The 57,671-nt window shown below is 42.9% G+C and carries 41 protein-coding genes and 1 tRNA gene (1 of these 42 running past the window's edge); 36 read left to right on the top strand and 6 right to left on the bottom strand.

The window, feature by feature from the left end:
• The 27 genes from IPP86_00580 to IPP86_00450 all read left to right on the top strand — a co-directional run.
• On the top strand, positions 1–999 hold the 3' portion of the coding sequence (locus IPP86_00580; protein ID MBL0137007.1) for a M28 family peptidase. The gene continues 585 nt to the left of window position 1, outside the view; the window shows 999 of its 1,584 coding nt (coding positions 586–1,584); its start codon lies beyond the left edge, outside the window; its stop codon occupies positions 997–999.
• Positions 1,000–1,065: 66 nt separating this feature from the next.
• Positions 1,066–1,578, top strand: coding sequence for a hypothetical protein (locus IPP86_00575; protein ID MBL0137006.1), 513 nt, complete (start codon positions 1,066–1,068; stop codon positions 1,576–1,578).
• Between the two features lie 3 nt (positions 1,579–1,581).
• Entirely contained in the window at positions 1,582–3,231 is a 1,650-nt protein-coding gene (locus IPP86_00570; GenBank protein ID MBL0137005.1) for a S8 family serine peptidase, read from the top strand.
• On the top strand, positions 3,212–3,937 hold the full coding sequence (locus IPP86_00565; protein ID MBL0137004.1) for a hypothetical protein: 726 nt from the start codon (positions 3,212–3,214) through the stop codon (positions 3,935–3,937). Before IPP86_00570 ends, IPP86_00565 begins: the two co-directional genes overlap by 20 nt.
• Before the next feature lie 49 nt (positions 3,938–3,986).
• On the top strand, positions 3,987–4,511 hold the full coding sequence (locus IPP86_00560; GenBank protein ID MBL0137003.1) for a hypothetical protein: 525 nt from the start codon (positions 3,987–3,989) through the stop codon (positions 4,509–4,511).
• 73 nt (positions 4,512–4,584) lie between these two features.
• Positions 4,585–5,091 (top strand): hypothetical protein, encoded by a 507-nt coding sequence (locus IPP86_00555; GenBank protein MBL0137002.1) that lies wholly within the window; start codon positions 4,585–4,587, stop codon positions 5,089–5,091.
• A 283-nt stretch (positions 5,092–5,374) separates the two neighbouring features.
• Positions 5,375–5,623, top strand: a complete 249-nt coding sequence (locus IPP86_00550) for a hypothetical protein (GenBank protein ID MBL0137001.1) — start codon at positions 5,375–5,377, stop codon at positions 5,621–5,623.
• Positions 5,624–5,820: 197 nt separating this feature from the next.
• Positions 5,821–7,713, top strand: coding sequence for an NADH-quinone oxidoreductase subunit L (nuoL, locus tag IPP86_00545; GenBank protein MBL0137000.1), 1,893 nt, complete (start codon positions 5,821–5,823; stop codon positions 7,711–7,713).
• A 56-nt stretch (positions 7,714–7,769) separates the two neighbouring features.
• Positions 7,770–9,239, top strand: coding sequence for an NADH-quinone oxidoreductase subunit M (locus IPP86_00540; GenBank protein MBL0136999.1), 1,470 nt, complete (start codon positions 7,770–7,772; stop codon positions 9,237–9,239).
• Positions 9,240–9,251: 12 nt separating this feature from the next.
• Positions 9,252–10,625 (top strand): NADH-quinone oxidoreductase subunit N, encoded by a 1,374-nt coding sequence (locus IPP86_00535; GenBank protein MBL0136998.1) that lies wholly within the window; start codon positions 9,252–9,254, stop codon positions 10,623–10,625.
• A 323-nt stretch (positions 10,626–10,948) separates the two neighbouring features.
• Complete coding sequence (locus IPP86_00530; GenBank protein MBL0136997.1) at positions 10,949–11,764, top strand: MotA/TolQ/ExbB proton channel family protein; 816 nt, start codon at positions 10,949–10,951, stop codon at positions 11,762–11,764.
• A 63-nt stretch (positions 11,765–11,827) separates the two neighbouring features.
• Positions 11,828–12,451: a biopolymer transporter ExbD gene (locus IPP86_00525; GenBank protein ID MBL0136996.1), complete on the top strand. Its 624-nt coding sequence runs from the start codon at positions 11,828–11,830 to the stop codon at positions 12,449–12,451.
• A 59-nt stretch (positions 12,452–12,510) separates the two neighbouring features.
• Positions 12,511–13,152, top strand: a complete 642-nt coding sequence (locus tag IPP86_00520; protein MBL0136995.1) for a biopolymer transporter ExbD — start codon at positions 12,511–12,513, stop codon at positions 13,150–13,152.
• 11 nt (positions 13,153–13,163) lie between these two features.
• A complete protein-coding gene (locus IPP86_00515) occupies positions 13,164–13,961 on the top strand; it encodes an energy transducer TonB (protein MBL0136994.1) in 798 nt (265 codons plus the stop codon).
• A gap of 235 nt (positions 13,962–14,196) precedes the next feature.
• Positions 14,197–15,153: a substrate-binding domain-containing protein gene (locus IPP86_00510; GenBank protein MBL0136993.1), complete on the top strand. Its 957-nt coding sequence runs from the start codon at positions 14,197–14,199 to the stop codon at positions 15,151–15,153.
• Between the two features lie 5 nt (positions 15,154–15,158).
• Positions 15,159–16,850, top strand: coding sequence for a tetratricopeptide repeat protein (locus IPP86_00505; GenBank protein MBL0136992.1), 1,692 nt, complete (start codon positions 15,159–15,161; stop codon positions 16,848–16,850).
• Positions 16,851–16,962: 112 nt separating this feature from the next.
• Positions 16,963–18,411, top strand: coding sequence for an amino acid permease (locus tag IPP86_00500; GenBank protein MBL0136991.1), 1,449 nt, complete (start codon positions 16,963–16,965; stop codon positions 18,409–18,411).
• A gap of 104 nt (positions 18,412–18,515) precedes the next feature.
• The gene (locus IPP86_00495) at positions 18,516–19,715 is read left to right on the top strand and encodes a PAS domain-containing protein (protein MBL0136990.1); all 1,200 of its coding nucleotides are present in this window, start codon (positions 18,516–18,518) and stop codon (positions 19,713–19,715) included.
• An 85-nt stretch (positions 19,716–19,800) separates the two neighbouring features.
• Positions 19,801–20,937: a response regulator gene (locus IPP86_00490; protein ID MBL0136989.1), complete on the top strand. Its 1,137-nt coding sequence runs from the start codon at positions 19,801–19,803 to the stop codon at positions 20,935–20,937.
• Positions 20,938–21,099: 162 nt separating this feature from the next.
• Complete coding sequence (locus IPP86_00485) at positions 21,100–21,867, top strand: ABC transporter ATP-binding protein (protein MBL0136988.1); 768 nt, start codon at positions 21,100–21,102, stop codon at positions 21,865–21,867.
• Between the two features lie 15 nt (positions 21,868–21,882).
• Positions 21,883–23,034, top strand: coding sequence for an ABC transporter permease (locus IPP86_00480; GenBank protein ID MBL0136987.1), 1,152 nt, complete (start codon positions 21,883–21,885; stop codon positions 23,032–23,034).
• Between the two features lie 186 nt (positions 23,035–23,220).
• Positions 23,221–29,382: a PKD domain-containing protein gene (locus tag IPP86_00475; GenBank protein MBL0136986.1), complete on the top strand. Its 6,162-nt coding sequence runs from the start codon at positions 23,221–23,223 to the stop codon at positions 29,380–29,382.
• A 248-nt stretch (positions 29,383–29,630) separates the two neighbouring features.
• Positions 29,631–31,625: a TonB-dependent receptor plug domain-containing protein gene (locus IPP86_00470; protein ID MBL0136985.1), complete on the top strand. Its 1,995-nt coding sequence runs from the start codon at positions 29,631–29,633 to the stop codon at positions 31,623–31,625.
• Positions 31,626–31,632: 7 nt separating this feature from the next.
• Positions 31,633–32,187 (top strand): YfiR family protein, encoded by a 555-nt coding sequence (locus tag IPP86_00465; protein ID MBL0136984.1) that lies wholly within the window; start codon positions 31,633–31,635, stop codon positions 32,185–32,187.
• 13 nt (positions 32,188–32,200) lie between these two features.
• On the top strand, positions 32,201–35,962 hold the full coding sequence (locus tag IPP86_00460; GenBank protein ID MBL0136983.1) for a response regulator: 3,762 nt from the start codon (positions 32,201–32,203) through the stop codon (positions 35,960–35,962).
• A gap of 26 nt (positions 35,963–35,988) precedes the next feature.
• The gene (locus IPP86_00455; protein ID MBL0136982.1) at positions 35,989–36,840 is read left to right on the top strand and encodes a protein-glutamate O-methyltransferase CheR; all 852 of its coding nucleotides are present in this window, start codon (positions 35,989–35,991) and stop codon (positions 36,838–36,840) included.
• A 78-nt stretch (positions 36,841–36,918) separates the two neighbouring features.
• Entirely contained in the window at positions 36,919–38,058 is a 1,140-nt protein-coding gene (locus tag IPP86_00450) for a response regulator (protein MBL0136981.1), read from the top strand.
• 7 nt (positions 38,059–38,065) lie between these two features.
• Here IPP86_00450 and IPP86_00445 read toward each other — a convergent pair whose 3' ends face one another.
• Positions 38,066–38,950: a class I SAM-dependent methyltransferase gene (locus IPP86_00445; GenBank protein MBL0136980.1), complete on the bottom strand. Its 885-nt coding sequence runs from the start codon at positions 38,948–38,950 to the stop codon at positions 38,066–38,068.
• A 30-nt stretch (positions 38,951–38,980) separates the two neighbouring features.
• Complete coding sequence (gene mnmG, locus IPP86_00440; GenBank protein ID MBL0136979.1) at positions 38,981–40,855, bottom strand: tRNA uridine-5-carboxymethylaminomethyl(34) synthesis enzyme MnmG; 1,875 nt, start codon at positions 40,853–40,855, stop codon at positions 38,981–38,983.
• Positions 40,856–40,994: 139 nt separating this feature from the next.
• Here mnmG and IPP86_00435 point away from each other — a divergent pair, with 139 nt between their 5' ends.
• The 3 genes from IPP86_00435 (at position 40,995) to IPP86_00425 (ending at position 45,543) form a co-directional block, all read left to right on the top strand.
• Positions 40,995–42,932: a KUP/HAK/KT family potassium transporter gene (locus IPP86_00435; protein MBL0136978.1), complete on the top strand. Its 1,938-nt coding sequence runs from the start codon at positions 40,995–40,997 to the stop codon at positions 42,930–42,932.
• Positions 42,933–42,956: 24 nt separating this feature from the next.
• A complete protein-coding gene (locus IPP86_00430) occupies positions 42,957–43,472 on the top strand; it encodes an acyl-CoA thioesterase (protein ID MBL0136977.1) in 516 nt (171 codons plus the stop codon).
• A gap of 133 nt (positions 43,473–43,605) precedes the next feature.
• Positions 43,606–45,543, top strand: a complete 1,938-nt coding sequence (locus tag IPP86_00425) for a KUP/HAK/KT family potassium transporter (GenBank protein ID MBL0136976.1) — start codon at positions 43,606–43,608, stop codon at positions 45,541–45,543.
• Positions 45,544–45,640: 97 nt separating this feature from the next.
• Here IPP86_00425 and IPP86_00420 read toward each other — a convergent pair whose 3' ends face one another.
• On the bottom strand, positions 45,641–46,576 hold the full coding sequence (locus IPP86_00420; protein MBL0136975.1) for a glycosyltransferase family 9 protein: 936 nt from the start codon (positions 46,574–46,576) through the stop codon (positions 45,641–45,643).
• Between the two features lie 215 nt (positions 46,577–46,791).
• Here IPP86_00420 and IPP86_00415 point away from each other — a divergent pair, with 215 nt between their 5' ends.
• Positions 46,792–47,562 carry a TatD family hydrolase gene (locus tag IPP86_00415; GenBank protein ID MBL0136974.1) on the top strand — a complete coding sequence of 257 codons (771 nt, stop codon included), beginning with the start codon at positions 46,792–46,794 and terminating at the stop codon, positions 47,560–47,562.
• Positions 47,563–47,683: 121 nt separating this feature from the next.
• Positions 47,684–48,652: an asparaginase gene (locus tag IPP86_00410; GenBank protein ID MBL0136973.1), complete on the top strand. Its 969-nt coding sequence runs from the start codon at positions 47,684–47,686 to the stop codon at positions 48,650–48,652.
• Between the two features lie 44 nt (positions 48,653–48,696).
• Here IPP86_00410 and dusB read toward each other — a convergent pair whose 3' ends face one another.
• Positions 48,697–49,635, bottom strand: coding sequence for a tRNA dihydrouridine synthase DusB (gene dusB, locus IPP86_00405; protein MBL0136972.1), 939 nt, complete (start codon positions 49,633–49,635; stop codon positions 48,697–48,699).
• A gap of 285 nt (positions 49,636–49,920) precedes the next feature.
• Here dusB and IPP86_00400 point away from each other — a divergent pair, with 285 nt between their 5' ends.
• The 4 genes from IPP86_00400 to IPP86_00385 all read left to right on the top strand — a co-directional run bounded on the left by IPP86_00400 (position 49,921) and on the right by IPP86_00385 (position 56,170).
• Positions 49,921–50,859, top strand: a complete 939-nt coding sequence (locus IPP86_00400) for a CPBP family intramembrane metalloprotease (protein MBL0136971.1) — start codon at positions 49,921–49,923, stop codon at positions 50,857–50,859.
• Positions 50,860–50,929: 70 nt separating this feature from the next.
• Positions 50,930–51,017: transfer RNA gene (locus IPP86_00395), tRNA-Ser, on the top strand.
• A gap of 200 nt (positions 51,018–51,217) precedes the next feature.
• Positions 51,218–53,587 carry a CotH kinase family protein gene (locus IPP86_00390; GenBank protein ID MBL0136970.1) on the top strand — a complete coding sequence of 790 codons (2,370 nt, stop codon included), beginning with the start codon at positions 51,218–51,220 and terminating at the stop codon, positions 53,585–53,587.
• A gap of 309 nt (positions 53,588–53,896) precedes the next feature.
• The gene (locus IPP86_00385; protein ID MBL0136969.1) at positions 53,897–56,170 is read left to right on the top strand and encodes a PAS domain-containing protein; all 2,274 of its coding nucleotides are present in this window, start codon (positions 53,897–53,899) and stop codon (positions 56,168–56,170) included.
• A gap of 101 nt (positions 56,171–56,271) precedes the next feature.
• On the opposite strand, the gene IPP86_00380 is transcribed toward IPP86_00385, so the two are convergent.
• On the bottom strand, positions 56,272–56,766 hold the full coding sequence (locus IPP86_00380; GenBank protein ID MBL0136968.1) for a hypothetical protein: 495 nt from the start codon (positions 56,764–56,766) through the stop codon (positions 56,272–56,274).
• Positions 56,767–57,198: 432 nt separating this feature from the next.
• Positions 57,199–57,645 (bottom strand): T9SS type A sorting domain-containing protein, encoded by a 447-nt coding sequence (locus IPP86_00375; GenBank protein MBL0136967.1) that lies wholly within the window; start codon positions 57,643–57,645, stop codon positions 57,199–57,201.
• Positions 57,646–57,671 lie beyond the last annotated feature (26 nt).

Raw genomic sequence — 57,671 nt, 5'->3', positions numbered from 1 at the left:
GAGAAAAAACCAAGACTGGCACTCATTATCACCGATTCTCTGGAAGCGATTGCGGATTCATTTAACTACAAAACCATTGATCCCGGATTTATGAGTCTGGTGAGAAGTTCCGGAGCAATACCCATTATGTTTATCACCAAAGCGATGGCCCTGCGGTTTTTCCCAGAAACAAATGACGACTTGCTTTCCGGGGCCATTTCGAAAATCTCCAGAAAACGCAAGCCGGTTTCTCTTGTGCAATCGGCGAATGCTGTTATCACAATTTCCTCCAACACGGATCGCTTAAAAGGGCAGAATATCATTGCTTACATAGAGGGCTATGAGAAAAAGGAAGAAGCGGTTTTTGTAACGGCCCACTACGACCATCTTGGCAATCACGATTCTCTCATTTATCATGGTGCCGACGACAACGCAAGCGGCACCTCCGCTGTCGTGGAAATGGCAAGGGTGTTTTCAAAAGCGGCAAAGGAGGGCAATAGGCCGAGACGAAGTATTTATTTCATGCTCGTTAGTGGCGAAGAAAAAGGGCTTTTGGGTTCAAAATACTATGTGAAGCGACCTGTTGTGCCCCTTCAAAACACTGTAGTTGATTTGAACACCGATATGATCGGCCGGGTAGACGACAAGCACGATTCAATAACAGAAAAAAATTACGTTTATATTATTGGTTCGGATAAGCTCAGCTCGGAGCTTCATGAAATTAATGAAAGGGTTAACAAAAACATTACCCGCCTCACATTGGATTACACATATAATAAGCCGGGTGACCCGAATCGCTTTTATTTCAGGAGCGACCATTACAATTTTGCAAAAAACAACGTCCCTGTTATCTTCTATTTTAATGGAACACACCAGGATTATCACCGGGAAACAGACACTATCGACAAAATCGACACCAGCCTGCTAATCAATCGGGCACGGCTTGTGTTTTTAACCGCCTGGGAAGTTGCCAACAGAAAAGACAGAATCCGCGTTGATACCAAACCCGAAAAAGAATAGACTTTAATGCCGAAAGAATTACACTGAACAGAATTAAAATAGATCTAAAATCGTATTTTCGTGACCATGAAAATCCTGCGCATTCTTCCCCTGATTGTCCTTCTTTCAATCACCGCGCACGCTCAAAAGCTGACCAGCGAAGAGCTATTCAAAGAATATTTTTTAAATCACACAGATAGTCTTGACGCGATTGAAGGAATCTGGACCGTCTCCACAACCCAGGAGTTTTATAATTACGACACCCTATACGACGTACAAAAGTTCCCCAAAGCCGCGAAAGTAGCTGTCATTAAAAAAGAAAATAAATACGAGTCATTCAATCTCACCGGCGAATCCTATGATGTTCAGTTTTCCATTACGGATGTGAAGGGCGTATATCTGTACAGGAACTTTTTCAGAGAGACAAACGAATATTCCAAAACATCGGCCGTTATCAGTAAAGCGGGAGAAATGGAATACACCTATGAATTTCCCGATGATTACTTAAGGGTAAAATTTGCCGACTCCTACGAAGACGGCACCCGCGTGGTAAATATCCTTAAGTGGACAAAAATATTTCCGGACACCAAGAAAAAATAAACCTTGAGAAACAGAGCCGCCCAAATTCCTTTTCTATTGTCGGGCGGACTTGTCCTTTTTGGCCTGCTGTTTTCTTATTCGGCATTTTCTTCAAGCGACTCAAAGTACTGGATAACTTTCAGGGATAAAAAAAACACAACATTCGACCCGTATCAGTATTTTGATCAAAGGGCAATCGAACAAAGATTACGCAACAGCATTCCCTTAATTGACACAAGCGATTTTCCGGTTTCAGAAGAATACCTTGATCAGGTTGGTTCTGTCGGCGCGACTCTTCACTGGCCCAGCAGATGGCTAAATGGTGTCGCGGTTTATGCTACAGAACAACAATTGGAAAAAATAAAAGCGATGCCATTTGTTCTGGATGCCGAACCCATGAACGATGTTGCCCAAATTTCTGAAAATCGGACGCGGGTTTTAAAAAACGAAATTGTTCCCCTCTTGAAATTTCAGACATCCAGGATGCAGGGAGAATTGTTTCAAAAGGAAAAACTTGACGGCAAAGGAATTCGCATCGCCGTTTTTGATGCCGGTTTCCCCGGGGTCGATAAAAATCCGGCCTTCAAAAAATTGAGGGACGAAAAAAGAATTGTCGCAACCTATGATTTTGTTGCAAAGAAAGAGTCGGTATACGGCCATCACTGGCACGGCACCGCAACACTTTCTTGTCTGACCGGAGTTGCGGATAGTTTAAATATCGGACTGGCAACAGGAGCAGAATACTTGCTCGCAAGAACAGAATATTCATTCCGCGAACCGGAATCAGAAGAAGAAAACTGGCTTGCCGCTGCCGAGTGGGCCGATAAAAACGGCGCAAATATTATCAGCAGCTCTTTGGGCTATACAAACAGAAGGTATTTTAATACAGAACTAAATGGCCGGAAAAGCTTAGTGGCCCGTGCCGCAACCATTGCATTTCAAAAAGGCATTCTCGTTCTGAACGCCGCTGGCAATGAGGGCAGCAGCGAATGGAAATTTATTGACACACCCTCTGACGCGGACAGCGTTCTTGCTATAGGAGGCGTTGATCCGGAAAGTGATTTTCATATTTCATTCAGCTCTTTCGGACCGACAAGCGAAGGCAAACTTAAGCCCAATCTTTGCGGACTGGGCAAAGCAGTTGTTATGAAACCCGGCGGATTAAGCGTGGCTTTTGGTACATCTTTTTCTACACCACTTGTCGCAGGTTTTGCCGCGTGCGCCTGGCAATCACATCGCGAATGGACCAACAAGGAGCTTTTTGAAGAACTCCAGAAATCCGGACACCTATACCCGTATTTTGATTATGCTCATGGATACGGTATTCCTCAGGCCTCCGCGTTTTTGCACATAGAAAAATCAACCGAACCGACATTCGATTTTGTGATTATTAATAATGAAATAAAAGTTATTTTAAGGGAAAAATATTCATACTCCTCTACTGAAGAGGCCCTGGGTTATCCCGTAAAAAGAAACCTGTATTACAAATTCGAAGACGAATATGGAAGAATGATCTCATATTCGGTGTTACTCGCACAGGAAAAGGAGGCGCTTAGGTTTATAGCCGAAGACTTTCATGCGGGTGATGTAGTAACCGTTCACTTTGAGGGCTACACCAGCTCTTTTGATTTTCCTAAAACAGAAATCCAGCAAGATGATCAAATTCAAAAATAGTTTCAGGAAAACACCCTTGTTCCTGTTGCTCCTCTTTGCGGCAACAAAGTTGGAGGCACAAACGGTTTTATTACACGTTGACCGCTCAAGCGACTCTATACCCTCGAAATTTGGGCCCAACCTTCACTCTTATGCGTATCCATATTTTCGTTTCGGATTTGTATGTGGAGATAATAATCCGGGCGCAAAAATTAAATACGGCACATCTGTCGCGCTTGCTTTCGGAGCAAGAGTAAAATATAAAGTTGGGAAAATATATTCCACCGGATGGGATTTGGGTTTCTATTATCACGCGTTTAAATTGGCTCAGGATTCCGGAAAAATTGTGCCAAATAATTTTCAAAATAAAACGGAACGACTTGACTTTTCTTCTCTTAGAATTGCCTGGTTCAACCGGATTAATTTCGATCCTCATCGCGGAAATATCCTTGGTCGTTATCTGGATTTCGGCCTTGCCGGAGAGTGGAATTATACGGTAAAGAACATTTTGAAGAACGATCTTCCGGACGGAAGCAGCGCCACAACGGTCGTCAAAAAACAACCTTACTATACAGACCTGAACGCCTATGCCGAAGCTAAATTTGGCATCGACCGATTTGCGTTTTATGGAACTTATCGCCTCACAGATCTATTCAGGCCCCGATTTAATTTCCCGGAGTTACCGCCATTGGTTATTGGAATAGAACTAGCGCTAGGGGTTAATTGATCAACCATTTGAGCTCAGACGCCATAAGAACACCCAACATACCAGGCAAATGATTCGAAAAAAGTACACTTATTTATTCCTATTGATGTCGTTCTGTGGCATTTCGGTCACCAATGTTGTCGCGATAGAACCGGAGGGTGAAATCAGTTTTAAGGGCGAAGATTTTCCTGCAGAGAAAAAAGCGGAATTGTTTTGCGCCGACTCAAGCATGTGTTTGCAATTTAAAGATGAGCTTAAAAAAACGGCGACCTTAATATTGAACGGAAGGATGGGCGGAAACACCATCAGGCTTGAAATCGAAACACCGGCAACATTGGGCCCGCATAAAATTAAGCTCGACAAGGATGGAGACCCTAAGCCGGGCGAAAAGTTTTATATCGAAATCCTTGGTCCAAATTCGGCTGTGGATAAATCGGTTTATACTATTGAAGACGAAAGCGATGACGCCACTGTCACAATTACCGAAATTGCGGAAGAAACAGGAACCTTGCACGCAACATTTTCGGGTCGTTTTTTTGACGGCGCGACCGGTGTTAAAAGGGCGCAGATTGGCGGATCGGTTTTAATAAAATGATTATCATTGTGTTCTTGATATTTAGTATTAAACAGATTTAGTTACCATTTTACCATTTTAATAATCTTATAAAATGAAAAACGCCCTCCTCGTTTTCGGATTATTTTTTGCCTTATTGGCCTGCAACAACAATCCTGTTCCTGATGCCAATCTTGAAACAGCAGTTGAACCATCATCTGATCTGAAGTCGGCCCTGATCGGAAGATGGGACACCAACTATGTGTTGGTCGCAATGAAAAGTGTAAACAATTCAAAGATGGATGGCACGATGGAGGTTCAGCCGCACAAACAAACAAAAGAACCGTGTCAGCGAAAGGTGCAATCCGTATTCCTGGAAAATGGCACCTACCTGTCTGAATATCGCGACGAAAATAAAAAGCTGATCATTAAAAGTGCAGGCAAATGGTCTGCTGAAGGAAACACGCTGATACTGAATCAGGAATTTCCAAAGATCAAGACCCTGAGATACGAGGCAACCATAGGAAACAACGTAGCCGAATTCCGATCAACCATTGACTTCGACCACGATGGAGACGCCGACGATCTGATGTACTGCCAGGTACGGAGAAGCGGCTGTTGATCCGGTTTCCTGAGTTTTCTTTAATCCATTATTCGGTTCTCAGGAGCCAGACTTTTCTTTTTTTCTGAAGCTTCGCCTACCCTGAAAGCCGCTGTTAATAACGTTTTCAACACATTTCATTTTCTTTCCGCACAAGGCTATTAGTAGGTGATTCTCAGCATAAAAGCGTCTTTCGTTATTAACATCTATGGTTCATAACCGGTTTGAAAGACCGGACACGTGTGAAACATTAACAATTCATTTCAAGTTAAATTTGTCATAACGTCAAACATCCAGACAGATTATGTCATTAAGTAAGGAACAACAAAAAGACCTCGAAAACTTGAAAGAATATTTTGAAAAAATCGAGCGCATGGCGGAAGAAAACAACATTGATTTAGACGTGTTTATGTCGCAGTACCGCGATGATGGGTACGCAGTTTACGCGACAGAGAAGGTTAGCATCTACGAGAAAGCCAATAAAAGAAAGAAAGTATTTGAAAAGGCCGGAAAAGAGAAGTCCGACAAATCATCCGCCATGAAAAATCGCTGATTTTTCTCCAGGCCACTAAACGGGTTCGTCCCGACCTTGCTAACCCCTGTCTGCTCAGCCGGGGGTTGGTTTTTTAAACCGGCAAAAACGAAGACCTTCTCAAGGTCATTTGATCAACCTCACCCGGAACACATGATTTCGCTCACCTTGCCTAATTCCATTTTAGTGCTACTTTTGCCCCACAATTCTGAGTACGTATGACGCAATTGGCCTGGCTGATCCCCGTTTTTCCACTCATCGGCTTCCTGGTGATCAGCCTGGGAAAAGGGGTTCTTCCAAAATCATTTTCAGGAGTCTTTGCTTCATTGATGGTGCTTGCATCATTTCTGATCTCTGCCGCCATCTTTTTTCAAGGATCCTCAACACCGGAAACAATTTTTGTTTTCGATTGGATTAAGTCAGGCAGTCTTTCGATTCCACTTTCTTTTCTGATTGACCCGATCTCTGTTACAATGTTATTGATTGTAACCGGCGTTGGATTTCTGATCCACGTCTACTCCATCGGTTACATGAAAGATGACGAAGGCTTTTCAAGATTCTTCGCCTATCTGAACCTCTTTGTGTTCTTCATGCTCTTGCTGGTCCTGGGCTCCAACTATGTTGTGATGTTCGCGGGATGGGAAGGTGTTGGTTTGTGTTCTTATTTGTTGATCGGATTTTGGTTCAAGAACACTGAATACAACAATGCGGCGAACAAAGCCTTTATCATGAATCGTATCGGTGACCTTGGCTTTCTTTTGGGAGTCATTCTTATATATGTCACATTTGGATCGGTTTCTTTCAATGAAGTATTCTCCGCTGCGAAATCAATTCCTGACAATCAGCCGGTCATTACCGCGATAACATTGTTGCTCTTCATAGGTGCAATGGGAAAAAGCGCTCAGATACCTCTGTACACCTGGCTTCCCGATGCGATGGCCGGCCCAACACCGGTGTCGGCACTCATCCATGCGGCAACGATGGTTACTGCCGGTATTTACATGGTTGTTCGGTCCAATATCCTTTACTCAATATCTCCATTTACTCTTGAAGTAGTAGCAATTGTCGGGATGGCCACAGCATTGTTTTCAGCAACCATCGCGCTTGCGCAAACCGATATTAAAAAAGTGCTGGCCTATTCAACAGTAAGCCAGTTGGGATACATGTTTGTCGCTCTTGGTGTTGGAGCCTACTCAACCGCGCTATTTCATGTAACCACTCACGCTTTCTTTAAAGCCCTGCTCTTCCTTGCCGCAGGCAGCGTTATTCATGCGATGAGCGGAGAACAAGACATCCGAAGGATGGGCGGACTGCGCAAAAAATTACCGATTACATTTATCGTATTTGCTATAGGAACCCTGGCGATCAGCGGAGTTCCACCTTTTGCCGGCTTCTTTTCAAAAGACGAAATTCTTGCCAAGGCCTGGGTACAAAGCCCTGTACTATTCTTCTTCCTTGCCGTCACCTCGGTAATGACAGCGGTATACATGTTCCGCTTATTCTTCCTTACTTTTTATGGATCTTTCAGAGGAACTCATGATCAGGAGCATCATTTACACGAGTCGCCTCCATCAATGACCATTCCTTTGGTAATCCTTGCCGTCCTTTCAACTCTTGGTGGTTTCCTGGGATTGCCCGAAGTATTTTCTGAACACCACTTCTTTGGTGCATTCCTCAATTCATCGCTTTCAACACCCGCTAGCATCATGCAATCGGAGGCCTCTCATAATTTCGAATGGACATTGATTCTTGTTTCCATCATTACTCTTGCAGTAATCATCTATTGGGCCTATAAGAACTATGTTAGCAGTAAAAATATTCCGGCAGCACAGGAATCCGAATTTAAACCTGCGTTCCGTGTCCTTTACAACAAGTATTACATCGACGAACTCTACAATACAATCATTGTAAAACCACTTTACAGCATCAGTAATTTCTTCTGGAAAATAGTCGACAATACAATTGTCGACGGTGTTGTAAACGGAGTAAACAAAAGTGTTGTTTGGGCCGGACAAACTCTTCGTTTTGCACAGGCAGGAAATGTAGGTTTCTACATTTTCATGATGGTATTTGGAATCATCGCCATCCTGTTGTACAACCTGGTGTTTTGATATTCTGCTTCACGTGAAACAATTCAGGTGAAGATTAAATTTATTATTCGCAGCGCATGCTGACTGTTTTAATTTTATTTCCATTACTTGCTGCCATTGGTGCAATGCTGTCGGGTTCTAACGCGAAAAAAATTGCGCTGGCCGCGGCCGTAATTGAGTTTGGCATCTCTGTTTACATGACACTTGGTTTCGATCCCGCTGCGGGAACACAATACCTGCAGGAGTTTTGGTGGGTAGCATCCTTGGGAATCAGCTACAAGGTCGGGCTCGACGGTATCAGTCTTTTGCTTGTATTGCTGACAACGTTTCTGGTGCCGATCATCATTCTTTCTTCTTTTAAACACAACTATAAAAACCCCGGACTGTTCTATGCGCTCATTCTGACAATGCAAATGGCGCTCGTAGGAGTTTTTTCCGCTTTGGATGGATTCCTGTTCTATATTTTCTGGGAACTCGCGCTCATTCCAATCTATCTGATTTGTCTGATGTGGGGAGGAAAAGACAGAGTAAGAATTACGCTTAAATTTTTTATCTACACATTATTCGGCAGTCTTTTGATGCTGGCTGCATTAATTTGGATGTGGATGAAAACGCCGGCCCCCCACACTTTTGATATCCACGCACTCTATTCCCTAAATCTGACTGCTACTGAACAAAGCTGGATTTTCTGGGCCTTCTTCCTTGCCTTCGCGATCAAGATGCCGGTTTTTCCTTTCCACACATGGCAGCCCGATACTTATACAGATTCCCCAACGCCGGGCACAATGTTGCTTTCCGGTATCATGCTGAAAATGGGAGTGTATGGAGTTATTCGCTGGTTGTTGCCTGTTGTACCGGAAGGTGTGCACGAGTGGGGCACAACCGCCATGGTTCTTTCAGTCATCGGTGTAGTGTATGCTTCTTGTATTGCTCTCGTTCAAAAGGATTTTAAAAGACTTATCGCGTACTCATCTATCGCACACGTTGGACTCATCTCTGCGGGTGTTTTTAGTCTGACCATGCAGGGTATTGAAGGCGGAGTGATCCAGATGCTAAGCCACGGAATTAATGTTGTCGGGCTTTTCTTTATCGCGGAAATGATCATGGAAAGAATGCACACGAGAAACCTCGATGAGCTTGGAGGAATTCGCCTTGTTGCTCCGGGCTTCTCTACATTCTTCCTCATTATTCTTCTGGCCACCGTTGCGCTTCCGCTTACCAATGGATTTGTTGGCGAATTCCTCCTCATCAATGGAATTTTCCAATACAGTACCTGGATGGCAGCTGTATCCGGTTTGACAATTATTCTCGGCGCGGTTTACATGCTGAGATCGTATCAGAAAATTGCACTTGGAGTAAGTAATAAGCACACTGAAAAATTCACGGATCTGACAATAACAGAAAAGGCTGTACTAATTCCTCTTGTTATCATGATTTTCTGGATCGGTGTTTACCCGTCTTATTTCATGAACATTGCAGAACCGTCCATAAAAACTCTCCGCGAGATCATTCACATGCCACACGGAATATCTCTATTGACCAATTAAAAGCCGAAGACATTGACAACACTGATCGTTTTATCGGCCCTTGGCTTAGTTTGCCTCTTCTCGGAAATATTCGGGTTTAGAAAAATTTTACATCCGCTTGTTTTGGCTGGACTTGTTGCAGCTTTTGTAACGAATACTCTGGATTGGAATAACGGACAACACCTGTTCAACGAAATGATGATCGTTGACAATTATAGCACCGCTTTCATGGGGCTGCTGATTGGAATCACTTTCATCTGGTGTCTCATGTCACCTGAATTTTTTGTAGAGCCCTCGAGTGAAGCCGATCACTTCGCCCTCATTATCTTTTCCCTGATTGGCGCGATGGTAATGGTGACATTTTCGAATATGATCATGCTATTTCTGGGCATCGAAATACTTTCTATTTCACTTTATATTCTTGCCGGAAGCAACAAAACCAACCTTGCATCCAATGAAGCGGCATTAAAATACTTTTTAATGGGTGCTTTCGCCACCGGCTTTTTACTCTTCGGAATCGCGCTGATCTACGGAGTTACCGGATCTTTCAACCTCGAAGCAATTTCGTCATTCCTTGTAAAAAATAATGTACAGAATTCCGCAATGATGATGGTGGGAATTCTCATGATGATGATCGCTCTTTCTTTTAAAGTTTCGGCAGCGCCATTCCACTTCTGGGCACCGGATGTTTATCAAGGCTCTCCTACTGTGATCACGGCCTTCATGTCAACGGTTGTAAAGACCGCAGCTTTCGCGGCATTCTTTCGCCTGTTCCTGCACACCTTTAACGCGGTACCGACAATTTGGGCGCCAACATTAATGATCATTTCCGGTCTGACGATCCTTGTAGGAAATATTACCGCCGTTTACCAGACCAACTTTAAAAGAATGCTGGCCTATTCCAGCATTTCACATGCCGGATACATGGTGCTTGCGCTACTCGCCATGAATGCCTCCGCGCCAGCATCGCTGCTATACTATACAACAGCCTATTCCGTTTCTTCTATTACCGCGTTTGCAATTCTATTGTTGATCAGCCACAAAACCGGTAACGATGATATTAGGTCTTTCAACGGTCTTGTAAAACGAAACCCTTTCCTTGCCGCGGTGACCGTCGTTGCCATGCTTTCCCTGGCAGGCATTCCCCCAACAGCAGGATTCTTTGCGAAATACTATATCTTCTCCTCCGCGATTCAAAATGGCTACATCGGGCTGGTATTGCTTGCCATCCTGGGCTCACTTATCGGGGTGTTTTACTATTTCAGGGTGATCATAGCGGTTTTCAAAACCGATGATGAAACACAGGAAATAGCTGTTAACCCTCTTTTCGGAATACTCCTTGCCCTGACCTCTCTGGCGGCTCTTGTTCTGGGAATTGCACCGGGAATACTGGCGGGCCTGATTTGAATTGTAGATGTTCCCGGGTGATTTCAGGTGCAGAAATTATCCGATCCTGAATAAAACCAAATTACATTTTCGGGAAAATTCCCCCTTTTCCCGGATCATATTGACTTCGATTCAAGAATAGGCGATCTTAAAAACAAGCTTATTCGGGTGTATTTGTCACGGTTCGGTTAAATAGCATCGAAATCCTGACCGGCAATTTTGGATTTAACGGGAATTTCCTATTATTGTCGTCCCAAAAATTAATAAATCTGAGAATTTAATTATTTCTCATACGTTTATTTGCCTCATTAACATATAAAAAACTCAAACAAATCAGTACACTCATGAGCAACTCGTCATCCAAAGGAGGAAGCATTCAATCGATTCTTGCAGCTGCAGTTATTCCGATTGCTATTGGTATCGGTTTCGCGATCTGGAAATTTATCATGGGCGACCCGTCCGGTTTCGAAGACGGTGATATCAACAAAAACCCGCTTCCCAACCATATCATGGCCACCATGTATAAGGGCGGTTTTCTTGTTCCGATTTTGATGGGCACCTTTATTACAACTATTGTTTTTTCAATCGAACGATTCATTACGATTGGAAAATCAAAAGGAACAGGAAATATTGAAAGCTTCATTCAACGAATCCGTACCCTGATGGCTGACGGTAATATTGATGCTGCAAAAGCGGAATGCGCTAAGCAACGCGGCTCTATTGCAAATGTTGTGAATGCCGGGCTTGACAGTTACCGTCAAATGCAAGCCGATAAAAATCTGGACAAAGAGCGTAAACTGCTTGGAATCCAAAAGGAACTGGAAGAAGCTACAACCCTGGAGCTTCCAATGCTTTCTAAAAACCTTGTCATCATTTCTACCATCGCTTCCATCGCGACCCTCCTCGGTCTTCTTGGAACGGTTATGGGTATGATTCGCGCCTTCTCGGCGATCGCTACATCCGGTGCTCCGGACGCAGTTGCTCTTTCAACAGGTATCTCTGAAGCGCTGAACAATACAGCTCTCGGTATCGGTACATCAGCACTTGCGATCATCATGTACAACTTCTTCACCAGCCGTATCGATAGTATCACTTACGGTATTGACGAGGCCGGCTACAGTATCGTTCAGTCGTTTGCCGCTCGTTACAAAGAAAACTAAGATCTTCGGGAAACTCCCGTATGGAATTTATCAGTTTCTGACTCTAGAAAGTAATTTCAGGTAATGCCGAAGATTAAAGTTCCCAAAAAGTCTCCTTCGCTGGACATGACCCCAATGGTCGACCTGGCTTTCCTGCTGGTGACATTTTTCATGCTCACCACCAAGTTTCGCCCGGACGAACCGGTCATTGTTGACCAGCCCTCTTCCATCAGCGAAATTCCGTTGCCCGACAAAGGAGTGATTTTACTTACTGTTGACGGCAAAGGCCGGGTGTTCTTCAATGTCGAAGGACAACAAACCCGAATGGACATCCTCGATAAAATAGCCTCTCGTTTCAATCTTACCTTTGATGAAAAAGAGAAAAAAAGATTTTCTGTGTTATCGTCTGTTGGTATGCCAAGTACAATGTTGAAAGAATACCTCGGCGCAGATGAAGCGAAAAGAAAAACAATGAACGACGCGACACCGGGTATCCCAAGCGATTCAACAAACAATGAGTTGACTTTCTGGATCAATGCCGCCAGAACGGTAGCACCACGTCATAGCATTGCAATCAAAGGCGACCAGGACGCGGACATTCCTACGATTAAACGTGTAATTACTACTCTCCAGGACAATAAGGCAAATCGTTTTGCGCTCATCACAAATTTGGAGAGCGCAGGAGATGTTGCTCCTGCAAAAAAATAATATAGATCAACCCTTTGTTTCACATGAAACCTGAAACAAATAAAAAGGATAGATAAACAATGTCAGAAGTTCAACAGTCGGACGGCGGCCAGGAAAAGGGTAAACATAAAAAGGTCCGGGCCAAGAAATCTTCCACCCACATCGACATGACGCCGATGGTGGATCTTGCGTTCCTGCTGCTCACCTTCTTCATCCTTACGACGACTTTCAGTAAGCCGAAAACAATGGACATCACAATGCCCGTGAAAGACAAAGTTGAGGATTCTGAAAGAACAAAAGTTCCGGCATCTCAAACCGTATCTATTCTGTTGACCGAAAATGATAGAATTATCTGGTATGTTGGTATGGATGACCCATCCCAACCACCCGTAACCAACCTTGCCGATTTTTCACAGTCAGGCCCGAACAGTATCCGTACAATGCTTCTGGAAAGAAACAAGCTGGTTGTTGACAAAGTAAAAATGGTTGAAGACTCCGTCAAAAGAGGCCTCATTCCGGATAAAGAAGACGAAATTAAAAAACACAAAGCCGCTGTAAAAGGCGACAAAGCCGGGGTTATCGTTTTGATAAAGCCCGATGAAAAATCGAAATACAAAAACCTGGTAGATATCCTGGACGAAATGCTGATCTGCAACGTGGGCCGGTATGCGATTGTTGATTTATCAGATTCAGAAAGAGAGTTAATCAAGAACACCAAATAATTCTGTATAGAATGAGAATTCTTGGATGGGACAATGCAGTGAACCCTGAGCGGGTAGAACTGGTATTTGCCGAACGTAATAAAGAATACGGTGCCTATGTTATCCGCAAGAAATATCAGCGGAGAGTACTTATGGCGCTGTTGTATTCTGTTGCCGGTATTGTCGTGATTGTTGGTGTACCCAAATTGTTAGAGGTGCTTTCAAAAGTAAAATTGAGCAGCAAGACTGCGGTTACAGAAGTTGTAACACTCGCTGAACCACCACCAATTGACAAGACCACTCCTCCACCCCCACCTGTTATTCCTCCACCCCCTGTTCAACAAACGATCAAATTTACCCCTCCAAAAGTTGTAAAAGACGAAGAAGCCCAAGAGCCTCCGCCAACACAGGAAGAGGTTAAAGACATTCAGGTTTCAACGCAAACACAAGAGGGATCTAAAGACATCGTGGATTTACCGCCCGAAAACCCTGTTGTTGCCGACCCGGACGAAGGCAAGGTCTTTACCGTAGTTGAGGAAATGCCAACATTCCCAGGAGGCGAAGAAAAACTCTTCGAATATCTGCAAAGAAACATCAAATACCCTCCCGTTGCTCGTGAAAATGGCATCCAGGGACGGGTGTATGTTACCTTTGTTGTGGATAAAGACGGCAAAATCAAAGAAGCAAAGGTGCTGCGCGGAATTCAGGGCGGTTGTGACGAAGAAGCGTTACGCGTCGTCAGATCCATGCCCGATTGGAAACCGGGTCGTCAGAATGGCCGGAACGTACAGGTTCAATACAACCTGCCGGTTAATTTTACCCTGAAATAATCCTCTGCACTTATAGAATGGACGAGCGCAAATCATTTGCGGACAGATTTCGTTTTTTTTTTAGCGTCCTCATGATTTTAGTCTATGCCCTTGCGGGAATAATCCTGATATTTGTTTGGGCTCCCTTTGATCTGGCCAGGTTGAACAGGGTTATTTTGGGATCTGTTTTTCTTGCCTATGCCATCTGGAGAGCCAATAAATTGTTTAGAGGAAGAATGTAATTATCCCGCGGATCATGAAATCCAGTTTTAAAATAAATCTGCTTTTGCTTGCCGTCATCGGCTCCGTATTTTCTTTTTCCTGTTCCTCGGATTCCAAAAAACCGGAATATACCGATACGCCGACCTCAGGAGACATCCTGATCCTTGTCGATGAATCCTACAAACCATTACTCCAGGTGCAGATCGACACCTTCATGAAAATTTACAAGTACGCGAACATTCGCGTCAAATACCTTCCTGAAGCAGATGTGTTCAATGAATTGATGAAAAATGATTCCGTCAGACTAGCGGTAGTTGCCAGACCTTTGAACAAAGACGAGTCCGCATATTTTGACGGAAGAAAAATAATTCCAAGAGTGAACAAACTTGCCATTGACGCTGTAGCCTTAGTGACAAATCCGGATAACCCGGATACACTAATTACATTCGAACAGGCCGGTAAAATGTTTTCAGGACAAACACAAACCTGGAAACAACTTAACCCGAAATCAAAACTTGATTCGATCCGTATTGTTTTTGATAACAACGGTTCGAGTAATTCCCGCTATCTGAAAGAAACATTTCATCTGAAAACTCCGCTTCCACAAAATTGGTCCGCCACAAACTCCAATGCGGATGTAATTGAATATGTAAGCAAAAATCCTCATGCGCTCGGAGTTGTGAGTGTGAATTGGATCAGCGATAAAGACGATGCGCAAGTCAACGCATTCCTCCAAAAGGTGAAAGTTGTAGAGGTTTCTTCGGCGGATACAACACTCGAAAAAGAATATTATAAGCCCTATCAGGCTTACATTGCACTCAAACAATATCCATTTATCCGTGACGTTTTAATTGTTATCCGTGAGAGCAGAAACGGTCTTGGCACAGGCTTTGCTTCCTTCGCGGTCGGCGATCAGGGACAACGCCTCGTGCGTTTGATGGGAATGCTGCCGGCAACAATGCCAATACGGATTATTAAAGTCAATTCTTGAATAAAATGAAAAAAACGATCATTCTGTTTTATTTTTTGGTTGGAACAGGACTTGCGCTCACAGCACAAACACTCGATGAGGCAAGAAAACTAACTGAAAACGAACAATACGAATCCGCGACCGAAGTGTATAAAGCACTTATTTCAAGAGAGCCGGCAAACGGATTGAACTATTATTATTTTGGTGAGAACTTGTTACTGAGCGACAACCCTGATTCAGCATCAATTATCTTTAACAAAGGCAGAGAACAGGATCCGACAAATCTCCTTCTTAAAATCGGAACAGCAAAAGTGCTCCTCAACGCCATTAGCTTACCGGAAGCAAAAGCGGCAAGCGCACGCGAACCGGGAAATGCCGAGCTGAAAGCGCGTGCGGATCAGGCACAAAATAATGTGAACACCGCGACGACGCTTTTAAACGAAGTTGAATTGGCAGCCCCTCAGAAGAGCGCCACCGTCTACATCGAAATCGCGGACGCTTTGGTCCATTTGAAAAACAAAAATCTTGACAAAGCGAAAACACTGTTGGATAAAGCGGTTAGCATTGAACCGAAGAATCCGGATATCCAGATTTTGTACGGAGATATTTATGCCGAACAAAACAACGGTACACTCGCGGCTGATTATTACAACAAAGCACTTGACCTCAATAAAAATTCTGCCCGAACTGTTGTGAGCAAAGGTCGCCTTTACAAACGCTCAACGAATTATGATGGAGCAGCGATTGAATTTGAAAACGCAATCGCTATTTCCCCTGAATATGCTCCGGCTTACCGTGAACTTGGTGAAACAAACTTTAAGCTTGGCAAACTCGAAAAAGCAAAAGAGAACTATAGAAAATACCTTGAGCTCTCTAAAAACAATTGTGGTGCACGCATTCGCTATGCTTCATTCCTTTATTTAAGTAAAGATTATACCGGAGCAATTGGCGAGCTTTCACAAGCGCAACAAAAGTGTGATCCAAAAAACCTTACGATGTTGCGTGTGTTCTCCTATTGTTATTACGAAACAAAAGAATTTGCGAAAGGTCTTGAGTCAGTAAACACCTTGTTTGATATTCTTCCCGACGATAAAAGAACAGCGGTGGATTATGAATATTATGGAAAGCTGCTCATCGCCAGTAACCAGGATTCTTTGGGAATCATTCAGCTTCGAAAAGCATATGTTATTGACCCAAACCGTACGGATCTCCTGAGCGAAATTTCAAACTCGTATTACAAGCTGAAGAAATACGCGGAAGCGGCTGCTGTCCTTGAAGAAAAAATCGCCACAGGAAAAGACATCAAAGTTGCCGACTATTTCAACCTTGGCAGGTCCTATTATTTCAATACACAGTTTGTCCCGGCTGATACTGCCTTCTCCAAAGTCAACGAACTATCTCCGAAGTACGCGAGTGGATGGTTGTGGAGAGCAAAAGCGTGTACACATATCGACAGCACTTCCGAAGAAGGAATGGCGAAACCGTATTTTGAAAAATACATTGAACTGGCCATCGCTGATTCAGCAAATCCATCAAAATACCAATCAGGTCTTGCGGACGCTTACGGATATCTGGCCTATTATTATATCCTGAAAAAGGATAATGAAAACGCCCTGATTTATCTTAAAAAGAAAATAGAGCTTCCACTGGATCCCGAAGAGAAGAAAAGTATTCAGAAAGCAATTGACCAATTGGAAGGCCGCACAGGTAATCGATAAAGGCCCCTTGTTAAAAAAAACACCCCGCTTCCGATAGGAAGCGGGGTGTTTTTGTTTTCAATCATTTTTATAATACATTGCATCACATCATTAAAAACCCGTCTCTAAATTTATGGCCACTAATTACTTTTCACGGAAGCCATTGTCAGTGCTTTTCGCGGAAGCCGACGAAACAGGAGAGCACACACTTAAGCGTACACTTGGAGCGAGATCGCTGGTAATGCTGGGCATAGGCGCGATCATCGGTGCCGGACTTTTTAGTATTACCGGAGGTGCCGCTGCTCACAATGCCGGTCCCGCTGTAACAATTTCTTTTGTCATCGCTGCGGTTGCCTGCGCTTTCGCCGGACTTTGCTACGCCGAATTCGCATCCATGATCCCCGTTGCCGGCAGTGCATATACTTACTCTTATGCTACCATGGGTCAATTCATGGCCTGGATCATCGGTTGGGACCTGGTATTGGAATACGCTGTTGGTGCCGCCACCGTTTCTATTAGCTGGTCACGATACCTTATTAAGTTTCTTGAGCATTTTAATATACATCTCCCGGCACAATTAACCATGTCTCCATGGGATACGGCAACCCTGATAGACGGAACGGTTGTTTCCGGATTGGTAAACCTGCCTGCCGTTTTTATTGTGGTGCTCATGTCATTGGTCCTCGTTCGCGGAACACAGGAATCATCAACAGTCAATTCAATCATTGTAGCCCTGAAGGTTTTGGTCGTAATTGTTTTCATCAGTCTTGGTTGGGCATACATTAAACCGGAGAACTATGTGCCATACTTACCGGCCAATACAGGTAATTTTGGAGAATTCGGATGGAGCGGGGTTGTAAGAGCTGCTGGTATTATTTTCTTCGCCTACATAGGTTTTGATGCGGTTTCTACGGCTGCTCAGGAGGCAAAAAATCCCAAACGGGATATGCCAATCGGTATCCTGGTTTCACTGGCGATCTGTACAGTCTTGTATATTCTCTTTGCACACGTAATGACAGGCCTCGCGCATTATACAGAGTTTCAGGGCCAGGATGGTATTGCACCTGTAGCGGTTGCCATTGCTCACACGCCTTATGTGTGGTTACAACAAGCGATCATTTTAGCAATCCTTGCTGGTTATTCTTCTGTGATCATGGTGATGTTGCTCGGACAATCCCGCGTTTTCTTTTCAATGTCAAAAGATGGATTTTTACCACCGGTTTTCTCTGCCGTTCACAAAAAATTCAAAACTCCCTGGAAATCCAATTTGCTCTTTTGTTTGTTCGTAAGCCTGTTCGCTGCATTTGTTCCTGCTCGTGTTGTGGGAGAGATGACCAGCATAGGAACCCTGTTCGCATTCGTCCTTGTTTGTTTGGGCGTATTGGTTTTACGCAAGACCCAACCCGACGCTCCCCGCTCATTCAAAACACCATGGGTTCCATTGGTGCCAATACTTGGAATGGTTTCCTGTTTCCTCATGATGGCTTCCCTGCCATTCGATACATGGATGCGTCTAATGGCGTGGATGGCTCTTGGCTTTATTATCTATTTTGGTTACGGAAAATCCAGAGCAAAATTTTAAATCCATATAACCCGAACGAATTCCGTTTTTCTGACGGAATTTAGAGAACATTTTAAGGAAGGAACAGTAAAAGAGGCTGCGGGACCTGCGCCCCCTACTTTCTTATGTATTCTTTCATTCTCCTCGATACGCAAAACATTCCCGTTTCCCCGGATTCTTTTTGGAGGAATCTCTCACTGATTATCATCAGTTTCCTGATGTTCGGTGGAACGATTTATATCTATTTCCGACTGAGGAGCGGAACCTTCCGTCGTATCCGAAAATTACTCGAAGAACGCGTTGAAGTAAAAACCCGGCAGCTGGTTGAAAAGAATGCCGAACTCGAAAAATTATCGCTTGTTGCCAGCAGAACCGACAACGCGGTTTTAATTGCCGCTCCATTCGGAGAAATTGAATGGGTAAACGATGGGTTTATCCGCCTAATGGGGATGAGCAAAGAGAAGGTTGTTGGAAAAAAACTCGACGAAATTCAAGTGTATACTAACATACACAGCGAAATGGACCTCGCGATAAAGGAAAAACATTCAAGAATATTTGAGTCGAATGTAACAACGCATCACCTTGAAAATATCTGGATCTCTTCTACGCTGACTCCCATTTATGATGAAAATGGCAATCTGAAAAAACTGGTTCTTGTTGACACCAACATCACCTCCAGTAAAAAGATGCAGCAGCAGATCGAACAATCCCTCAAGGAAAAAGAAGTGCTGTTAAAAGAAATTCACCACCGTGTAAAAAACAATTTACAGATCATCATCAGCCTGCTCAATTTGCAATCCGGTTACATAAAAGACGAAGTAACACTGAAGGCGGTGAAAGACGGGCAAAACAGGGTTCGTTCAATGGCTCTTGTTCATGAAAAGTTTTATCAGGCAAACGAACTGACCGAAATTGATTTCGGAGATTACGTTGAAAAGCTTTCCCGGTTCCTCTATCAGAGCTATGGCGATAAAACAGACAGAGTAAAAGTTGTCGTTGAATCCGATCGTGTTTCGCTCGATATGGATACCGCGATGCCCTGCGGATTGCTCGTGAATGAAATAGTTTCGAATGCGTATAAATATGCATTTCCGGATTCAATGGAAGGCGAAATAAAAATTCAATTGAGCCGGAATGATGGAAAGGTAACCATGAAAATATCAGATAATGGAATAGGGCTCCCCGAAGGTTTCTCCATCGAAAATGCTGAATCCCTGGGAATGCAGTTAATTCAGGCCCTTACCAGTCAAATTGATGGCGAACTGATGGTTTCCAGAGAAGGGGGAGCAGCTTTTACAATTACTTTTCAATATCCGAAAGCCTGAAAATGATCAATTTATCTTTTTGATGCATTCAAAAGGGAAACAAAAACCCATATTTTCTTGTACAAGGTCTAATTAAACCCAAACTATGGCCGCACTTAAAATCATGATCGTTGAAGACGAAATTATCGTCGCGAAAGACATTCAGCGAATTTTGAAAAAACTTGGCTACGAAGCTTTTGATCCGTATGCAAATGGAAAAAAAGCACTCGATTCCGTAGAAAAACTGAACCCTGATTTAATCTTGCTTGATATCAATCTCAAGAGTAGCGAAATTGACGGGATCCAGGTTGCCGAACAAATTCATCAACACTATCAGATTCCTTTTATCTTTTTAACTGCCTTTTCTGATAAAACCACCCTTGATCGCGCCAAGCTCACAGAGCCTTATGGTTATATCATTAAACCGTTCGAAGAGGATGATATTCGTACAGCTATAGAAATAGCATATTACAAATACACCAAGGACCTTGAAATGCAAAACAAAGGCAATCGTTTTGCTGCAGCCCTTGATAATCTTGAAGTTGCCGTCATCATTACCGACTCTAACGAGAAGGTAATCTTCATGAACAAAATGGCGGAAACACTTACCGGCTGTTTGAAGCAGGAAGCGCTTGGCAAGGACATTGCCATTGCAATGAAAAATTCCGGAAACGAAACGAAAAGTGTTTTCAAAACACTGGCTCACACTGTTGTTGGTGAAGCACAAAAACAGGATAGTGACGCGGAAGTCCCGGTCTCTAACGGAGCAGCGGAACATAAAGTCGCGGTCAATACATTCCCGATTCTTTCCGTCAACAATAAAATCAGCGGATGCGCATTTGTAATGACTACGCCCGGAAGGAAAGACGCGATTCAGGAAACAAGCACAGACAAAAATCTGTTCAACTTTCTCGAAAACATCTATGCGAACAATAGCTTCTTTGTAAAAAAAGATTCTCGTTTCGTCAAGGTGAATTTCCAGGATATTCTTTGGATAGAAGCACTCGACAATTACGTCATCATCAAAACATCTTCTAAGGAACAGTTCATTCTGCATAGTTCCATGAAAGACATCGAGGTGAAGCTTCCGCAATTAAATTTTGCCCGTGTGCATCGTTCCTATATTGTGCAACTGGAGAAAATTAATGCGCTCGAGGAAAATGCCTGCATCATCGATGGAAACCGAATTCCGATTGGCAAATCCTATAAAGATAATCTCATGAGTCGACTGAACCTCTTTTAAAAAGGTGCAGAACGAACGTTGACGGGAAAAACGATTTTCCGTATCAAAACTCATCCTTAGGACCATCCTGAAGATGAGTTTTATTTCATCCGCCCTTCATTCGATCCTGATTAGAATCGGGGGATATTCGCTTGCTGTTTATAACCCGCTTTGTTACCTGCCGTGCCGCAAACACAGACAATCATTGAAGTAAAAAACCTGGTGAAACACTATGGCGATCTTCCTGCGGTGCAGGGAATCAGTTTTAGTGTTTTCGAAGGAGAAATTTTCGGTCTGCTTGGCCCCAATGGCGCCGGTAAAACAACTACCCTGGAAATCATCGAAACGTTGCGCGATAAAACTTCCGGGGAAGTAATGGTGGATGGCCTTTCTGTTGATCATCATCCCGGAGAAATAAAGAAAAGTATTGGCGTCCAACTTCAATCTGCAGGTTATTACCCCAGCCTTACACTCGCGGAACTGCTCCGGCTTTTTTCGGGACTTTACAATGTTCCTGTTGACCCAATTGAAATGCTTAGGCTCGTCGGACTTGAAGACAGGGCAAAATCAAAATACAAGGAACTTTCAGGAGGGCAAAAACAACGTTTTTCAATTTGTACTACGCTGATCAATAAACCACGTGTGGTATTTCTTGACGAGCCGACTACCGGTCTGGATCCACAGGCAAGAAGAAACCTTTGGGATTTGATTCGTCAGGTACGTGAAAAAGGAACTACTGTTGTACTTACCACACATTACATGGACGAAGCCGAAAGTCTGTGTGATCGTGTGGCGATTGTTGAAAAAGGAAAAATCATAGCACTGGATACTCCTGAAAACCTGATCGACAAACTAGTGTCAACCGGGTTTGAAAGAAAAAAAGAAGTGAAAAAAGCCAACCTGGAAGACGTATTCCTCTCGCTCACAGGTCAGGAGTGGAGAGACGAATAATTCCGAAAAGGAAAAATGAAAACGAAACGCAGGGAATATAATCAGTGGAAAGCGATGTTGGCAATTACAGTTGCCAGCCTTCGTTCAATTACCCGGAGCCCATCCGCGGTAATTTTTAGTCTCGGTTTTCCTCTGGTCTTTATTGTAGTTTTTGGATTCATCAGCGGAAACAGAATCCGCCTCGAAGTTGGTGTCGATAATTCCAGCGACACAACCTCAGCCATTTATCAGTCGATCCGACAAATTTCAAATGTCGAATTGATCACCGACAAAAGCAATGAAGAACTTAAACAACAGCTGATCAAAGGTCGTGTAGACGCGATTTTAAAACTACACCCTGTAAATAACTCTGCTGATGGAAACACCATTGAGGTTATTACTTCCAAAGCCTCCCGTGAAAAGGGAACATTTGTTCAGTCGATGCTCACCAATATCATTGACAAACAGAATATCGCGTACTTCCGTTCACTCAGTAATCATCAGGATGCAAATAGTGCGGGCGCCGGTGATTGGGCTAACAACCTGACTCAACTGAAGCAATCCGAAATAGAAGGAAGGGAATACAAAATGATTGACTTCATTCTTCCCGGACAACTTGGATTTTCAATTCTAAGCGCAGGTGTTTTTGGTACTGCATTTGTTTTTTTCTCATTGCGACAAACGCTCGTCTTGAAAAGATTTTTTGCAACCCCGATCAGCAAAACATTTATTGTCCTCGGAGAAGCACTCAGCCGTTTGATTTTTCAATTAGCCGGTTCACTGATTATTATTCTGATTGGAAAATTTGTTTTTGGATTCACTCTCATTAACGGACTCTGGACTGTAATAGAAATGCTGGTACTTTCCGCAATGGGACTCATCGTTTTTATGGGCTTTGGATTTGTTGTGTCCGGATTGGCAAAAAGCGAAAGTGTTATACCTCCCCTTGCCAACGTAGTTACATTACCACAATTCCTTCTCAGCGGAACATTCTTCCCCATTGACGCTTTTCCTCCCTGGTTGCAAACAATTTGTAAAGGATTGCCGTTAACATATTTGAATGACGCACTTCGGAAAGTGGCATTCGAGGGGGCGGGCCTGATGGATGTATCACATCAGATCATGATCATTGTGCTGTGGGGAATCATTGTTTATGTAGCAGCAGTTCGCTTTTTCAGATGGGAATAAGGAATTCGCAACATATTGATGGTCATTCGTCACAAAAACGCAAGATTTCATCCTATTGATGTACAACAGCTTACAAAGTATTATTACCTTAGCAACAGGAACTAATTCTTTATGCAAATGAGGCTCATTACCCCCTCTTGGGTGAGCAGATTAATATTTTGTTTTTTGATTTGCCTTTTACCTCACTTGTCAACTGCACAAGCGGGGAAAAATGGAGCAAAATCAATAAATGGTACCGTTAGTGTAAACGAATACACTACACTGGCTACTGATGCAAGCGCAGGTGCAACTTCCATCACGGTTGCCAATACAACACTAAATACGAACGGTTATTTTTCTGGCCCTCTTGCTGCCGGTGATTTGATATTTTTAATTCAGATTCAAGGGGTGAATATCGGCTCTGCGGATGATACTACATACGGAGCGATACAGAATTATAACAATTGCGGTCACTATGAATTTGCGGAAGTAGTTTCAGTACCCAATTCCAGTACAATTAATATCGCCTGCACGCTGCAAAAAAATTACTCCACCTCCGGCAGGACTTTGATTGTACGTGTTCCAAGATACACAACACTCACGGTGAATGGCGGCGGCACACTCACTTGTCCTGCATGGAATGGCTCAACAGGTGGCGTGCTGGTTTTAGAAGTTCAGGCTAATACCTCCATCAACAGTGGTGGTAAAATCGATGTCAGTGGAAAAGGATTCCGCGGAGGAGCACTTCTTGAAAACAATGCTACCTGGGGTGTTCTGAATTACAGAGATCCGCAATCGGCTTACGGTGGTGAAAAAGGAGAAAGTGTTTTCGGTTATCAGGCCGATTACGACGCGATCAACGGGCGTTATTGCAAAGGAGCACCTGCGAATGGCGGCGGTGGAGCAAGTGCGCACAATGGCGGTGGAGGCGGTGGAAGTAACGCCGGCAGCCTTGCTGGCTGGACAGGTCGCGGCAACCCCGATGTTTCTACAGGCTCCTGGGCATCAGCCTGGAATCTGGAATATACCGGCTTCGCTTCTTCAACATCCAGTGGTGGCGGCAAAGGCGGTTATACTTTTTCTTCTTCAGATCAGAATGCACTTTCGGTTGGTACAACCAATTCCGCCTGGGGAGGTGATGCAAGAAGAGACAACGGCGGTCGCGGTGCAAGGCCATTGGATTATTCCGGCGGAAGATTATTTCTTGGTGGCGGTGGTGGTGGCGGCGACCAAAATGACAATTACGGTGGAGCTGGTGGAGCCGGAGGTGGTATCGCTTACCTCATGGTTCAGGGAGATATTTTTGGATCCGGTCAGATTTTAGCGAATGGAGCGAATGGTTCAGGGACAGTATCTACCGGTACCGATGGTTCCGGTGGTGGTGGTGCAGGCGGAGTAATCATGCTCAATGTACTGGGAAACATTTCAGGGGTAACCGCAAATGCTAACGGAGGCAATGGTGGAAGTCAGAGTGTTGGTGTATTTTCTACCGAAGCGGAAGGTCCCGGAGGCGGAGGCGGAGGCGGATATGTAGCAATTTCTAATGGCGCGATTACAAGAACCGCAAACGGAGGAAACAATGGAACGACCAACTCGAGATCTCTCACAGAATTCCCTCCCAATGGTGCAACAAAAGGTGGTGCCGGAATCTCTAACGCTACGATCAGCAATTTTAAAATCTTACCAACTACAGTATTGATTTGCGGTGGCGGATCATCCACGATCACACTAACCCCTACCGGCACCGTTCCTCCGGGAACGATTTTTTATTGGTATGATCAGGCTGTTGGCGGAACACTGCTCACAACAGGAACAAGCTATACAACACCGTCTCTGTCCGCGAACACAACTTATTACGTGGGAACCTGTCCTGGTTTTTACAGAACGCCTATTCAAGTAACGGTGAGTGCGGTGACAACCAACTTTACGTCATCTGTCGCATGCGAAGGTGCCGCAACAACATTTACTGCAACGGGAAGCGCGACAGCAGGAGCGGTCACAGGATGGAGCTGGAATTTTGGTGATGGAACAGGGACGGCCTCTCAGCAAAATCCATCTTACACATATACCACCGCTGGTTCTTATACAACCACACTAACAGCGACCGACAACAATGGTTGCACAGCATCTGTGTCGCATACAGTTACTGTTTCACCCCGACCAACAGTATCCTTCACTTCTTCTTCAACAGTAGGATGTGGAAGTGTTACAATCAATTTTACAAACAACACAACAAACGCGAATTCTTATACCTGGAATTTTGGTGACGGCACGCCATCGTCTTCACAGACATCGCCAACACATACCTATTCGGGAGTTGGCGCCTATACGGTTACACTCACAGCTTCCAATAGCGCAGGTTGCACAAACACCTCTTCACAAACCAATCTGATTACCATCTACCCTCAACCAACAGCATCGTATTCTTCAAATAACAATGTGTGTCTTGGAGACACCATTTATTTTACAAATCTTTCCAACGGAAATGGTGGCGTTTTTACTTCTCACAGCTGGAATTTTGGAGACGGCTCACCAACATCTTCCCAAGCCAATCCCTATCACGTGTTTGCCACAGCAGGAAATTTTTCTGTTCAGCTCACATCAAATACGACACATTGCAGTGACGATACCACTATTACAATTACCATAGCTCCTGCACCACAGGTAAATTTCAGCTCTACACCATCAAATGGTTGTGGACCACTGGCTGTAAATTTCACCAATACAACCACGGGCTCTCCCGTTTACTCATGGAATTTTGGCGACGGTAGCCCGTCTACATCAACGGCTGCTCCTTCACACACCTATTCATCAGCCGGAACATATTCTGTAACTCTGATAGCTACACAGGGTTCTTGTGCAGACACGCTCACCATCCCATCAATGATCACGGTCTATCAAAAACCGACGGCATCATTTTCTTCGATCACGACTTTATGTCTTGGAGATACAGTCTTTTTCACAAATGCTTCAACGGGAAATGGTGCAACAATTACAGGGTATTCATGGAATTTTGGAGACGGCTCTCCTGCATCATCCGTAAATCAACCGTATCATGTGTATGGTTCTGCCGGAAATTTTTCTGTCGTGTTGACGGCATCCACTGCCAATTGCTCCGATGATTCCACGCGAACAATTTCAGTAAATCCGGCGCCCGTAGTTAGCTTCGGTGCTTCATCTACATCCGGATGCAATCCCTTCACGGTTTCATTTACAAATACAACAACCGGAAGTCCTGCATACACTTGGAATTTTGGCGATGGCTCACCCGCATCTTCCGCCACAACACCTTCACATGTGTATGCTTCCTCCGGGACATATACTGTCACCCTGATTGCAACTCAGGGATCTTGTGCGGATACACTAGTGAGAACAAATTATATCACAAGCAACCCAACGCCTACTGCTTCCTTTACTTCCAACAACAATGTTTGTCTTGGCGACACTATTTTCTTTGCCAATACTTCTACCGGAAACGGAAGCCCACTTAATACATACTCGTGGGACTTTGGTGATGGCAGCCCGGGCTCATCTATCACCAACCCGTATCATGTGTTCGCGACTGCGGGTTCATTTCCAGTTCATCTCACTTCGGCCTCGGCGAATTGTTCTGATGATACTACCATTCAGATAACTGTCGCTCCCGCTCCTGTCGTATCATTCAGCGCTCCTGTGACAAGCGGTTGTAACCCGCTTGTCGTGAACTTTTCAAATGCAACAACCGGTAGCCCTGTATACACATGGGATTTTGGCGACGGTAGCCCTTCCGCTTCATCAGCAACCCCATCTCATACTTATACCACTGCAGGCAGTTATTCGGTTACTTTAATTGCGGCTCAGGGCTCTTGTTCAGATACACTTGTTTCGCCATCCATGATCAATGTCACCGCGAAACCAACAGCATCGTATGCTGCTCCATCAGCTGTTTGTCTTGGCGATACTATTCATTTTACGAATTTGTCGAACGGAAACGGATCGACGATAACCGCCTACACCTGGAATTTTGGAGACGGAAGCCCTTCGTCTTCCGCGACTCAACCAAGCCATCTTTTTTCTTCCGCGGGAAATTATTCTGTGACACTTACTACGCAAGCAGGCGGTTGTTCTGATGACACAACAATTGTCATCGCTGTAAACCCCGCACCACAAGTGAATTTCTCTTCCAATAGTACCACCGGTTGCGGTCCGCAAACAATACAATTTACAAATGCGACAACGGGATCACCTGCATACTCCTGGAATTTTGGAGATGGGTCCTCCTTGTCAACCGCAACAAACCCATCACATTTGTACAGCAACTCCGGAACATATACAGTAACTCTCATTGCTTCACAGGGATCATGTGGTGATACGCTTGTTCAAACGAATATGATCACTATCGCTCCGCAACCAACTGCGGCTTTTAGCGCATCTAATGTTTGTCTGGGCGACACGGTTCATTTTAGTAATCTTTCATCAGGAAATGGCGGCACAATCACTTCTTATTCCTGGAATTTTGGTGACGGATCTCCGGTAAACTCTTTGCAGAATCCGGCACATCTGTATACGACCTCCGGCAGTTTCACCGTAACACTTTCGGCCGCGACGTCAATGTGTTCCGATGATAGTACATTATCAATTGTTGTCAGCCCTGCTCCGCAGGTTCAGTTTTCAAGCTCAACAAGCTCAGGCTGTTCTCCGGTTTCTGTGAACTTTACAAATACAACCACTGGAGCCCCTGTCTATACATGGAACTTTGGCGATGGATCACCATCCTCCTCACTTACTGCCCCAACGCATGTATATTCTGCTGCTGGCATCTATACTGTGACTCTGATCGCGACACAGGGTTCTTGTGCCGATACACTTTCGATTCAAAACATGATTTCTGTGCAGTCGAGTCCGATAGCACAATTTTCTGCCAGCACACCGTGCTTTGGTGACACGCTCTACTTTACAAATCAAAGTCAGCCAAACGGTACATCTATCAGTGGTTACACGTGGAACCTTGGCGATGGAAGTCCGCAATCTTCTCAAACGGATGTGGCACATTATTACAATACTGCGGGAAGTTATTCTGTTACGCTCATTACTTCGGGTACAGGTGGATGTTCTGATACAGCGACGCAATTAGTAAACGTTTTACCCCGACCCACCGTAACATTCAGTGCAAGCACTGCAACCGGTTGCGACAGCCTCACCGTTAATTTTACAAATACAACCACCGGCGCAAATACTTACCATTGGAGTTTTGGTGATGGAGATACATCCGCGCTTCAATCACCATCTCACAGCTTTACCTCACCAGGGTCCTATACAGTTGGACTTACTGCACAAGCAACCGGCGGCTGTTCCGCAACACGTGCATATGTAAACATGGTGATTGTCCGAAGATCTCCGATCGCACAGTTTGCTTCTTCCGCCTCTTCTATTTGCCCTGGCGATTGTATTTCATTTACCGATAATTCCGGAACCGGAATCACAGGATGGCAATGGACATTTGCGGGAGCAAATCCATCTTCCGCATCAGTGAGCAACCCATCAATGGTTTGTTATCCGAATATCGGAACATATGATGTTGGCCTAACGGTGACTGGTGGATATTGTTCCGGATCCTCCACTATGAACGGAATGGTTCACGTTGTGAACTGTTCTCAATTGCCGAAAGCGAATTTCATCAGCAGCGATACCGGTCTTTGTGGAGGCTCCTGCATCTCTTTTGTTTCGATGTCATTGAATGCAACATCCTGGCAATGGTCATTCCCCGGCGCGTCACCGTCATCTTCTACGGATGAAAACCCTTCTTCTGTTTGTTATTCTACACCGGGTAATTATTCTGTTGTTCTTCTCGTTTCAAATGCCAGCGGGTCCGACTCATTACGAATGATAAATTTTATTCAGGTTAACCCAAATCCGGCGACACCATCATTCAGTCAGACCGGAGACACACTCATGGCTTCCCCGGCTGCTGCATACCAATGGTATTTCAATGGAGTGCCAATTTCCGGGGCAACATCACAAAGATTTATCGCGACACTGTCAGGTAACTATTCTGTAGAAATTACAGATGGCAAAGGATGTACAGCCATTTCCCCGGTACGCTATGTAGCTCTTGTTGGAATTGAAGAAACTCAAAGCCAGATTATTCTTTTACTCTATCCTAACCCTGTTGAAGGTCAGCTGAATCTTCTCATACATTCCGGAACAAATACCAAAGCTAATGTTGCATTGGTGGATGCTCTTGGACAAATTCTTTTATCACGAGACATTCAATTGAATTCAGACGATCAGCTGTTCACTTTTGATTGTACTAATTTTGCACCCGGACTCTATTGGGTTCGTATTTCAAGCGCCGGTGGTAGTGTGAACAGAAAAATCCTGATCCGCTAATTTTTTTAAAACCACGGCTTTCTTTTTGTTTCCGGTCTTCCCGGAATAGATCTGAATTAATAAATTGTTTTTGAAAGCAGGATTAGTAATCGCTTTTAACTAATCCTGAAAAACAACCTCCCGGATCCGAAAACTTACAACTGTAAGAAAAGGACGCATTTCGTTCAGCCTTAACCGAACGCATTCCCTCGTTTTCTGTATAATATATAAATATTGATCGGCGGAATTGCCGGTTGGGGGGTAAACAAATGCGAATTCTAATTTTATTTCTACTTACTGTTATTATTCTTCCCGGGAAGATTTGCGCGCAAAGCAATACCGGAGGAGCCGGCGACGTGTCTACATTCTACGACATGTCACTGGAAGAGCTCATGAAAATTGAGGTTTCTGTTGCATCAACAAAAGCCCTCACAACCCGTGAGTCTCCGGGAATTCTTACTATCATCACAGAGGATGAAATCCGGAAATCGGGAGCGACCGATTTGATAGAGCTTCTTCAAAAAGTTCCGGGATTTAATTTTGGTGTGGATGTGGAAGGTGTCGTTGGAATTGGCGTTCGGGGTAATTGGGCACACGAAGGAAAAGTATTGATGTTGCTGGATGGTCACGAGTTGAATGAAGACCTTTTTTCTGCACTTGAAATGGGCGCGCATTATTCCCTCGACCTGATTAAACAGATTGAAATAATACGTGGTCCCGGTTCCGCGAGCTATGGTGGAAACGCGGAATATGCGGTTATTAATATTATCAGTAAACATGCTCCCGGTGGAGATGGAATCCTGGTCAATTCTGCTTATAGTCAAATGAGCAGACAATTTGCGTCCAGAAACTTCTCATTTAATGTATCCAAACCAATCGGTAAAGCCAACTTATCTCTTACATCTTTTTTAAGTCAGGCAAACCGAAGCCAGGATGATTTTACGGACAATTTCGGACAGTCTTACAACATGGCGAATCAATCGCCGATTAATACAGCTCAATACAAACTGGACTTTTCCTGGAAATCACTAAAGGTATCTGCATTCGCTGATCAATATCACCTGCAACAGCGCGACGGATATGAGAATGTGCTTACAAAGAAGTACCCGACAAACTTTGATTCTTATCATCTTTTGGCTGAATACGAAATCCGAACAGGAAAGAAGCTCACGCTTACTCCTGTAATAAAATACAAATACCAGCTTCCGTGGACTTTTGATGGAGTTTCAGAAGAAGATGAATTCACTCCGTATAAAGTAAGTGTTCAGAATATTCAGGGTTCACTCAGAGCTAATTATGATTTTTCTTCTTCAGTGAATTTAATATCAGGGATCGAAGCGAATAGACAATTTGCAAAACAACTTCTTGACAGTGTTTATTTTGGAACAAATGACAAAGAATTCCAGACAAATAATTTTGCTGCCTTCAGCCAACTTTTAATCAAACACAAAATCGCCAACCTTACTCTGGGTGCCAGATATAATTACAACGACAGATTTGACGCCGCGTTTGTTCCCCGTGTTGGCGTCACCCGAGTGTTTAATAAATGGCATTTAAAACTATTGTATAGTTCAGCTTTCCGCTCGCCATCCATAGAAAACATTAATTCCGGACCCGGAATTAAACCCGAGCGCACGACAGTGATTGAACTGGAAACCGGATATAAGTTAGGAGACAAATCCTATCTGACAGCAAACATCTTTGATATTACCACGCATGATGCAATTATTTTCTATTATGATCAGGATAACATTGATGCATATAAAAATGAAGGCATGACAGGAACAAGAGGTGTTGAATTTGAATACCGCGTTAAAACTGCTTCAGGATATATGAATTTAAATTATGCCTACAGCACGACCAATGGAAAAGCTACCAATGAGCGTTATGCTGTTCCCGGCAAAAAAGGGTTGCTGATTGGATTCCCTGAAAATAAGATCGGACTTCTTTCAAATCTTCGTCTTACTTCAAAGATTAATGTTTCTCCTGCTGTTAGTTGGGTTGATAAACGCTATGATGTTTACAATGATCCAATTTCAGGAGCAGAACAATTGAAGGTTTATAAGCAGGCGATTTACATAGACATGATGTTCAATTTTGAAGAAAATATTGTGAAAGGATTATTGATTCAGGCCGGCTGCACGAACATACTTGACGATAAGGTGGTCTTTATTCAACCCTACAAAAGCAATCATGCCGCATTACCCGGGACTTCCAGAGAATTTCGCTTAAAAGTTTCTTACAATCTGAGTTTCCGAAAATAAAAGACGAGTGAACAACCGGAGAAAATCATATAGCAGAATAATAGCCGCGATCCGATATTGGATTGCCGGCTTACTTATTCTTTGTATGACTTCATCCCGACTTTTTGCACAAAGTAACGAAGCCGACATCAAGGCAATGTTCCTCTTTAATTTTATAAAATATGTTGAATGGCCGCAAGCAAAAGAAACCAGCACATTTAAAATTGGAGTAATCGGAAAATCTCCAGTCACAGAATCACTCAAGAAAGTAATCGCTCAAAAAGTGAATGAGGGTCGTAAAATTGAAGTGATCACTTTTGCAACCAATGAAGATGTGGAATGTCAAATGATTTTTGTTCCGGAAGACACTGAGTTTAAAGCGGAAGACCTGCTTCGTTTAAAACACATTAGAGGACTTCTTGTTATTTCCGAATCAGCAGCCCATTCGCAAAAGTGGGCGGCAATAAATCTTTTAACCGTAGACAATAAAATTCGTTTTGAAATCAACCAGAGTGCAGCCAAAGCCGGAGGAATAAAAATTTCTTCTCAATTGAGCAACCTGGCAATATCTGTCAACCCCTAAGCAAATCGCCTCGATGAAATCGAAAAGCTACAAAATAGACCTGGAAATTTACATCGTGTTCATCGTTGTAATTGGTATCTCGGTATTTAATGCCATTTACAGTTCCCTGAACATTTCCAGAAACCAGGATGTCACCACGAAAATCATGACTGTGGAAATTCCCTCGCTTCAGTCATTGGAAAACATGAACCTGTTGGTGACCAAGGCAAAAATGTACACTACAAACTGGGTCTACCTGCAGGGAAATAAAGAGGACAAGGAAAAGCTCAAGGAATTACAGGCAATTGAATATCCGGAACTGAAGGGCAATATTCTTGCCCTGATGACGCTTTGGAATGATCAGGAAAACGCGGATAGCGTCCAGCAGATTTTCACACATTTTGAGAAGCTGATGGTTTATCAGAAACAAATAATGAGCACGCTGGTCACATTTGATGATTACGAAGACCCGATGAAGAAATTTTCTTCAGAAGAAATTATAGAAAATCAAATTCTCCCTGCAAGTACAAATATTATCACGCAGCTCAATCAGGTCATTCTCAAGAAAAAAGCGCAGGCGGAATTCGAACATAACCAAATGCGCGCTTCTTCACGTGCACTTATGTGGAGCGTACTTGGTATCGCGATTTTGATTGTGATCGTTGTGCTGATCGCGGCATTCTATATGTCCAACAACATCATCGTTCCTACCATGAAACTGAAGAATTACATTCTCATGATGGGGAAAGGCGAAATTCCTGAAATGGATCTTGAGCCCAGAAAGAATGCTGTCGGACAAATGACAGAAGCTGTCAGAACCCTAATGCATAGCCTGAAACGCACGGCGCGTTTCGCGCACAACATCGGAGATGGAAAATTCAATGTGGAATTTCAGCCCCTTGGTGAAAACGACGAACTCGGAAATGCTCTTGTTCAAATGCGCGCCAGTCTTCAACAGGCCGATAACGACAACAAACAACGGAACTGGATCTCTACCGGTATCGAACAAATTAACGGTGTACTTCGCGAAAACAACGATGACATTGCTCGTTTGAGTGATGAAATAATTTCCATGCTTGTGAATTATATCTCCGCTTTTCATGGCGCGATTTATTTGCTCGAAACAAATGAATATGATAACAGAAGCTGGATCGAATTACACGGCAGTTACGCGCTTGATGAAAGAGCAAAAGCAAAGAAACGTATAGAAATCGGAGAAGGTCTGGTTGGACAATCTGTTAAACAGGGCACTCCAATTTATTTGCAAAACGCTCCTTCGGCCTACGCAACAATTAATTCCGGACTTGGAGAATCGCCGGCATCGCACGTTGTTATTATTCCCCTCAAACACCACGGTGTTGTTTATGGGGCAATTGAATTGGCTTCATTTACCCAATTCGAGAGTCACAAACAGGATTTCATTGAGAACATCGGAGAAACAATTGCCTCCACAGTAGCTTCTGTAAAAGCGAATACACTTACCCGCAGACTGCTTGACGAAACCAAGAAACAAGCGGAAAGATTGTCGGCACAGGAAGAGGAATTACGTCAGACAAACGAGGAACTTTCGAACCAGTCCAAGTTATTACAGGCCTCGGAAGAAGAACTGAAACAAAGTAACCACGAGTTGAAACAGAATACACACGAACTGGAACATCAGAATGAAGTTTTGGAACAAGCCAGGGAAGCATTGAGTCTTAAAGCAAAAGAGCTTGAGCTCAATAGCAAATACAAATCAGAATTCCTCGCGAACATGTCTCATGAGCTCAGAACACCACTCAACAGTGTTTTGATTCTCGCGAAACTTTTATCAGAGAATAAGGCCAGCAACCTCAACGACAAACAGGTTGAATACGCACGAGTAATTCACAAAAGTGGAACCGATCTTCTTGTTCTGATTAATGACATCCTGGATTTATCCAAAATTGAAGCCGGGAAAGTAGAACTGATTTTTGAAGACACCGAGATCAAGACGGTGAAAGAAGATCTCCGCGCCTTGTTCACAGAACTTGCAAGAGAAAAGAAAATCGAATATGAGATTGAACAGCATTCGAATTTGCCTGAACGTTTTATGACCGACAGAGTACGTCTCGAACAGATTATCAAAAACATGTTGTCGAACGCGTTCAAATTTACTCCACAGGGCGGGAAGGTATTGTTACGCATTAAGCAACCCGACAGACAAGTGAAGTTTACGAACCCGCATTTGTTGAATAGCAGTCATGTAATTGAATTTTCCGTCACAGATACAGGCATTGGTATTCCTCTGGAAAAACAACAGCTGATTTTTGAAGCATTTCAACAGGCCGACGGCTCTACCAATCGTAAGTTTGGCGGAACAGGTCTTGGATTGTCAATTAGTAAAATGCTGGTTGCGATGTTGGGAGGAGAAATGCAATTGCATTCTGAACAAGGAAAAGGAAGTACGTTTTCAATGTATCTGCCCCTGGACGCAAAACAAATACCTGTTCATTCATTGAATTCTGATTCGTCCGGAGATACACTTACAACCACTGTCGATCAGAGACCAACCGATCCCGGAAATGAATCCAGAATGAACTTTGCCACAGAAACGCAGGTGATTGCCGACGACAGGGATTGTCTGGATGGATCAGAACCTGTTCTGTTGATTGTGGAAGATGATGTACAATTTGCACGCATCCTTCTCGATATGGCGCATGAGAAAAACTATAAAGCAGTAGTGGCTACTCATGGTGATGTTGGACTTCGCTTTGCGGAAGAAATCAATCCCGCGGCAATAATCATGGACATGCAATTACCAGGAATGGATGGCTGGTCGGTCTTAAAGAAAATTCGTGAAAACGAGAAGATCAAACACATTCCCATTCACATCATGTCGGCCATGGACCGACAGAAGCTCGGTTTGGAAATGGGCGCAACAGCGTACCTCCGGAAACCGCTTGAAAAGAATGATCTCGACAAGGCTTTCCAGGACATCGACAAAGAGATTTCAAAAGAAATCCGTCACGTCTTGATCATAGAAGACACAATTATTCAGCAGGACATTGTAAAAAACCTGCTTCTTTCAAAAAACAAGCAAACAAGATTCTTTTCAGCAATAAATACGCAAGAGGCTGAACAACTATTGACAGGGGCGAAATTTGATTGCATAATACTTGATTTGGATCTTGGGAATGGACAGGAAGAAGGTGTTTCGCTTCTTGAAAGGATAAAATCTGATCCGACCCATTCTGCCACGCCGGTTATCATATTTACCGGTTCTGAAATAAATGAAGATCAGGAGAAGCAATTGAGCAAATGGTCGGAAGCAATTGTCTTGAAGAATGGACAATCACTGGATCGTTTGATAAGTGAGACAGAACATTTTTTGCATTCTGTTAAAGAACAGTCTGGTGATCAGCCGGGATTCAAAATCCCTGCCATGATGGAAGACATGCTTCTTGGCCGCAATGTTTTGCTGGTTGACGATGACATGCGGAATATTTATGCCCTGAGCAGTGTTCTTGAAGGTCAGAACATGCGTGTGATTACTGCAATCAATGGAAAGGATGCTTTATCCAAGCTGGAACAGCATCCTGAAATTGAAATTGTATTGATGGACATAATGATGCCTGAAATGGATGGCTACCAGGCGATGCAGGAAATCAGAAAAAACAAGCAGACCCACGCCCTCCCAATTATTGCGTTAACAGCAAAAGCAATGGTGGGAGATAGAGAAAAATGTATCCAATGCGGAGCATCGGATTATATTTCAAAGCCGGTCAATACTGATCAACTCTTATCATTGATGAGAGTGTGGTTATACAAAGGGTGATTACAAAAGATTACGTTTCGGAACACATGAGCAATATCGTGACCACAGTACATTCTGAACAATCGATCAATGCTGTCCTCTCCCACCTGGAGGAAAGGCATGGATATGACTTTTCAGATTATGCGAGATCAACCATTGATCGCAGGCTGCATCATTTTCTGTTAAAAGAGAAGATCTCAAGCCCGTCAGAACTGATTGACAAACTGAAAATGCAAAAAATGTTTCACGTGAAATTAACAGAAGCCCTTACTGTCAATTTTACGGAGATGTTCAGGGATCCATCCTTTTTTGTTTCCCTTACACGTAAAGTTTTTCCATTTCTTGCGACTTACCCATCAATTAAAATATGGCATGCGGGATGCTCGACAGGAGAGGAAGTGTATTCACTCGCTATCCTGTTGCACGAATTGGATTTGCTACATAAAACAAAAATTTATGCAACAGATATGAATGAAACCTGTTTGAAGACTGCTTCGGAGGGAATTTATTCGTTCGAGCAAATCAGACACTATACTCATAATTACAGGAAGGCCGAAGGAAGAAAGGACTTCTCCTGTTATTATGAAGCAACGAATAACGGTGCCCGGATACATGATTTTCTGAAAAAGAATGTGTCGTTCTTTCCACACAATTTGGTTTCGGATCATAGTTTCAATGAGTTTCATCTGATTTTGTGCAGAAATGTTTTGATATATTTTAATCGTGATTTGCAAGGTCGGGTAGTTGATTTATTCAATAAGAGTTTGAATAATCTGGGTTATCTGGCTATCGGAAATAAGGAAAATCTGCTGTTTAACGGACAGCGAAAAAATTTTGGAATCGTTGACAAAGAAGAGAAGATATACAGAAAGGTTGTTTTTTCAGCTCAAAAACTGTAAGAACTGGTAGAAATTAATCACACAAAATTCTATTACTGATTAAATTGTATTTTGAAGTTTTCCCAAGCACACAGAATCATGCACACAGAAGTTTTACAACACACAGGTACGGAAACGAATGAAGGATCGCGGAAAATCGCACCCGTAAATATCCTCATAGTTGACGACCGTCAGGAGAACCTGATTTCTTTAGAGAGCATTCTGGAGAATGAGAACAGAACAATTTTTAAAGCGCTGAGTGGAAACGAAGCACTTCGTATTGCATTGGAAAAAGAAATAGCCGTGATTCTTCTCGATGTTCAAATGCCGGAAATGGATGGTTTTGAAGTCGCACGTTTACTTGCTGAAAACTCTAGAACAAAAGACATATCAATCATTTTTGTGACGGCGATAAGCAAGGATGAAAAATTTGCCATGCAAGGTTACCAGGAAGGCGCCGTAGATTTTCTTCATAAGCCTTTAGATGTAAATGTAGTGAAGGCAAAAGTCAGCGTTTTCGAAAAACTTTATCGTCAGCGTGTAGAATTAAAAGAGTTTAATGACAAACTGATTTCTACCAATAAACAACTAGATGAATTTGTATACATCGTTTCGCATGATTTAAAGGCGCCATTACGTGGCCTAGCCAGTCTTGCATCTTTTCTTGAGGATGAATTGGGCGATAAACCTAAACAGGAAGTTGTGGATCTCCTGAATATGATGAAAAGCAGGACCGGTAGAATGCAACAGTTGATAGACGGCATTCTTCACTACTCTCGTATGGGCAATACGAAGACAGAAAGAGAATCGGTTAATCTCAAAGAATTGATTAACAGCATTATAGATCTACTTGCTCCTCCTGAAAATTGCAGATTTGAGGTATCTGACTCATTACCAGTAATATATGCCGAAAAAATTAAGTTACACGAGGTATTTCAAAATCTGATTTCAAACGGCGTTAAATACAATTCGAAGGAAGATTGTATTGTGAAGGTCGACTTTAAAGATCTTGGTGATTATTACGAATTCACGGTTACCGATAATGGTAATGGAATTAAGCCGGAACACCAGGAAAAGATCTTTGGAATTTTTCAGACGCTTCAGTCAAAGGATAAATGTGAAAGTACCGGTATCGGTTTAACGATAGTGAAAAAGATCGTGGAACAACAGGAAGGCAAAGTAACCGTGAAATCAGAATTTGGAGAAGGCTCCTCATTCACCTTCACTTGGAAAAAGTAAGTCCGGATTATTTTTCAAAAATGTAGATTACACTGGAATATTTTTCCGGATTCTTTTTTGCTGCCATGTTTGAACGAAAACCGTTAATAAATGCTGATGGAAGATTGTTCTTACCATTCAGGTATTTCTCGCTAAGCATCGAAACATAGAACGAATCAAATACCATCGGCAATGAGCGCATGTGTTTCATTCCTTCCTTAGCAAATATTTTCTTGATAATCTCGGGAGAGAAATGATAAAGATGTCTTGGAACATCATAAGCTGCCCAGTATTCTTTATACCTGTTCGCGTCATCAGAAGTATAATTAGGGACAGCGATAATAGCCTTTCCCCCACTCTGAAGAAGTGAATAGATTTGTTTTACGCGATCATTCAGCTGATGAACATGTTCCAACACATGCCACATCGATATAACGCTGAATTGACTGCCAAGGTCCTTCAAAGCCTCTTCGCCTTCAATATCCAAAGAGTAATTTTTTATTCCTTGAGCACGGGCATTGTCATTCGGTTCAATACCCTTGGTTTTCCAACCTTTTTCTTTACACACAGAAAGGAATTCTCCTGTACCGCATCCTATATCAAGGATTGATTTTTCCAATTGTCCTGCCTCTTTATTAATCAATGCAATCTTCCCGTCGATAGCTCTTTTACGAACGACCTGATAGATCTTATTAATTAAACCCTTTTTTGAATTGGAATGACTGATATACTCCGCACTCTCGTAATAACGACCTATTTCATTCGCATCCGGACGAGGATTTGTGAATTTGAATCCACATGTGGTACAATTTACGATCTGGAAAAGGTCTTGGGAGACCGTATAATCTTTACATTTAAGAAAATTTTCAAAGGATTGTCCATTGCAGACCGGGCACTCTCTTAAGATCTCCATTTTTTTCTGATGAATGTTCCACGTGAAACATTAGCGCCCCAGGTACACCATCAAGACTGAAATGTCTGCAGGAGAAACCCCGCTGATCCTGGAAGCCTGACCCAAAGTACGCGGCTTTATTTTACTTAGCTTTTGACGAGCTTCGATTGACAAGGAAGACAGATTGTGATAATCAAAGTCGTCCTTAAGACGAACTTCTTCCAGGCGCTCGAATTTTGACACAATGTCGAATTCTTTTTCAATATAACCCTCGTATTTCATCAAAATTTCGGCTTGTTCTACAACATGCTCACGAATTTCCGGGGCTATTTTCCCTGTAAATTCTTGTAAATCTTCGATATTTTGAATCAAATCCTGAATATTCACCTGTGGACGAAGCAGGATTCCGTTTAATTTGACCTTTTGCCTGATTACATCTGTTCCTAATTCAGCTAAAACGGTATTAATCGCATCGGGTTGAACAGAATATTCTTTCAGAAAGGTGATCAAGGCTTCTGTTTCCTCCACTTTTCTTCCAACAAGGGCCATTCGCTCCTCAGAAGCAAGTCCGAGACGATGACTTACGGGTGTAAGACGAATATCGGCATTGTCCTGGCGGAGTAAAGTTCTGAACTCTGCTCTGGACGTAAACATCCTATATGGCTCATCTGTTCCTTTTGTAACCAAATCATCGATCAGGACGCCGATATAGGCTTCGGATCTCTTTAAAACAAAAGGATCTTTGCTGTTGATCTTAAGATGGGCATTCATTCCTGCCATCAAGCCCTGGCAGGCAGCTTCTTCATAACCTGTGGTACCATTAATCTGACCGGCAAAGTATAAATTAGCGATTAGCTTTGTCTCTAAGGTTAGATTCAATTGCTGTGGCGGAAAATAATCGTATTCTATAGCATAACCCGGACGAAACATCTTGGCCTTTTCAAAACCGGGTATTTGTTTCAGTGCACGGTTTTGTACATCCTCAGGTAAGGATGTACTGAACCCATTCAAATAAATCTCCACTGTATTCCATCCTTCAGGCTCCACGAAAAGCTGGTGACGATCCCGCTCAGCAAAACGATTGATTTTATCTTCGATCGAAGGACAATATCTGGGACCAAGCCCTTGTATCCTCCCCGCAAACATCGGCGACTTTTCAAATCCTTCTTTCAGGATGTCGTGTACTGCATCATTCGTGTAGGTAATCCAACAACATCTTTGTTCGCTTGGTACAGGTGTGTCCAAATATGAAAATCTACCAGGCTTCGCGTCACCTTCCTGTATTTCCATTTTGGAATAATCAAGAGAACGTCCGTCAATTCGTGGTGGGGTACCGGTTTTCATTCGGCCGGATTGAAATCCCAGAGATACCAATTGTTCAGTGATTCCGGTTGCAGCTTTTTCACCTGTGCGACCTCCGCCAAAATTTTTCTCACCGATGTGAATCAGTCCATTCAAAAAAGTCCCGTTGGTCAGCACTACAGCTTTTGCTTTGAATTCAATGCCCATCCCCGTCTTTACGCCAACAACTTGCTCATTTTCAGTCAATAAGCCACTAACCATGTCTTGCCAGAAATCCACATTCGGAGTATTTTCAAGCATTCTTCTCCACTCAAGAGCGAAAACCATCCGGTCGTTTTGTGTACGTGGACTCCACATAGCAGGACCTTTAGATCGATTCAGCATGCGGAACTGGATCATGGAAACGTCGGAAACGATCCCGGAATAACCACCCAAAGCATCTATCTCCCTGACAATCTGACCCTTAGCAATGCCTCCCATAGCCGGGTTGCAAGACATCTGGGCGATTGTCTGCATGTTCATCGTGATCAACAATACACGTGAACCCATATTCGCCGCTGCGGCAGCAGCTTCACAGCCCGCATGTCCGGCTCCAACAACAATGATATCGTAATTCGCTTCCATGATTATTTAAGATACAAAGGTAAGTAATAACAATACATCAGTTAGAGAAGGGGTTTACAGCAATATTTTAAAGAAAAATAAACCTGAAACCCCCAGTCCAATTGACGAATTCTTACTTTTGTTTGCTGATTTTTTTTTAGTGAGCAAGGATCTACACACCAGAATTTCTGCCGCCGGTCTATTAATTACACTTGGGATTATCTATGGCGACATAGGTACATCGCCACTTTATGTAATGAAAGCCATAGTTGGTAAAACTCCTATCAATGCGGATGTGGTGATGGGAGGTATTTCATGCATTTTCTGGACCCTTAGTTTGCAGACAACAATTAAGTATGTAATTCTTACCCTACGTGCTGACAACAAGGGTGAGGGTGGAATTTTTTCACTCTATACACTGGTAAGAAGGATAAAAGTAAAATGGTTAATATTTCCTACTATTATAGGAGGAAGCGCCCTGCTCGCTGACGGAATAATTACACCATCAATTTCCGTTTCATCTGCTGTGGAGGGTCTAAGATATTTCAATGATAAGATTGATACCGTTCCCATTGTAATCGCGATCCTTACGATTCTATTTACCATTCAGCAATTCGGAACAGGATTCGTTGGACGTTTCTTTGGGCCAATAATGCTCGTGTGGTTTGGAATGTTGGGAGTATTGGGAGTCTTCTCTCTCGGTAATCATCCTGAAATTCTGAAAGCAATTAATCCTTATTACGCATACAGTTTACTAACTCAACACCCCGGAGGTTTCTGGTTACTTGGAGCAGTCTTTTTGTGCACGACAGGAGCGGAGGGGCTCTATTCCGACCTGGGACACTGTGGAAAAAGAAATATTCGATTCAGTTGGGGCTTTGTGAAACTCATGTTGCTTTTAAATTACTTTGGCCAAGGCGCATGGTTGATTGCCAATGAGGGACAATTGCTTCAGGAAAAGAATCCTTTTTACTCAATCATGCCGGATTATTTTCGTTGGATTGGATTGATTGTAGCGACATTGGCAGCTATAGTTGCAAGTCAGGCACTTATTAGCGCATCCTTTACGTTAATCAACGAAGCAATGCGTCTCAATTTCTGGCCAAAGGTTCGAACAAAATTTCCTACTGATCTTAAAGGGCAGATATATATCCCCTCAATTAACTGGATTTTGTATGTCTGTTGTGTTGCTGTAGTTCTGTATTTCAGAGACTCAACACACATGGAAGCGGCATATGGCCTAACGATTAATATTGATATGTTAATGACAACAACCCTGCTGGCCTTTTTCATGTTTTTGAAAAAGTACAACAGGGCACTTATCTTGTTATTTGTTCTTACCTATTTTACACTCGAATTCAGTTTCCTTGCGGCAAACCTCAGTAAATTTATTCACGGAGGCTATGTCAGCTTTCTCATCAGCGCGGTGATTATTCTTGTCATGTGGAGTTGGTACAGGGCAAGGAAAATTCGAAACAGGTTTGTAGAATTTGTCAAGCTGAAAGAGTATCTGAATCTTCTTAGAGACCTGAGTCATGATTTCTCAATTCCAAAATATGCAACACATCTCGTTTATCTCACCAGTGCGAATCAGCGCGAAGAGATAGAAGCAAAAACCATCTATTCAATTTTACAAAAACAACCAAAGCGTGCCGATATTTATTGGTTTGTACATGTTGATGTCCTGGATGAGCCATACACAATGGAGTACAGAGTAACAGAATTAATTAAAGGAAATATTATACGTGTCGATTTTCGTCTGGGATTCCGGGTCGAGCCAAGAATAAACCTGATGTTCCGTAAGGTTGTAGAAGATCTTGTGAAGAACTTTGAGGTAGACATTACTTCACGTTACGAATCTTTGGGGAGAAAGAACCTTATCGGAGATTTTCGTTTTGTCGTCATGGAAAAATTTCTATCTTATGAAAACGACCTCCCCTTTGACGAAAAGCTTGTAATGGACGTCTATTTTTTCCTGAAAAGATTTAGTCTTGCCGAAGAAAGGGCATTTGGCTTGGATACGAGTTCTGTTACCGTTGAAAAAGTACCAATGGTTGTTGCTCCAATACATGAATTACCATTGAAACGCCTCTCTTGAACCCCCACTTAATCCAGCTATTAAATGTCTGTTAAAACAAAAACCCCAAAAGAGTCCTACTCCATTCTTACAGAATTCGTCCTTCCTAACGACACCAACACGCTTGGAAATCTGATGGGAGGAAGGTTGTTGCATTGGATGGATATTGCGGCAGCAATTGCAGCCCATAGGCACTGTGGCAGAGTGGTAGTAACAGCGTCGGTAAATAATGTGTCATTTAACCAGCCTATCCGACTTGGGGAAATAGTGACCCTGGAAGCTAAAGTATCCCGCGCATTTACGAGCTCTATGGAAGTATTCATTGATGTGTGGGTGGAAAACAATAATACAGGCGAAAAGAAAAAATGCAATGAGGCTATTTATACTTTTGTTGCTGTTGATCAGCTGGGCAACCCCATCAACGTACCACAGCTGATGCCGGAGTCCGAAGAAGAAAAGAAACGCTACGATGGCGCCCTTCGCCGTCGACAGTTGTCTCTTATTCTGGCCGGTAAAATGAAACCCCAAGATGCTACTGAGTTAAAAGCATTGTTTCAATGATCATGAAATCAGGTTTCATTCCATATTCGTTTAATAAAATTCCTTAACCCGAATTTTAATTCGAAATAGTAGTTTATAAAGATGCAGACATTTCTTCCCCACTAACCTTAATGGCACGTATCGCAAAAGCTAAATGAGCCACAACACTATTAATAAAGTCACATCAGCCGGATTACTTATTACTTTGGGGATAATCTATGGAGACATAGGAACCTCGCCATTATATGTAATGAAGGCTATAATCGGGAAACATCCGATCAACAGCACACTGGTACTTGGAGGAATTTCCTGCATCTTCTGGACACTCACATTACAAACAACCTTCAAGTATGTAATTCTCACCCTAAGAGCTGACAATAAAGGTGAGGGGGGAATTTTTTCATTGTATGCTCTTGTTAGACGAACAAAAACAAAGTGGTTGGTATGGCCTGCAATTATCGGGGGATCCGCACTGCTGGCAGACGGGATTATTACCCCTCCAATTTCTGTTTCATCTGCAATAGAGGGGTTGCGTATTTATAATCCGGAAATCCCAACAATTCCCATTGTTATTGCAATCATCACTTCACTTTTTGTTATTCAACAATTCGGAACAAATTTTGTAGGCCGTTTTTTTGGACCAGTTATGCTCACCTGGTTTGTTATGATTGGTGTATTGGGCGCTGTCGAAATCGCACAATATCCTTCTGTGCTTAAAGCGGTGAATCCATATTATGCAATACATCTTGTTACACAATATCCTGGTGGATTTTGGTTATTGGGCGCTGTATTTCTTTGCACTACCGGAGCAGAAGCGCTTTACAGTGATCTTGGTCACTGCGGGAGAAAAAACATACGAATCAGTTGGATATTTGTTAAAACCATGTTGCTTCTTAATTATTTTGGGCAAGGCTCCTGGTTAATGCAAAATGATGGAGGACAATTGATGGACGAAAGTCCATTTTTTGCAATGATGCCAAACTGGTGGGTCATTCCCGGAATTATTGTAGCAACAATGGCTGCTATAGTTGCTTCTCAAGCATTAATTAGCGGTTCATTTACCCTGGTTAACGAAGCAATCCGGCTGAATTTTTGGCCGAAAGCCAGAATTGTCTACCCAACAAATTTTCGGGGACAATTGTATGTTCCCTCAGCAAACTGGTTGTTGCTTGCAGGATGTATTGGCATTGTACTTTATTTCAAAGAATCGGGAAGAATGGAAGCCGCATATGGTCTTGCAATCATCATTACGATGCTTAGTACGACTTCCCTTTTAGCTTATTATCTCTACATAAAAAGAGTTTCTCCTATCCTGATAGTAGGAATGTTGCTTTTGTTTTTAATTCCTGAACTATCGTTCCTCGTTGCAAATCTCGATAAGTTTCCTCACGGCGGATGGTTAACATTATTGATTGCTTTTGCCCTGATTTCCCTCATGTGGGCGTGGTATGCAGCCAGAAAAATCAGAAATCGATTCGTTGAATTCGTTAAATTGAAGGATTATCTGAAATTAATCAGAGACCTAAGCCATGATTTTTCTATCCCCAAATACTCCACTCATCTGGTTTACCTTACTAGTGCAAATATGGTCGAAGAAATCGAGGCAAAAGTGGTGTATTCAATTTTGCAGAAACAGCCAAAACGAGCCGATGTGTATTGGTTTGTACATGTTGATGTTCTGGATGAACCCTACACGACAGATTATAAAGTTACCGAACTCGTTAAAGGGAATATTTTCAGGGTCGACTTTATGCTCGGTTTCAGAGTGGAACCTCGTATCAATCGAATGTTCCGAATGGTAGTTGAGGACATGGTAAGAAATATGGAGGTCGATATCACCTCCAGATATGAATCCCTGGGAAGAAAACACATGGTTGGCGACTTCCGCTTCGTGGTGATGGAGAAGTTTTTAAGTTACGAAAATGAACTCCCTGCGTTTGAAAAAATCATCATGGATATGTATTTCACGTTAAAACCATTTACCCTTTCAGAAGAAAGAGCATTTGGATTGGATACAAGTTCTGTCGTGATTGAAAAAGTTCCACTTATTGTCAGTAACGTAAGGGACATCCAACTACGCCGCCGTCGTTGATGAGCAAGGATCATTCATTTATTATTTTAATAAATGAATTTATTTTCATTTATCATAGAAGATAAAGAAGTCGGAATCCGAAAAACAATAACGTCAATCACACTTCAACATTCGCCAGACGGGCAATTTCCACCTCGTCCTGATCCATCATGCACCGAAAATGTTTCTTCGGACATTTCGTGAACCCAATCTTGGAACAAGGCCTGCACGAAAGACCTTTTACTTCAAAAATACCATCAGCAAATTCGCCGGGCCTCAACTCCTTACTCCCAACTCCCAACTCTCGACTCACCCCGTCCCTCGTCCCTAAAAAATCCGTCCCCCGTCCCCCGTCCCTTGTCCCCCTATAAGGATACATCCCAAACTCCGGCACCGTATTTCCCCAAACCGAAATAATTTCTTTTTGAAAAGCGGCGGCAATATGCATCAATCCGGTATCGTGTGAAATTACCCGGAGCGCATGTTTTACGATAGCCGCGGATTCATTCAAAGAATATTTTCCAGTCGCATCAAAAACTTTTTCTCCAAGCTGAGCAGCTATTTCAGCGCCTTTAATTTGGTCTTCTGGTCCACCGAGTAAAACCACAGGATAGTTTATCTTTTTACAGATACTGATGATTTTTTCTATCGGCAATTGTTTGGTAAAATGCTTCGCACCGATTACGAATGCGATGTATTTATTTTTAAAACCAGGAGGCAATTTCTCCAAAACCTTTTCATCTTCCGGACGAATAAAATAATCCAGCCCCTTCCCGTCATTTTTTACTCCGAATGAATTGACAGTTTCAAGATAACGATCGACGATGTGTACACGGGGAAGTTTGTCGATGTGAAAATTTACAAGCAGCCATTTTTCAATATTCAATTTGTGAAATGAAAAACTCTTTCTCCCTAATGCCACTTTTATGCGGAGGCTTCGTTGGTTGTGATGAAGATCGATAACGGCATCGTAATTTTCCCTTTTTAGTTCCGAAAGGATTTCCACAAAATTATCTTCCAGGAAATACAATTTGTCAATGTAGGGATTGCCCATCAATACCGAAGCAAAAGAACGTTTCGTCAGATAATGCACCTCCGCATCCGGAACCTGTTGTTTCAGACAACGAATCACCGGCGTCGTAAGAACGATGTCCCCGATGGAAGAAAAACGGATGATGAGGAATTTAGGCAATGGGTTTGTTTCAGACAAAGACCGCAAAGATCGTAAAGAAAAGCAAGGAAATCTTTGCCATCTTTGCAGGAATATTTATGGCCATCTTCACCGACACCCATACCCATTTGTATGCCGATGAGTTTAACGCGGATCGCGAACAACTGATCAGGGAGGCTATTGGGGCAGGTGTGACACGGTTTTTTATGCCAAACATAGAGGCCGCTTCCATTGAAGGCATGCTGGAGCTGGAGCAAAAATTTCCGGAGCATTGTTTTCCAATGATGGGTCTGCATCCTTGTTCGGTTAAAGAAAACTGGGAATCGGAGATGAAAATTGTGGAAGACTGGCTGGCGAAACGGAAATTTGCAGCGGTAGGGGAAATGGGGATTGATCTGTATTGGGACAAAACATTTGTGGAGGAACAAAAGGAAGCCTTCCGCAGACAGGTGAAACTGGCCAATCACTACAAACTGCCGATCGTGATTCATTCCAGGGAAAGTTTCGAAATGATTTATGATTTACTCCTTGAAACAAAGAAAGAAGAACCCTATGGAATTTTTCATTGTTTCACAGGAACAGAGGACCAGGCAAAACGCGCGATCGACCTGGGATTTTATCTTGGAATAGGAGGGGTGCTTACCTTCAAAAACTCAGGTCTGGATAAAGTGGTGGAGAACATTGATCTCCGTCATCTTGTACTGGAAACAGATGCACCTTATCTTGCACCCACACCCAACAGAGGAAAAAGAAATCTTCCCGTTTATCTCAAACTGGTTGCGGAAAAATTAGCGCAACTCCACGGTAAAACGGTAGACGAAATTGCCGTCATCACCACAGACAACTCCCGGAAAATATTCAGCATGTAAAAATAGTCTCGCACAAACCCTTTGCGCCCTTTGCGTCTTTGCGCGAAAAAAAAACTCAAGCAAATTGCTCAAACGTAAGTCAAAAAGAATCCTCATCATCTATACCGGTGGAACCATCGGGATGATGAAAGAGCATCGTAACCAGACATTGGTTCCCGTTAATTTCAAAGAAATTATCCGACAGGTTCCCGAGCTTCTGCATCTCAATTGCAAAATTGATTTTCATGCATCTCACAAACCGATTGATTCCTCCAATGTTCAGCCTGCTTTCTGGGAAGAGCTGGCCGGAATTATTGAAAAGAAATACAAGAGCTACGATGGTTTTGTGATCCTCCATGGAACCGATACCATGGCGTATACGGCATCGGCATTGAGTTTCATGTTGCAGAATTTGGGCAAACCGGTTATTCTCACGGGCTCTCAATTGCCTGTCGGTGTGATTCGCACCGATGCCCGCCGTAATTTGATAACGAGTATAGAGATTGCATCTTCCGACAGAGTAGTACCGGAAGTTTGCATTTATTTCAGCAATCAATTGTATCGCGGCAATCGCTCGGAAAAATATACTTCGAGTAAGTTTGACGCATTTCAGTCGAGCAACTATCCTCCGCTCGCGGATGCCGGCGTCAACATTGTTTTTAATGACGATTTTATTCGGACGAAGTCAAAAAATAAATTCAAAGTACAGGGCGGTTTCGACACCAACATTGCATTATTAAAAATTTACCCGGGGATTCACAACGACGTAATCGACGCGACGCTTCGTACGGCCGGTCTGCGTGCGGCGATCATCGAAACTTATGGCAGTGGCAATGCGCCAACGGATCCGGCTTTTGTAAGTGTGCTCGATAATGCCATTCGTCGTGGAATCATTCTGCTCAATGTTTCACAATGCAGTGGAGGAACTGTTGATCAGGGAAAATACGAAACGAGTATGCAGTTGAAAGAAATCGGTGTCATCAGCGGAAGAGACATCACGACAGAAGCCGCGCTTACCAAGCTGATGTTTTTACTCGGACAAAACCTGAGCAGGAGGGAAGTTCAGAAAATGTTGCAGATGGATTTGCAGGGTGAGATTTCCGGGAAATGAGTTTGCGATTTTTTTTCGCCCCATTGGGGCAAAGGAAATATTAATCAGGCAGTAGGTACTTCGCTGTAGCGATCCAGAACCTCGTCGAGCACACCATGAATTTCATCGATGTTTTCGAGAGTAACCAGACGTGTCCTGTAATCTTTAAAATGATCGAGGCCTTTGAAGTAATTGCTGTAATGCCGGCGCATTTCAAAAATGCCGACACGCGGACCTTTCCATTCCAGAGATTTATTAAAGTGCGTACGGCAAACATCCACGCGCTGTTCAATGGTAGGCAATGAAAGTTTTTCTCCGGTCTTGAAAAAATGTTTGATCTCATTGAAGATCCAGGGATAGCCGATACTGGCCCTTCCGATCATTACTCCGTCTACTCCGTAACGATCGCGCATTTCCAGAGCACGTTCAGGTGAATCAACATCACCGTTGCCAAAAATAGGAATATGAATTCGCGGATTGTTTTTCAACTCACCGATCAATGTCCAGTCGGCCGGACCCTTGTACATTTGTTTGCGTGTTCGTCCATGAACAGTGAGCGCCTGTATACCGATGTCCTGCAAGCGTTCCGCGACTTCGACAATATTTTTTGTGCTATCATCCCAACCCAGACGAGTTTTCACCGTGACCGGAAGTTTAACCGCTTTCACGATAGCCTCTGTCATTTGAACCATTTTCGGAACATCCTGTAATAAAGCGGCACCTGCGCCTTTGCAGGCAACGGCTTTCACCGGACAACCGTAATTGATATCGATCAGATCCGGTTTTGCCTGTTCGGCGATTTCAGCGGCTTCGATCATGGATTCTATTTCACTGCCGAAAAGTTGAATACCAATAGGTCGTTCATATTCGAAGACATCCAGCTTCATCACACTTTTTGCAGCATCACGGATTAATCCTTCGCTTGAAATAAATTCGGTATACATCACATCCGCGCCATTCATTTTGCAGACATACCGGAATGGCGGATCACTCACATCCTCCATGGGAGCGAGCAACAACGGGAATTCCGGTAGGATGATGTTTCCGATTTTCACTTTTTTTAGTGCTTAGTGGTTAGTGGTTAGTGGGGCTGGGTAATTTCTTATTTGCTACGAATGGTCAGGTATTGCATATCCGCGAATTCAATAATTAACTTATATCCCATCCTTTTACCTTATACCTTATACCTTATACCTTATACCTTATACCGTCCCTCGTCCCCCGCCCCTCGTCCCTATTTCTTTCTATCTTCGCGGTCCGGCGTTCTAAGTCGGCAAAGGTACAACAAGATGAGTTTCAAGGCAATTTGGGCGAACAATACTTATTATTCGAAATTTCTCATTTCGGTAGGGATAATATTGTTGTCGGCGGTGTTTTTTACATTGGTGAGCACACTGCTTTGCTCCGCCATTTATGGTATTAGCATGGCCGAGATGCAGACGCTGCTCGGGAATCTCTCAGATCCCAGGGCGATATCGATCCTGAAACTGGTACAAACGGTTTCCGCCATCGGCACATTTGTGGTGCCGCCGTTTATTATTGCGTATCTGATCGACGCGGAGCCGACACGTTTTCTTGGTGTGAACAAAAGTGCCTCCTTGCCATCCGCCTTCATGGTGATTGTTTGTCTGATGATATCAGTGCCACTGATAAATTTCCTTGGTGAATTAAACGGCACGATGCATTTACCGGGTTTTCTGAAATCAGTGGAAGACTGGATGCGTGAGTCTGAAGACAGAGCGGCGGAACTTACAAAAGCATTTCTGGCGATGCCTTCGCTGAGTGACATGTTCTTCAACTTGTTTATGGTCGCGTTGATTCCGGCATTTGGAGAGGAATTATTGTTCCGCGGTATCGTTCAAAAAATATTTACAGGCTGGGCGAAGAACGTGCATGTAGGTGTATGGATGGCAGCATTTCTTTTCAGCGCGATGCACATGCAGTTCTACGGTTTTGTTCCGCGTTTATTATTAGGCGCGATGCTCGGTTATCTGTTTGTGTGGAGCGGAAGTTTGTGGTTGTCTGTCCTCGCGCATTTTGTAAACAACGCAAGCGCGATCATTTTTACTTATCTCTATCAGCAACAAATGTCGACGATCGATGTGGATGCGGTTGGAACCCGTGAAGGAGAAGTGATGAGTGTATTGATCAGTACACTTCTTACTGCCGCTTTGCTCTTTCTGATTTACCGTACCGAAACGAAAAAGCGGTTGCTTTCAGCGGATTGATTGACTATCTTTGTGCCCCTTTTAAACGGAAACGGCCATTTTTGGCTGTTTTTTGTTAAAATTCAGTCCCGGAGAGGTGTCCGAGTGGTCGAAGGAGCACGCCTGGAAAGTGTGTAGGCTCCAAAAGGGTCTCGTGGGTTCGAATCCCACCCTCTCCGCGTTACAGAGTCAGTGTTAGTTTCAGAGCGTGTTTTCAGAAAATTCTGATCACTCGTACGGAAACTGAAACTGACTCTTTTTTTTGTGCGATGGTCGCCATGCATCAGGCAGATTAGGCGATAATTTAAAATGAATATATTTCAGATATTGTAAAAAATCTTATTCGATTCTTTCAAGCAGAAATACATTTTAAAATTTTATGTCTGAATTAAAATTCAATCGGCTCTCCCTTGCATTTAAAAATGCGATCAGATATATTCTTCTGTTCGTCTTATTTTTCTATTCTACTACTGCAAAAACACAATGCTGCAATTATGTTTTGACTATGCACGATAGTTATGGTGATGGATGGAACGGAGGATCATTGGAAGTATTTATCAATGGTGTTTCTGCAGGGAATTATAGCGCGGCAAATTTCGCGAGTTCGGCAACAGTTGTTGTTTGCCAGGGCGATGTTTTTGAAATGGTATATACTGCCGGAGCTTACGAAGAGGAAAATACGTATCAACTTTATGATGCAGCATGGAATCTTCGCTTTGCTAACGGACCTTTTCCAACAACAGGAAATGTCTTTTCAACAACAGGTGACTGTAACGGAATCGCTGTTCCCGGAACTCATCCATGTGTTGCCATTCCAATTGATACGGGTCAATGCATTTTATCCGATAATACAGGATTTGCAGGATCAGGAATAAATGCAGGCTGCGCGAATTATAACGGGGGTGATGTGTGGTTTTCTCTCCTGGTTCCTCCTTCAGGAAGCGTCAGTGTCGCGACGGATAGCGGAAGTATTAATGATACCGGCATCGCAGTATGGGCCGATAGCACTTGTACCAATCTCCGATCAATGGGATGTGATGATGACGGAAACAGTAATGGTAACGGATATTTTTCCATACTCTTTTTTCATGATCTTACTCCGGGCCAGTTGTTATACATTCAGGTATGGGGCTATGGTGGCTCAACGGGAACTTTTAGACTCTGCGCAAGAGACTTGGGTAAAATCAGCCTTGACAGCACAGAACTGCCGATTGTGATGATCAATACTCTCGGTCAAACGATAGTTGAAAATACCAAGATCAATGCCCTGATGGATATTAAATACAACGGTCCTGTTGCATTGACATATCTGACAGACAGCGCGAATGAATACAGCGGATCAATCGGAATAGAACTGCGCGGCGCTTCATCTTTAGGATATCCTCAGCATGCCTATGGTCTTGAAACCCGCACTGCAAGCGGAGCAAACAACAATGTCCCGATACTCGACATGCCCGCAGACAATGACTGGTCATTAATATCTAACTATAATGATCGCTCTTTGGTGCGAAATGTTTTGGCTTATCGTTTGTTTGAAGAGATGGGAAATTATGCTCCCCGAACACGCCTGTGTGAAGTGCTTGTCGACAGTTTATACAAAGGAATCTATCTTTTCTGTGAGAAAATTAAACGCGATCAGAATCGTGTGAATATTGCTAAGCTGACAACAGCAGACAGTACGGGCAATGAGCTGACCGGTGGTTATATTTTGCAACAAAACTATTGGGATGCTAACAATAGTTTTCAATCAAACTATTCTCCTATTGATCATCCGGGTTTTGATGTACATTTTGTTTATGAATATCCGAAATTAGATTCCATTCTTCCGCAACAACGATCATATATCGCGACATATGTGGATAGCCTCGAAGACGCACTGTACAGTGCAAACTTTGCAGACACATCAATTGGCTATAGAAAGTATCTAGACACGAAATCTTTTATTGATTATTTTATCGTCAATGAATTGGCAAGAAATAATGATGGTTTTAAAAAGAGTGTGTTTTTTTACAAAGACAAAGATTCAAACGGAGGTAAATTAAAAGCCGGTCCGGTCTGGGATTTTGACTGGGCATGGAAAAACCTTTATGGTTGTTTGATGTTTGAAGTGAGGGACGGTTCGGGATGGGCGCATCATGTGAATGATTGTCCAACGGATAATTATTCATGCGGATGGTATGTGCGAATGTTGCAAGACAGCTCCTTTAACAATGAACTTCGTTGCCAATACGAAGAATACAGATCAACGATTCTGGATACCGGTTACATTTTTGCGATTATAGACAGCGTCCACAACCTCGTACAAAATGCGCAGGTAAGACATTTTCAGCAATGGCCAATTTTAGGAATGAGCGGTCCCGCACCGGAATTAGATCCTGTTGCTACTACTTATGATGCGGAGCTGGATACACTGAAGTCGTGGATAAGCCTTCGTTTGCAATGGCTTGACGCAAACATTCCCGGACTGTGTGTTCCGATAACTACTGGTTTGGAAAATGCAGCAATGAAAAACACAATAAGATGTTATCCCAATCCATCAACAGGAATTTTTTATTTCGAAGGAGAAAATCTGAGCAACGCGCCTGTATTGTTTAATGTCTACGATATCTCCGGAAAAATTGTCGATCAAAAGGAGATAGAAGAAGGAAGGATAAAATTTGAATACACCGCGAAGAAAAAGGGTGTTTATTTCTTTACCCTCAATTCACAGGGAGGGATAATTCAATATGGAAAACTTGTTGTGTTATAGGAATCATTGCTTTTGTTCTCTTGTTCCCTGAATTGGGTTTTGCATTTAGGGAAGAAATCGGGTATATTAGAGTACTTTCTTCGGATTGCATTAATATATTATTTTCCAGGAATAATTTTTCCCTTGGGTAAAACCCTTGAATTTTTATGTCTGGTGTATGTTTTCAGTTTTTGATGACACGGTTTACCGATCTAACCGAAGACTTTCGTTTTTTTCCGATTTCATCAACGAATGGTTCATATGTTCTTAATATTTAAGATGAGCAATAATATAATTTTGTTTCTTTTACTAGTGATAAACTAAGCCGAAATGAAAAATCCGAATTTTCAGAAACAATTGGGCGAAAAAGATCTTAATCATGAATCCAAATTAATTGAATATGGTTATGATCTGAGGAAAATCCTTGACGGTATTTCTGACGGCTTAGCGGTTCTGGATAAGAACTGGATCAATATTTATACAAACAAGATCGCCGGGGCGCTTTTAAATCGCGAGCCCAAAGATCTGATTGGTAAAAGTTTTTGGGAAAATTATCCTGACATGAAAGGTTCTGCGATTGAGACCTCCCTACGCAATTCCATGGAGAATCGACAACATGTTCATATGAAGTATTATTATGAGCCTCTTGATCGATGGTTTGAAAATAATTTCTATCCCTCAGATAACGGAATCACGATCATTTTTCGTGATATTACCGAAAAGAAGAAGGCAGAAGAACGGCTTGCTGCAAGTGAAAACCGTTTACGGGCTATTTTTGATTCTGAACCCGAATGTATTAAACTGTTGGATCGCGATTTTAAATTGTTGGACATAAATCCTGCAGGGATAGAAATGATTGAAGCGGATAGTTTAAAAGATATTCAGGGATGTGAAGTGTTGACACTAATCGATGACGCTTTCAAAAAACAATTTCTTGATTTGGGAGAAAGGGTGTTCAATGGCGAATCCGGCATACTCGAGTTTTCAATAACCGGACTTAAAGGAACCAAACGTTGGATGGAAATGAATGCTGTTCCGTTACGAAATTCCGGGGATGAGGTGGTTGCCGTGTTATCGATCGCGCGAGACATTAGCAAACGCAAGGCTCATGAATCAGAAATTCAACGCAGCGAAGCTCTGTTAAACGAAGCACAGCGGATTGCAAAAACAGGAAGCTGGGAATTGGATATTCAAAAAAACCAATTACACTGGTCCGCGGAAGTGTTCCGAATTTTTGAAATGGCCCCGGATAAAAGCCCGGCATCGTATGAGGCTTTTCTTAACCTGATTCATCCTCAGGAGCGTGAAATGGTCGATAAGATTTACACGGACTCGGTAAAGAATCATACCCCTTATGAGCTGGTCCACAGATTAGTTTTCCCCGATGGAAGGATAAAGTATGTACAGGAACGTTGCGAAACAATCTATACCCCGGAGGGTGAACCGATCCGTTCACTTGGGACAGTACAGGATATTTCCGATCGCGTTTATGCCGAAATGCAAATTAAAAAGAAGGATCAGCAAATACGCGAAATCAGTTCCTCCATGCCCAGCGTGGTTTTTCAGTTTGCCGTGGATCTATTGGGTAAACGACACTGCAATTTTGTAGGTGAAAACATATTTACCCTCGCTGGAATTACAGTGGATGAAATTTGCAGCGATTTTTCAAAATTCTCTCAACAAATTCATCCCGAAGATGGCGCTCGGGTAAAGGAAGAGGTTGGCCTCAGTATAAAATCTCCCGGTTATTTCAACAGCTCTTTCCGTTTGGTAGATGCGCATACCAGCGAAATCAAATGGGTGAATAGCAGTTCCTTCACATCCCTTCAGCCGGATGGCACATTTATCATGAATGGTACGCTTACCGATTTCACGGAATCAAAGAGGGCGGAAGAAGAATTACAAAGGTCGAATCTGGAATTGCGGCAATTAACCACACATCTTCAATCCATTCGTGAGGAAGAGCGGACAAAAATTGCCCGTGATTTACACGATGAGCTCGGACAACAGCTCACCGCACTTAAAATGGACGCATCCTGGCTTTCTAAAAAATTGACGGAAAGCGATAGCGGAATGATAGAAAAAGTAAATGGGATGATCGCCCTGATTGGAGATACTGTACAATCAATTCGCCGAATTTGTTCCGAATTGAGGCCCGGAATTCTGGATGATCTTGGTTTGGAGGATGCCTTGCAGTGGCAAAGTCGTGAATTCGAAACCCGGACAAATATCCATTCCAAAGTAGTTTCTGGTCAGGACAACAGAAAAGTAAAATTCAGCAAAGATCTTTCCACAAGTGTTTTCAGGATATACCAGGAGGCATTGACAAATGTCGCCCGTCATTCAAATGCCTCGGAAGTGGTGACAATATTTAAACACACCGAAGACAAAATCCTGCTTACAGTCAGTGACAATGGTCAGGGATTTAATACAGATGAGGTGAAAACAAAAAACTCCCTGGGATTACTGGGAATGAAAGAACGTGCTTCAGGATTTGGTGGTAACATATTCATTAAAAGCGCGAGAGGACAGGGAACAACCATATCGCTTGAGATGCCTTTGTATAACGAAAATAATATTCCGGCTTCAGAAGAATCGATTTAGTGTAAGGCAGCCACAGTTCAATTTGCGCACATAGACAAGATAAATTCCTGGTGGGCTATTAATAATTGATTCATTACGACACTCGCAGGCAAACGGATTTGTCAATTTTTAATTTTAAAGTATACAAGGTCATCTTTACTGAAAAAATATGAGTTTTTCATATTTCCCGCGATGAATTTTTTAAGCGCAGCACTGGTGGAGAATTGTTCGTCGATATTGTCTGTGATTTCGGAGAGGGTTACAATGTCGGCGCGGACAAGAATTTTATAGAGCATATATTTTTGTTCCCCCTCAGCGGAATCTTTTCTTTGAATGTTCAGAAAATGAAATCCGTTCACAATGGATTCAAAAGCCTGGTAGTGCTCCGTTCCGTTTTCGGATTTTCCAATTTTTTCAATTGCATAATGGGTTTTGTCCAAAGCGGTCACAACAATGGATTCGTCTTCAGTATTCTCTTTTTTCCAGGTGCCGAGAAGTTGCGGATCGGTATTCACATTGGCTTCGTCAATAGGAACTGTTGATTCATAAGGACAGGCAAAAAATAATATAGAGCAAAATATTAATGTGATGGCACGGAAGATTGATTTGGTTTTCATTTTCAGAATGGATTTCAATAGGTTTGTATTCGGTTGATTTATTTTTTATAAGCAGTGAATTTACATCGACGCTACAGCAAACTGGCAGTGAAATTGAATTTCCTGATCCATAGCCGAAGGGTGAAATTTAGCCAAGGTTGAGTATTTTCTGTGTCAGAATCTTTCGCAATATCATTTCCAAAGATTTGATCCGAATCCGGTCCTTCACGTGCAATAGGGCTACCATCCGAATTTTTCATATTACGATTTGGAATCTGGCAAAATGAAACCCGAACAACAAAAAAGAAAAAGAGAAGAAGAAACCGTTTCATGGTAATGAAATTAGAACTCTTCAAAAACAGATATAACAGTATTTAGAATACAGCTGTTACGGCAAAGGTTTAATCAAAATCTCAAAGCAATCCAATCAATTAATATGGACAATGAGAATAATTATTCGACTTTAATTAGTTTTTTCGTCACCGACTTATCTCCGAGATCAACCGAAACAAAATAAACTCCTGCAGGAAGAGAAGAAAGATCAATCGGGCTGAAAGATGAAACAGGACTGGAAAATTTTTGCAAGAATTTTATTTCGCCTGACAAATCCCTCACACGAACAGAGTACACTGACTTTCCATTCGGAATAATATTTACCAACTGCTTGCATGGGTTTGGATATACACTCACCGGATCGTATTCCAGAACAGGAGGAAGTCCAAGCCATTGACTTTCGTCAAAACGCACGACACCATGTGTTTCTGTACCACACCAGATAATGCCGCTGTTTTCGATGGCAACCGTGAATACAATGTCATCGGGCATGTTGCTGTTAGTTGTGTTCCAATGGTAATAATAAAATCCCTCTTTTTTCACCAGGCCTTTATCATAAGAGCCCATGTAGAAATTTTGCTGAGAACTTTGCG

The sequence above is a fragment of the Bacteroidota bacterium genome, from assembly GCA_016720935.1.
Taxonomy (GTDB): Bacteria; Bacteroidota; Bacteroidia; order AKYH767-A; family 2013-40CM-41-45; genus JADKJP01.
The sequence above is the reverse complement of the archived record's forward strand: the minus strand, read 5'-3'. Positions and strand labels throughout refer to the sequence as shown.

Coding starts and splice junctions, on each gene's coding strand:
- IPP86_00575 (MBL0137006.1), top strand. CDS start 1,066: ATGAAAATCCTGCGCATTCTTCCCCTGATTGTCCTTCTTTCAATCACC.
- IPP86_00565 (MBL0137004.1), top strand. CDS start 3,212: ATGATCAAATTCAAAAATAGTTTCAGGAAAACACCCTTGTTCCTGTTG.
- IPP86_00560 (MBL0137003.1), top strand. CDS start 3,987: ATGATTCGAAAAAAGTACACTTATTTATTCCTATTGATGTCGTTCTGT.
- IPP86_00555 (MBL0137002.1), top strand. CDS start 4,585: ATGAAAAACGCCCTCCTCGTTTTCGGATTATTTTTTGCCTTATTGGCC.
- IPP86_00550 (MBL0137001.1), top strand. CDS start 5,375: ATGTCATTAAGTAAGGAACAACAAAAAGACCTCGAAAACTTGAAAGAA.
- nuoL (MBL0137000.1), top strand. CDS start 5,821: ATGACGCAATTGGCCTGGCTGATCCCCGTTTTTCCACTCATCGGCTTC.
- IPP86_00540 (MBL0136999.1), top strand. CDS start 7,770: ATGCTGACTGTTTTAATTTTATTTCCATTACTTGCTGCCATTGGTGCA.
- IPP86_00530 (MBL0136997.1), top strand. CDS start 10,949: ATGAGCAACTCGTCATCCAAAGGAGGAAGCATTCAATCGATTCTTGCA.
- IPP86_00525 (MBL0136996.1), top strand. CDS start 11,828: ATGCCGAAGATTAAAGTTCCCAAAAAGTCTCCTTCGCTGGACATGACC.
- IPP86_00520 (MBL0136995.1), top strand. CDS start 12,511: ATGTCAGAAGTTCAACAGTCGGACGGCGGCCAGGAAAAGGGTAAACAT.
- IPP86_00515 (MBL0136994.1), top strand. CDS start 13,164: ATGAGAATTCTTGGATGGGACAATGCAGTGAACCCTGAGCGGGTAGAA.
- IPP86_00510 (MBL0136993.1), top strand. CDS start 14,197: ATGAAATCCAGTTTTAAAATAAATCTGCTTTTGCTTGCCGTCATCGGC.
- IPP86_00505 (MBL0136992.1), top strand. CDS start 15,159: ATGAAAAAAACGATCATTCTGTTTTATTTTTTGGTTGGAACAGGACTT.
- IPP86_00500 (MBL0136991.1), top strand. CDS start 16,963: ATGGCCACTAATTACTTTTCACGGAAGCCATTGTCAGTGCTTTTCGCG.
- IPP86_00495 (MBL0136990.1), top strand. CDS start 18,516: ATGTATTCTTTCATTCTCCTCGATACGCAAAACATTCCCGTTTCCCCG.
- IPP86_00490 (MBL0136989.1), top strand. CDS start 19,801: ATGGCCGCACTTAAAATCATGATCGTTGAAGACGAAATTATCGTCGCG.
- IPP86_00480 (MBL0136987.1), top strand. CDS start 21,883: ATGAAAACGAAACGCAGGGAATATAATCAGTGGAAAGCGATGTTGGCA.
- IPP86_00470 (MBL0136985.1), top strand. CDS start 29,631: ATGCGAATTCTAATTTTATTTCTACTTACTGTTATTATTCTTCCCGGG.
- IPP86_00460 (MBL0136983.1), top strand. CDS start 32,201: ATGAAATCGAAAAGCTACAAAATAGACCTGGAAATTTACATCGTGTTC.
- IPP86_00455 (MBL0136982.1), top strand. CDS start 35,989: ATGAGCAATATCGTGACCACAGTACATTCTGAACAATCGATCAATGCT.
- IPP86_00450 (MBL0136981.1), top strand. CDS start 36,919: ATGCACACAGAAGTTTTACAACACACAGGTACGGAAACGAATGAAGGA.
- IPP86_00445 (MBL0136980.1), bottom strand. CDS start 38,950: ATGGAGATCTTAAGAGAGTGCCCGGTCTGCAATGGACAATCCTTTGAA.
- mnmG (MBL0136979.1), bottom strand. CDS start 40,855: ATGGAAGCGAATTACGATATCATTGTTGTTGGAGCCGGACATGCGGGC.
- IPP86_00430 (MBL0136977.1), top strand. CDS start 42,957: ATGTCTGTTAAAACAAAAACCCCAAAAGAGTCCTACTCCATTCTTACA.
- IPP86_00425 (MBL0136976.1), top strand. CDS start 43,606: ATGAGCCACAACACTATTAATAAAGTCACATCAGCCGGATTACTTATT.
- IPP86_00420 (MBL0136975.1), bottom strand. CDS start 46,576: ATGGGCAATCCCTACATTGACAAATTGTATTTCCTGGAAGATAATTTT.
- IPP86_00415 (MBL0136974.1), top strand. CDS start 46,792: ATGGCCATCTTCACCGACACCCATACCCATTTGTATGCCGATGAGTTT.
- IPP86_00410 (MBL0136973.1), top strand. CDS start 47,684: ATGATGAAAGAGCATCGTAACCAGACATTGGTTCCCGTTAATTTCAAA.
- dusB (MBL0136972.1), bottom strand. CDS start 49,635: ATGGAGGATGTGAGTGATCCGCCATTCCGGTATGTCTGCAAAATGAAT.
- IPP86_00400 (MBL0136971.1), top strand. CDS start 49,921: ATGAGTTTCAAGGCAATTTGGGCGAACAATACTTATTATTCGAAATTT.
- IPP86_00390 (MBL0136970.1), top strand. CDS start 51,218: ATGTCTGAATTAAAATTCAATCGGCTCTCCCTTGCATTTAAAAATGCG.
- IPP86_00385 (MBL0136969.1), top strand. CDS start 53,897: ATGAAAAATCCGAATTTTCAGAAACAATTGGGCGAAAAAGATCTTAAT.
- IPP86_00380 (MBL0136968.1), bottom strand. CDS start 56,766: ATGAAAACCAAATCAATCTTCCGTGCCATCACATTAATATTTTGCTCT.
- IPP86_00375 (MBL0136967.1), bottom strand. CDS start 57,645: ATGGGCTCTTATGATAAAGGCCTGGTGAAAAAAGAGGGATTTTATTAT.